The sequence below is a fragment of the Methanogenium cariaci JCM 10550 genome (assembly GCF_001315945.1).
Classification (GTDB): domain Archaea; phylum Halobacteriota; class Methanomicrobia; order Methanomicrobiales; family Methanomicrobiaceae; genus Methanogenium; species Methanogenium cariaci.
The window spans coordinates 1-57040 of the sequence record NZ_BBBG01000010.1; the positions used below are offsets into that span (position 1 = coordinate 1).

At 53.2% G+C, this 57040-nt stretch carries 53 protein-coding genes, 1 tRNA gene and 24 pseudogenes (1 of these 78 cut by a window edge); 26 read left to right on the forward strand and 52 right to left on the reverse strand.

What is annotated here, in order from left to right:
* The first annotated feature begins 276 nt into the window (after positions 1–276).
* The 4 genes from JCM10550_RS24935 to JCM10550_RS09245 are packed head-to-tail and all read left to right on the forward strand — an operon-like array spanning position 277 to position 2255.
* Positions 277–627, forward strand: coding sequence for a DUF255 domain-containing protein (locus JCM10550_RS24935; RefSeq protein ID WP_062398651.1), 351 nt, complete (start codon positions 277–279; stop codon positions 625–627).
* Positions 624–1595, forward strand: coding sequence for a thioredoxin domain-containing protein (locus JCM10550_RS09235; protein ID WP_062398653.1), 972 nt, complete (start codon positions 624–626; stop codon positions 1593–1595). Before JCM10550_RS24935 ends, JCM10550_RS09235 begins: the two co-directional genes overlap by 4 nt.
* Positions 1556–1993: a hypothetical protein gene (locus JCM10550_RS09240; RefSeq protein WP_062398655.1), complete on the forward strand. Its 438-nt coding sequence runs from the start codon at positions 1556–1558 to the stop codon at positions 1991–1993. Before JCM10550_RS09235 ends, JCM10550_RS09240 begins: the two co-directional genes overlap by 40 nt.
* Complete coding sequence (locus JCM10550_RS09245) at positions 1980–2255, forward strand: hypothetical protein (protein WP_062398656.1); 276 nt, start codon at positions 1980–1982, stop codon at positions 2253–2255. Before JCM10550_RS09240 ends, JCM10550_RS09245 begins: the two co-directional genes overlap by 14 nt.
* 72 nt (positions 2256–2327) lie before the next feature.
* Here JCM10550_RS09245 and JCM10550_RS09250 read toward each other — a convergent pair whose 3' ends face one another.
* The 9 genes and pseudogenes from JCM10550_RS09250 to JCM10550_RS09290 all read right to left on the reverse strand — a co-directional run bounded on the left by JCM10550_RS09250 (position 2328) and on the right by JCM10550_RS09290 (position 6595).
* Positions 2328–3002, reverse strand: coding sequence for a hypothetical protein (locus tag JCM10550_RS09250; protein ID WP_062398658.1), 675 nt, complete (start codon positions 3000–3002; stop codon positions 2328–2330).
* Between the two features lie 20 nt (positions 3003–3022).
* Positions 3023–3537: pseudogene (locus JCM10550_RS09255) on the reverse strand (ferredoxin-thioredoxin reductase catalytic domain-containing protein).
* A 39-nt stretch (positions 3538–3576) separates the two neighbouring features.
* A complete protein-coding gene (locus JCM10550_RS09260) occupies positions 3577–3831 on the reverse strand; it encodes a glutaredoxin family protein (protein ID WP_245618970.1) in 255 nt (84 codons plus the stop codon).
* Positions 3832–3908: 77 nt separating this feature from the next.
* The gene (locus JCM10550_RS09265; protein WP_062398660.1) at positions 3909–4151 is read right to left on the reverse strand and encodes a hypothetical protein; all 243 of its coding nucleotides are present in this window, start codon (positions 4149–4151) and stop codon (positions 3909–3911) included.
* Entirely contained in the window at positions 4102–4566 is a 465-nt protein-coding gene (locus JCM10550_RS24940) for a DUF2207 family protein (protein WP_172673831.1), read from the reverse strand. Before JCM10550_RS24940 ends, JCM10550_RS09265 begins: the two co-directional genes overlap by 50 nt.
* Positions 4518–5282 carry a DUF2207 domain-containing protein gene (locus JCM10550_RS24945; protein WP_083475413.1) on the reverse strand — a complete coding sequence of 255 codons (765 nt, stop codon included), beginning with the start codon at positions 5280–5282 and terminating at the stop codon, positions 4518–4520. Before JCM10550_RS24945 ends, JCM10550_RS24940 begins: the two co-directional genes overlap by 49 nt.
* A 76-nt stretch (positions 5283–5358) precedes the next feature.
* A complete protein-coding gene (locus tag JCM10550_RS09280) occupies positions 5359–5727 on the reverse strand; it encodes a hypothetical protein (protein WP_062398667.1) in 369 nt (122 codons plus the stop codon).
* 6 nt (positions 5728–5733) lie between these two features.
* Positions 5734–6305: pseudogene (locus tag JCM10550_RS09285) on the reverse strand (LemA family protein).
* A gap of 65 nt (positions 6306–6370) precedes the next feature.
* Positions 6371–6595, reverse strand: coding sequence for a HEAT repeat domain-containing protein (locus tag JCM10550_RS09290; RefSeq protein WP_062398669.1), 225 nt, complete (start codon positions 6593–6595; stop codon positions 6371–6373).
* Positions 6596–6811: 216 nt separating this feature from the next.
* Between JCM10550_RS09290 and ftsA the strand changes: the two are divergent.
* Positions 6812–8174 (forward strand): annotated as a pseudogene (gene ftsA / locus JCM10550_RS09295) (coenzyme F390 synthetase).
* Positions 8175–8183: 9 nt separating this feature from the next.
* On the opposite strand, the gene JCM10550_RS09300 reads toward ftsA, so the two are convergent.
* Entirely contained in the window at positions 8184–8516 is a 333-nt protein-coding gene (locus JCM10550_RS09300) for a hypothetical protein (protein WP_157200125.1), read from the reverse strand.
* Complete coding sequence (locus tag JCM10550_RS18705; RefSeq protein ID WP_157200126.1) at positions 8492–8806, reverse strand: hypothetical protein; 315 nt, start codon at positions 8804–8806, stop codon at positions 8492–8494. The genes JCM10550_RS09300 and JCM10550_RS18705 overlap by 25 nt, the downstream gene beginning before the upstream one ends.
* Before the next feature lie 235 nt (positions 8807–9041).
* On the opposite strand from JCM10550_RS18705, the pseudogene JCM10550_RS09305 reads away from it, so the two are divergent.
* Positions 9042–11779 (forward strand): annotated as a pseudogene (locus tag JCM10550_RS09305) (M1 family metallopeptidase).
* 83 nt (positions 11780–11862) lie between these two features.
* Positions 11863–12798, forward strand: a pseudogene (locus JCM10550_RS09310) (aldolase).
* 579 nt (positions 12799–13377) lie between these two features.
* Here JCM10550_RS09310 and JCM10550_RS09320 read toward each other — a convergent pair.
* The 5 genes and pseudogenes from JCM10550_RS09320 to JCM10550_RS09330 all read right to left on the reverse strand — a co-directional run bounded on the left by JCM10550_RS09320 (position 13378) and on the right by JCM10550_RS09330 (position 16232).
* The gene (locus JCM10550_RS09320) at positions 13378–14148 is read right to left on the reverse strand and encodes an exodeoxyribonuclease III (protein WP_062398675.1); all 771 of its coding nucleotides are present in this window, start codon (positions 14146–14148) and stop codon (positions 13378–13380) included.
* Between the two features lie 83 nt (positions 14149–14231).
* Positions 14232–14741: an aldehyde dehydrogenase gene (locus tag JCM10550_RS22730; RefSeq protein WP_245618972.1), complete on the reverse strand. Its 510-nt coding sequence runs from the start codon at positions 14739–14741 to the stop codon at positions 14232–14234.
* Positions 14686–15021: pseudogene (locus JCM10550_RS22735) on the reverse strand (aldehyde dehydrogenase family protein); the annotation flags it as partial. The gene JCM10550_RS22730 and the pseudogene JCM10550_RS22735, both read right to left, overlap by 56 nt.
* Positions 15022–15117: 96 nt before the next feature.
* Complete coding sequence (locus tag JCM10550_RS22740) at positions 15118–15681, reverse strand: aldehyde dehydrogenase family protein (protein ID WP_245618973.1); 564 nt, start codon at positions 15679–15681, stop codon at positions 15118–15120.
* A gap of 128 nt (positions 15682–15809) precedes the next feature.
* Positions 15810–16232: a hypothetical protein gene (locus tag JCM10550_RS09330; RefSeq protein ID WP_062398677.1), complete on the reverse strand. Its 423-nt coding sequence runs from the start codon at positions 16230–16232 to the stop codon at positions 15810–15812.
* Between the two features lie 115 nt (positions 16233–16347).
* Between JCM10550_RS09330 and JCM10550_RS09335 the strand changes: the two genes are divergently transcribed.
* Positions 16348–16620 carry a ferritin family protein gene (locus JCM10550_RS09335; protein ID WP_245618974.1) on the forward strand — a complete coding sequence of 91 codons (273 nt, stop codon included), beginning with the start codon at positions 16348–16350 and terminating at the stop codon, positions 16618–16620.
* 7 nt (positions 16621–16627) lie between these two features.
* Here the strand turns inward: JCM10550_RS09335 and JCM10550_RS20620 are convergent, their stop codons facing one another.
* Positions 16628–16951 carry a site-specific DNA-methyltransferase gene (locus JCM10550_RS20620; RefSeq protein WP_245618990.1) on the reverse strand — a complete coding sequence of 108 codons (324 nt, stop codon included), beginning with the start codon at positions 16949–16951 and terminating at the stop codon, positions 16628–16630.
* Positions 16951–17154, reverse strand: a complete 204-nt coding sequence (locus JCM10550_RS20625; protein WP_218185174.1) for a site-specific DNA-methyltransferase — start codon at positions 17152–17154, stop codon at positions 16951–16953. Before JCM10550_RS20625 ends, JCM10550_RS20620 begins: the two co-directional genes overlap by 1 nt.
* Before the next feature lie 449 nt (positions 17155–17603).
* Here JCM10550_RS20625 and hxlB point away from each other — a divergent pair.
* From hxlB to JCM10550_RS09355, 3 genes and pseudogenes are all read left to right on the forward strand, one after another.
* A pseudogene (gene hxlB / locus JCM10550_RS09345) lies at positions 17604–18217 on the forward strand (6-phospho-3-hexuloisomerase).
* Between the two features lie 8 nt (positions 18218–18225).
* Positions 18226–19344 (forward strand): annotated as a pseudogene (locus JCM10550_RS09350) (pyridoxal phosphate-dependent aminotransferase).
* Positions 19345–19351: 7 nt separating this feature from the next.
* The gene (locus JCM10550_RS09355) at positions 19352–20407 is read left to right on the forward strand and encodes a M42 family metallopeptidase (protein WP_062398682.1); all 1056 of its coding nucleotides are present in this window, start codon (positions 19352–19354) and stop codon (positions 20405–20407) included.
* 959 nt (positions 20408–21366) lie between these two features.
* On the opposite strand, the gene JCM10550_RS24950 is transcribed toward JCM10550_RS09355, so the two are convergent.
* The 3 genes from JCM10550_RS24950 to JCM10550_RS09370 form a co-directional block, all read right to left on the reverse strand.
* Positions 21367–22233, reverse strand: coding sequence for a beta-propeller domain-containing protein (locus JCM10550_RS24950; RefSeq protein ID WP_062398685.1), 867 nt, complete (start codon positions 22231–22233; stop codon positions 21367–21369).
* Positions 22212–23267, reverse strand: coding sequence for a beta-propeller domain-containing protein (locus tag JCM10550_RS24955; RefSeq protein ID WP_062398688.1), 1056 nt, complete (start codon positions 23265–23267; stop codon positions 22212–22214). Before JCM10550_RS24955 ends, JCM10550_RS24950 begins: the two co-directional genes overlap by 22 nt.
* A gap of 161 nt (positions 23268–23428) precedes the next feature.
* Complete coding sequence (locus JCM10550_RS09370; protein WP_062398771.1) at positions 23429–23614, reverse strand: YegP family protein; 186 nt, start codon at positions 23612–23614, stop codon at positions 23429–23431.
* Positions 23615–23921: 307 nt separating this feature from the next.
* Between JCM10550_RS09370 and JCM10550_RS09375 the strand changes: the two are divergent.
* From JCM10550_RS09375 to JCM10550_RS09400, 5 genes and pseudogenes are all read left to right on the forward strand, one after another.
* A pseudogene (locus JCM10550_RS09375) lies at positions 23922–24421 on the forward strand (flavin reductase family protein).
* 231 nt (positions 24422–24652) lie between these two features.
* Positions 24653–25841, forward strand: a pseudogene (locus JCM10550_RS09385) (argininosuccinate synthase).
* 86 nt (positions 25842–25927) lie between these two features.
* A pseudogene (locus JCM10550_RS09390) lies at positions 25928–27436 on the forward strand (methanogenesis marker 14 protein).
* 11 nt (positions 27437–27447) lie between these two features.
* Positions 27448–27687 (forward strand): hypothetical protein, encoded by a 240-nt coding sequence (locus JCM10550_RS09395; RefSeq protein WP_062398694.1) that lies wholly within the window; start codon positions 27448–27450, stop codon positions 27685–27687.
* 68 nt (positions 27688–27755) lie between these two features.
* Positions 27756–28022 carry a hypothetical protein gene (locus tag JCM10550_RS09400; protein WP_245618976.1) on the forward strand — a complete coding sequence of 89 codons (267 nt, stop codon included), beginning with the start codon at positions 27756–27758 and terminating at the stop codon, positions 28020–28022.
* 24 nt (positions 28023–28046) lie between these two features.
* Here JCM10550_RS09400 and argF read toward each other — a convergent pair.
* Positions 28047–28959, reverse strand: a pseudogene (argF, locus tag JCM10550_RS09405) (ornithine carbamoyltransferase).
* A pseudogene (gene purD / locus JCM10550_RS09410) lies at positions 28956–30256 on the reverse strand (phosphoribosylamine--glycine ligase). Before purD ends, argF begins: the two co-directional pseudogenes overlap by 4 nt.
* Before the next feature lie 31 nt (positions 30257–30287).
* On the opposite strand from purD, the gene JCM10550_RS22755 reads away from it, so the two are divergent.
* Entirely contained in the window at positions 30288–30428 is a 141-nt protein-coding gene (locus JCM10550_RS22755) for a hypothetical protein (RefSeq protein WP_245618977.1), read from the forward strand.
* A gap of 9 nt (positions 30429–30437) precedes the next feature.
* Here the strand turns inward: JCM10550_RS22755 and JCM10550_RS09415 are convergent, their stop codons facing one another.
* Positions 30438–30833 (reverse strand): orotate phosphoribosyltransferase, encoded by a 396-nt coding sequence (locus JCM10550_RS09415; RefSeq protein WP_245618979.1) that lies wholly within the window; start codon positions 30831–30833, stop codon positions 30438–30440.
* A pseudogene (locus JCM10550_RS09420) lies at positions 30827–31326 on the reverse strand (CDP-2,3-bis-(O-geranylgeranyl)-sn-glycerol synthase). Before JCM10550_RS09420 ends, JCM10550_RS09415 begins: the two are co-directional and overlap by 7 nt.
* A gap of 219 nt (positions 31327–31545) precedes the next feature.
* Here JCM10550_RS09420 and JCM10550_RS09425 point away from each other — a divergent pair.
* Both JCM10550_RS09425 and JCM10550_RS09430 read left to right on the forward strand, forming a co-directional pair.
* Positions 31546–33051: pseudogene (locus JCM10550_RS09425) on the forward strand (radical SAM protein).
* A 61-nt stretch (positions 33052–33112) separates the two neighbouring features.
* Positions 33113–33909: pseudogene (locus tag JCM10550_RS09430) on the forward strand (ATP-grasp domain-containing protein).
* A 5-nt stretch (positions 33910–33914) separates the two neighbouring features.
* Here JCM10550_RS09430 and JCM10550_RS09435 read toward each other — a convergent pair.
* The 14 genes and pseudogenes from JCM10550_RS09435 to JCM10550_RS20630 all read right to left on the reverse strand — a co-directional run bounded on the left by JCM10550_RS09435 (position 33915) and on the right by JCM10550_RS20630 (position 42026).
* A complete protein-coding gene (locus tag JCM10550_RS09435) occupies positions 33915–34199 on the reverse strand; it encodes a UPF0058 family protein (protein ID WP_062398696.1) in 285 nt (94 codons plus the stop codon).
* A gap of 183 nt (positions 34200–34382) precedes the next feature.
* Positions 34383–35594, reverse strand: a pseudogene (gene dnaG, locus JCM10550_RS09440) (DNA primase DnaG).
* 286 nt (positions 35595–35880) lie between these two features.
* Positions 35881–36195, reverse strand: coding sequence for a DUF167 domain-containing protein (locus JCM10550_RS09445; RefSeq protein ID WP_062398697.1), 315 nt, complete (start codon positions 36193–36195; stop codon positions 35881–35883).
* Between the two features lie 200 nt (positions 36196–36395).
* A complete protein-coding gene (locus tag JCM10550_RS18720) occupies positions 36396–36986 on the reverse strand; it encodes a hypothetical protein (RefSeq protein WP_157200129.1) in 591 nt (196 codons plus the stop codon).
* Positions 36986–37237: a hypothetical protein gene (locus tag JCM10550_RS18725; protein ID WP_062398704.1), complete on the reverse strand. Its 252-nt coding sequence runs from the start codon at positions 37235–37237 to the stop codon at positions 36986–36988. Before JCM10550_RS18725 ends, JCM10550_RS18720 begins: the two co-directional genes overlap by 1 nt.
* Positions 37212–37676 (reverse strand): amidohydrolase family protein, encoded by a 465-nt coding sequence (locus JCM10550_RS18730; protein WP_172673833.1) that lies wholly within the window; start codon positions 37674–37676, stop codon positions 37212–37214. Before JCM10550_RS18730 ends, JCM10550_RS18725 begins: the two co-directional genes overlap by 26 nt.
* 10 nt (positions 37677–37686) lie before the next feature.
* Positions 37687–38667, reverse strand: a complete 981-nt coding sequence (locus JCM10550_RS09470) for a DUF2156 domain-containing protein (protein WP_083475415.1) — start codon at positions 38665–38667, stop codon at positions 37687–37689.
* Positions 38664–39104 carry a GNAT family N-acetyltransferase gene (locus JCM10550_RS09475; RefSeq protein ID WP_062398709.1) on the reverse strand — a complete coding sequence of 147 codons (441 nt, stop codon included), beginning with the start codon at positions 39102–39104 and terminating at the stop codon, positions 38664–38666. Before JCM10550_RS09475 ends, JCM10550_RS09470 begins: the two co-directional genes overlap by 4 nt.
* Before the next feature lie 65 nt (positions 39105–39169).
* Positions 39170–40178 (reverse strand): annotated as a pseudogene (gene hypE, locus JCM10550_RS09480) (hydrogenase expression/formation protein HypE).
* A complete protein-coding gene (locus tag JCM10550_RS09485) occupies positions 40175–40516 on the reverse strand; it encodes a hydrogenase maturation nickel metallochaperone HypA (RefSeq protein WP_062398711.1) in 342 nt (113 codons plus the stop codon). Before JCM10550_RS09485 ends, hypE begins: the two are co-directional and overlap by 4 nt.
* Positions 40516–40740 (reverse strand): HypC/HybG/HupF family hydrogenase formation chaperone, encoded by a 225-nt coding sequence (gene hypC / locus JCM10550_RS09490; protein WP_062398713.1) that lies wholly within the window; start codon positions 40738–40740, stop codon positions 40516–40518. The genes JCM10550_RS09485 and hypC overlap by 1 nt, the downstream gene beginning before the upstream one ends.
* Positions 40741–40792: 52 nt before the next feature.
* Positions 40793–40875 (reverse strand) — tRNA-Ser (locus JCM10550_RS09495).
* A gap of 82 nt (positions 40876–40957) precedes the next feature.
* Entirely contained in the window at positions 40958–41857 is a 900-nt protein-coding gene (locus JCM10550_RS09500) for a hypothetical protein (RefSeq protein ID WP_062398715.1), read from the reverse strand.
* A gap of 10 nt (positions 41858–41867) precedes the next feature.
* Positions 41868–42026: a hypothetical protein gene (locus JCM10550_RS20630; protein WP_157200130.1), complete on the reverse strand. Its 159-nt coding sequence runs from the start codon at positions 42024–42026 to the stop codon at positions 41868–41870.
* A 40-nt stretch (positions 42027–42066) separates the two neighbouring features.
* Here JCM10550_RS20630 and JCM10550_RS09510 point away from each other — a divergent pair.
* Positions 42067–43062: pseudogene (locus JCM10550_RS09510) on the forward strand (archaeosine biosynthesis radical SAM protein RaSEA).
* Positions 43063–43148: 86 nt separating this feature from the next.
* Here the strand turns inward: JCM10550_RS09510 and JCM10550_RS24960 are convergent.
* From JCM10550_RS24960 to JCM10550_RS09525, 3 genes and pseudogenes are all read right to left on the reverse strand, one after another.
* Positions 43149–44376: pseudogene (locus JCM10550_RS24960) on the reverse strand (TIGR00300 family protein).
* 154 nt (positions 44377–44530) lie between these two features.
* Positions 44531–44986, reverse strand: a complete 456-nt coding sequence (locus tag JCM10550_RS09520; RefSeq protein ID WP_245618987.1) for an NTP transferase domain-containing protein — start codon at positions 44984–44986, stop codon at positions 44531–44533.
* A gap of 51 nt (positions 44987–45037) precedes the next feature.
* Positions 45038–45664, reverse strand: a complete 627-nt coding sequence (locus tag JCM10550_RS09525) for a histidinol-phosphate transaminase (RefSeq protein WP_062398718.1) — start codon at positions 45662–45664, stop codon at positions 45038–45040.
* Positions 45665–46244: 580 nt separating this feature from the next.
* Between JCM10550_RS09525 and JCM10550_RS09530 the strand changes: the two genes are divergently transcribed.
* From JCM10550_RS09530 to JCM10550_RS09545, 5 genes and pseudogenes are all read left to right on the forward strand, one after another.
* On the forward strand, positions 46245–46427 hold the full coding sequence (locus JCM10550_RS09530; protein ID WP_062398719.1) for a ribbon-helix-helix protein, CopG family: 183 nt from the start codon (positions 46245–46247) through the stop codon (positions 46425–46427).
* Positions 46428–46441: 14 nt separating this feature from the next.
* Positions 46442–46600: a hypothetical protein gene (locus JCM10550_RS18735; RefSeq protein ID WP_157200131.1), complete on the forward strand. Its 159-nt coding sequence runs from the start codon at positions 46442–46444 to the stop codon at positions 46598–46600.
* 1 nt (position 46601) lies between these two features.
* Positions 46602–47712 (forward strand): annotated as a pseudogene (gene ftsZ / locus JCM10550_RS09535) (cell division protein FtsZ).
* 517 nt (positions 47713–48229) lie between these two features.
* Positions 48230–49093 (forward strand): coiled-coil protein, encoded by an 864-nt coding sequence (locus tag JCM10550_RS09540; protein ID WP_062398722.1) that lies wholly within the window; start codon positions 48230–48232, stop codon positions 49091–49093.
* 125 nt (positions 49094–49218) lie between these two features.
* Entirely contained in the window at positions 49219–50298 is a 1080-nt protein-coding gene (locus JCM10550_RS09545; RefSeq protein ID WP_245618992.1) for a DUF373 family protein, read from the forward strand.
* A 240-nt stretch (positions 50299–50538) separates the two neighbouring features.
* On the opposite strand, the gene JCM10550_RS09550 is transcribed toward JCM10550_RS09545, so the two are convergent.
* The 8 genes and pseudogenes from JCM10550_RS09550 to JCM10550_RS09585 all read right to left on the reverse strand — a co-directional run bounded on the left by JCM10550_RS09550 (position 50539) and on the right by JCM10550_RS09585 (position 55008).
* Positions 50539–51009 carry a hypothetical protein gene (locus JCM10550_RS09550; protein WP_062398724.1) on the reverse strand — a complete coding sequence of 157 codons (471 nt, stop codon included), beginning with the start codon at positions 51007–51009 and terminating at the stop codon, positions 50539–50541.
* Positions 51010–51067: 58 nt separating this feature from the next.
* Complete coding sequence (albA, locus tag JCM10550_RS09555; RefSeq protein WP_083475417.1) at positions 51068–51343, reverse strand: DNA-binding protein Alba; 276 nt, start codon at positions 51341–51343, stop codon at positions 51068–51070.
* A gap of 12 nt (positions 51344–51355) precedes the next feature.
* A complete protein-coding gene (gene asd / locus JCM10550_RS09560; protein WP_062398726.1) occupies positions 51356–52378 on the reverse strand; it encodes an aspartate-semialdehyde dehydrogenase in 1023 nt (340 codons plus the stop codon).
* A gap of 43 nt (positions 52379–52421) precedes the next feature.
* On the reverse strand, positions 52422–52595 hold the full coding sequence (locus JCM10550_RS09565) for a 4Fe-4S binding protein (RefSeq protein ID WP_062398728.1): 174 nt from the start codon (positions 52593–52595) through the stop codon (positions 52422–52424).
* Positions 52596–52660: 65 nt separating this feature from the next.
* Positions 52661–53423 (reverse strand): annotated as a pseudogene (gene dapB / locus JCM10550_RS09570) (4-hydroxy-tetrahydrodipicolinate reductase).
* A pseudogene (dapA, locus tag JCM10550_RS09575) lies at positions 53416–54300 on the reverse strand (4-hydroxy-tetrahydrodipicolinate synthase). The pseudogenes dapB and dapA overlap by 8 nt, the downstream one beginning before the upstream one ends.
* Positions 54301–54307: 7 nt before the next feature.
* Positions 54308–54499 (reverse strand): 30S ribosomal protein S17e, encoded by a 192-nt coding sequence (locus JCM10550_RS09580; RefSeq protein WP_062398730.1) that lies wholly within the window; start codon positions 54497–54499, stop codon positions 54308–54310.
* Between the two features lie 134 nt (positions 54500–54633).
* On the reverse strand, positions 54634–55008 hold the full coding sequence (locus tag JCM10550_RS09585) for a thiamine-phosphate synthase family protein (RefSeq protein ID WP_062398733.1): 375 nt from the start codon (positions 55006–55008) through the stop codon (positions 54634–54636).
* Between the two features lie 104 nt (positions 55009–55112).
* Here JCM10550_RS09585 and JCM10550_RS19675 point away from each other — a divergent pair, with 104 nt between their 5' ends.
* Positions 55113–55289, forward strand: coding sequence for a hypothetical protein (locus JCM10550_RS19675; protein ID WP_172673835.1), 177 nt, complete (start codon positions 55113–55115; stop codon positions 55287–55289).
* Here the strand turns inward: JCM10550_RS19675 and JCM10550_RS09590 are convergent.
* The gene (locus JCM10550_RS09590) at positions 55286–56167 is read right to left on the reverse strand and encodes a DNA primase large subunit PriL (RefSeq protein ID WP_245618988.1); all 882 of its coding nucleotides are present in this window, start codon (positions 56165–56167) and stop codon (positions 55286–55288) included. The two genes, JCM10550_RS19675 and JCM10550_RS09590, sit on opposite strands and share 4 nt — an antisense overlap.
* A gap of 148 nt (positions 56168–56315) precedes the next feature.
* A pseudogene (locus tag JCM10550_RS09595) lies at positions 56316–57040 on the reverse strand (DNA polymerase sliding clamp) (its annotated part continues 9 nt past the right edge of the window); the annotation flags it as partial.

Below are 57040 nucleotides of genomic sequence, written 5' to 3' on the forward strand. Positions count from 1 at the left end.
GGAGATGCTACCGGTGTCGGTATTGAAGTCGGCGGCGATTGCCGGGAGGGCAACGTTCACAATCGAACCGTCAAGTCCGTCCATAATTACCCCCCCAGAGAGAGCGCCCCTAAGAGGAGCTTCTGGCGAAATGGATCCGTGATTACGGAAGTCATCTGATCACAGTATGAAGCAGGGATGCTCTTTTAAGTTATGGCAGACAGGTCAAATTCCCCCCCAAAACCACCCCCCCAATAATTATTACCCCCCCCATACCGAATACCGGCCTGAAGCCCTATGTTAAAACCTCCTGCACACAACCATCTCAAAGATACCAACAGTCCCTATCTTCTCCAGCATGCCACAAACCCGGTAGCGTGGTATCCCTGGGGGGGCGATGAGGCATTTTCCCGTGCGCAAAGAGAGAATAAACCGATATTTCTCTCCATCGGATATTCGTCCTGCCACTGGTGCCATGCCATGGCCCATGAATCCTTTGAAGACACCGATGTGGCAAAAATACTGAACCGGTCTTTTATCAGCATCAAAGTTGACCGGGAAGAGCGGCCGGATATTGACGCAGTGTATATGGCATTTGCCCAGGCCATGACAGGCACAGGGGGGGGTGGCCGCTTTCCATTGTCATGACGCCTGACAAGGAGCCGTTTTTTGCCACAACATACATACCGAAAAACAGGAAATTCGGACGCAAGGGTTTCATCGAGATCCTAAAGGAGATCGAAACCCTCTGGCAGAAGAACAATGCAGGAGTGTGTGATTCGGCCGGGAAACTCAGAACTGCAATGGAGAAACAGGCAGCCCGTGCACCGGAGGGAACATTCAGCGGAGATGTTGTGCACACCGCATTCAATGAACTTGCCGGCACATTTGATGAACAATACGGCGGGTTTGGAACGATGCCAAAATTTCCGTCTCCCCATACGATTGTATTTCTGCTGAAATACTGGAAATTCAGCGGGAATACGGATGCACGCAGAATGGCAGAGAAGACGCTGGATGCCATGGTAGCAGGAGGCATCTGTGATCATATCGGCGGGGGGGGTTTTCACCGCTATTCTGTCAGCCGTGACTGGCGCACCCCTCACTTTGAAAAGATGCTCTATGATCAGGCAATGATGTTGTATGCCTATACCGAAGGCTGGCGGGCCACAGGGAATGAAGTATACAAACGGGTCGCTGAAGACATTGCAGAGTATATCATCACCGGAATGCAGGCTGAAGCAGGGGGGGGATTTTTTTCCGCAGAAGATGCAGACAGTGACAACACCGAGGGAGGCACATATCTCTGGACATATGAAGAACTCCGGGAAGCGGCAGGGGAATATGCAGAAGAAGTATTCGCCCGCTTTGCCATCAGAAAGAGAGAGAATCCTGCAGAGATTATACCCGGTGCACCGCCCGGAAAACAGACACTGAAATTTGTGTCACCGGAGGTAGCTACCCTCTGGTACACCTCAAAAAACCGCACGGCTATCAGAAAAAAGCTCCGGGAAACCCGGAACCATCGCCCCCCTCCGTTCCGGGACGAGAAGATACTCACGGACTGGAATGGCCTGTGCATCGGTGCGCTGGCATATGCGGGGGGGTATCACTGAACCATCCGGAATATATCAAAGCAGCAGAGATGGCTGCGGGCACCATCCCGTATACCGCTGCCGGACAGACCGGAGCACTGCTCCACAGCAGATTTTCCGGGCAATCATCCGGTACGGCACCACTGGATGATTATGCCTTTCTCCTCTGGGGATATCTCATGCTCTATGAGGCAACCTTTGATGCGGTTTGGCTCGGACATGCACAGCATCTGACCGGCATTCTGTCGGAACAATTCCGTGCTCCACACGGAGCATATTACCTGACTGCAGACGGGGGGGCAGAGAAACTTCTCGTCAGACAGCAAATCATATATGACGGTGCCCTCCCGTCGGGGGAATTCCATGCTGGCCGTCTCGCTGGTTATTCTTGCTCGGATAACGGCAGTGGCTGCGTATGAAGAGGACGCAATTCATATTTTTGGCGCTTTTGCTCCCGATATCCCGCACGCTCCATCAGCCTACTGTCACCTCCTCTCTGCATATCTTCACATTGAATCCGGTGAGGAATGCGTAATTGTCCCGGGACAGGAAGGAATCGTATCCCTTCTGCAGGTGTTATCACACGGATACCGGCCGTTCAGAACTATTACGGTAGCAGACGGCAGCCCTGCTATTACCGCTGCCGCCCCCTTTCACCCGAAATATGAAGCAGAAGGATAACAACACAACGCTCTACATCTGCAGGGACGGTAGCTGTTCGGTACCGTTCACCGAATTTGAGGATATTGACGATTATCCCCCCCTGTCAGATCCCTTTTCCCCCCCCTGCACATTTACTCCAGAGCACTGACCGGCAGGTGCAGTGATTGCCCAGATGGCATACCGCAAGGGTGGAAAAGGTGGCCCTATCCGGCAAGACCGGCAGGTTTTCAATCTTCGTGACATCGCCATTCCCCAGAGTAATATGCGGTGAATACCGCTCAAACCCTGCCTTCTCCCTGTACTCCGGCACATAGCCAAGCGTAAAGGGGGGGTCAGTTGCTCATCCTCATCGCGGACAAACGATGCCGCAGAGCATTTTTCCTTTGAAAAGGCAGAGAGCTGTGCCATAACACTGCGGTGCAGAAGAAACACGGCGTCCTCTTTTGCAAGATTAATGCCTGATACACGGTCGCCGGAATCGGTGACGACGGTTACCGCCCCCTCAATTCCCACCTCCATCGGCAAAAGTCTGTTTGCCAGTTGTTCCAGAGGAACGTTCAGTTGCGACAGGGCACTCCCGGGCATGCACCCCCCCATTGCAAGGGATACATGAGGAATATGTTCCACCGTATCAAGCCGTATTGCATCATCACCGGTCATTTCGATGAGCATCCGGTTGATCTGTATGGCAGCATCCATCACCTCGGGAGGAGGAAGAAGGACAATGTCAACTGCATAATTTCGAAAAAGTCCACCTGCGTCCATGGCGGAGTATATGTACTGGCTTATTCAAGATACTTCTCAAACCGATCCGATGCGGCACCGCATATCGGACAGGTCTCCGGGGGGGACTCGTGCGTGCACAGAGATAACCGCATACCCGGCACCGGTATACCGGAAACGGAAGGCCCTGTTTTTCCGGCAGGACAGATGGTTTTGCATTGTCCGTTTCCTTAGATACCAACTCACCCAGAGGAGGCCTTCTGTCAGGGATACACGAAACGGGTGTTGTTCCCGCAGCCACGCCCGTTGACACGTACAGGGCACAGTAACAGACACCATAATCGATGATATCCTGGTCCCGGTAATCACACGGACAGATAATGTCGATGTTGTCTTCACGCGGGCCGACAGAGAGACGGCAGGGACAGGTGGCAAACCCGTAGCGTTCTTCATTGATTAAAATACCATGCACCAGTTCCTTTGCAAAGTCCTCATCAGGGTTCAGATGATACCCAGACGGTTCGGCCTGCTGTTTTATCTCTAGATACTTTCGTTCAATATCAAACCGCGTGATCATAGGGCAAGCTCCAGTGCAGCGGCAATCTCATCCAGCTTGTCACCAACGATCACCTGTTTTTTCCCCCCCAATCACGATCGTCGGGAACGAACCCTGCGGGTTATAGCTCTTCACCAGATCATACACCCCCCCGGTAAACGTCTCCCCCCCGCTGAGACAGTCCACGTCAATATAGTCATACGCAATGCCCTTCTCTTCGAGAAAGGTCTTTGTTCTTCTGCAGTGTCCGCAGGTACTGAGAGAAAAGAGAGTGACTGCAATATGGCTATCACCATCCACATGAGTAAAATCCATTGAAATGCACCAAATCCTCACTTGCCACTGATGCTATAAAAAGGTACCTTCAGACGGAAAAATAAAAATAAAGAGGATTATCTGCCGCCGGCCCCCCCACCGCCGCCGAATCCGCCACCGCCTCCAAATCCTCCGCCACCGACACCGCCGGAGGACGAAGGAGGAGTATAGCGGGCAACTGGAATAAACGCGGCATACATCAGGTGAACATGCGGCATGTTGGTCTCACGGAGGTCAATGGAGAGGTTTTGCATCGCTTCTTCAACCTTGTCACCAACGCCGAGGGCCGTGCCATAGACCAGCCATTCTCCCCCCCACATGGAGAGATCTGCCGGGGGAGTATCGCTGTATCATGGCAGAGTCTGAAAGAAATGCAGAAAAACTGTCCCATTTCAGTTTCTCGGCATAATAGTCCTCCTTCCACCGGCCAAAGAGTGTCGTCGGAAATACCGCTGCAATCCCTCCTTCTGCTATCATCACCAGCCCTAGTATCCCCCCCGCAGGAACAGAGAGCGGAGCCGTTGCAGGAGATATAAAGAAGAGGAAGAATGAGAAAAGCGCTACGCCAAGACCCACAGCAAAGATCGGTACAATCCGCCCGCGTCCCTCCTCAACATATCGCCCGGAAATGGAACTGTCCACCTCTGATGTCAGTGCAGACAGGGAGGTATTCAGACTGGCAATATTCACTCCTCCCGACTCTGCGGCGGCAGCAAAGGAACGGGTGTCAAGCACCCCCCTCCCGTCCCTGCGTTGGAGACGAAGTTTATGACCCGCTGTTCGTAGGTGTCTGCCGATACGTTCTTTATGACCTGAATGTCCACCCCTGAAGCATCGTCATGTTCCGTCACACGGAGGATGCCCCGACGGTGAAGGTCAAGAATTGTCGCATAGAACCCGTTCTCATCAAAGTCCACTGCGTCTCCTTTGAAGAGCAGATTTACCTGCCAGGGTGAAAGAGAGGGGGGGTCGGGCACAAAACTGATATGTTCGGGGGGGATGACTGTCTGCTTCTCCCGTCCGTGCCGCAGAAAGATGGCAATGAGAAACAGCGGCGCTGCAATTACCCCGATTCTTCCCAGAAGAAGCATCAGCGATGAAAAGAGTGCAGGAATGCTGTAGAACAATGCGGCAGTCTCTGCCTTCTGCCCTACCGCAGTGGTCTTCTCCGGAAACCCGTCAATGACCTCCAGGTACGCCGGGTCAAGGAGCATCTCGATTTCAATCAGTACATCCTCGCCTGCGGTCCCCCCCGTAATATGATATGCCCCCCCGTCTGTCATCACCGTCTCAAATGAGGAGGGACGAACCCAGATCTCTTTGACATACTCTCCCGGAATGGTGATATCCACCGAGCGGTAGGGGGGGATATGCGTTGCCGCCAGTTTCAGGTTGAGGTGGGCATACTCGTCATCATACTGAAGAGGGGGGGATGGACACGGACGGTGTATTGTGCCGTATACCGACCGGTATCCAGTCGTGTTTCACGGAATATCCCCATCTCGTTGTATTCTGCAAGGCTTTCAATCAGGGAACGCTGGGCCTCCCCATTCTCGCCGGTAACAACGGCATTGCCCCCCCTGCGGTCGATGGCATAGCGACCATATCGGCAGGCGCTTTTACATCGATGAACTCAACATACGGAGTCTGCTGCTCTTCAAATGCAAGGGTATCGTCCCATGTCCGGAAAAGCATCCGGTAGGTCCCCCCCGGAGATGCCACGTCATAGGCATAGGTTTCGGTCAGGGTGCCGTCATTCTCAAACACTGCGGTATAGGTGTCTGCCACAAGGTCTGGCTCAAATGCGAGACCTGTCCCGAACGAAAAAAAGATAGAGATGCCTGCAAGAAGCAGACATGCAACGACAATGATTCCGAGCTGATTTGTCTCGTTCACAACACTTCATTCCTTTCTAGAATGCAATCTTCGGGGGGCCTCGTTAATCTCTTCTTCAAACTCAAGGTACTCAAGTTTTGAGAAGTGTACCGCAGATGCAACAATATTCGATGGAATCGTGTCACACATCGTGTTGTACTGCTGGGAGATGTTATTGAAGGTGTAGCGCTGCCGGCCAATCTCATCTTCAATGCTGCGGATGGAGGCCGTCAGTTCAGAGACCACCGAGCAGTCTTCAGATCCGGATAACTCTCGACAACGGCAAAGAGGCGGCCGAGTATCGAGCGGGACTCCGCCTCAATTTCATTGAGGTCACCAGGGCCTGCAGCACCAACACCGGAGCGCATCTTTGTCACTTTCTCAAGGGTCTCTTTCTCAAACGATGCATAGCTCTGCACCGCTCCAAGGAGCTGGTTGATCATGTCCAGCCGTTTCTTCATCGCAACACGAATCTGCCCCCCCAGAGTTGCCTCCGAGGAATTTTTCAGGCTCTGGAACCGGTTATAGATACCCACAAGCCAGAGGACAAGTGCAATAAGCACGATTACCAGAATGCCGCCAATTATCCATCCAATCATACGATCACGTGTAATGAAGAGATGGGTGACCTGACAATTTATACTCTGCCTCTGAAACAACAATTCTACCGTTTTTTCAGGGATTCTCTGCGGAGTATCTCATCTTTTGCCTGCATAACACTGTCTCGTACCGTTTCTGATTCATCATTGGAGACCCGGCGCAGGGACGGGAGCACACGCACATCCCCCCCCAGCTGGCCAAGTGCCCATACCGCCTTGAACCGGACCCACCAGTCATCATCCTTCAAAAGTGTAATCAGGGGGGGTTCAATGGCCCGGAGGTCATGCATCCGCCCCCCCAGAGTATGGGCGGCCCCCCCATCGCAGGGAGGGATTGGCAGAGGTCAGGTTGCCCAGAAAATAGGCAAACATCTCTTCTTTCTTCTCATCTGCACTTTCCATACCACCCTGAATGCACTCCCGGTTTCTTGAAACCTTTGGTGAAGCCTCAGACCAAATTATATAAAGAGGTTCGGCCGATAGGGAGAACGGAGGGGGGGAATCGGATGAAATATTATCATCCTGATATCGAGACGCTGAAGAGGGATGCATTGGATGCCCTCATTGATGAACGGGTCCGGTATACCGTCCGGTATGCGGCAGCACATTCACCCTTTTACCGGAAATGGTTCGAAAAAAATCACATCGGCCCACATACCATCCGTGAACATGAAGATCTGCTGGAACTCCCGGTCATAAGCGGCACCACCATCCGGAGCCATCAGCCCCCCCCGGTCACCGATGAATTCTGTTTTAAAAGTGCCCCCCCTGGGACGACATTTATACTATTCATGAGACCAGCGGGACGTCCGGGACGCCCAAGGCCTTCTTTTTAATGTGGGATGACTGGCAGCGGTATGCAGAAAAATATGCACGGGCCTTTGTGTCGCAGGGGGTTCGGGCCCGGCGACCGGGTCGCTGTCTGCGCCAGTTACGGGATGAACGTCGGGGCAAATACGATGACCCTTGCAGCCCACAAGGTTGGGTTCACGGTAATTCCCGAGGGGGGGAAATGCACCTTCTGTCCGGGTGATACAAAGCTACCATCCGACCGCCATCGTCGGGAGTGTCTTCAAGCTCCTTCGCCTCGCACGCCGCATGGAGCAGCGGGCATGGACCGAAGGATTCAGGCATCACGAAACTCATCGTGGGGGGGGAAAGTTTTGCCGAGGAATCACGAAAATATCTGGACGAAGTGTGGGGGGGCATCCCTTCCTACAACACCTACGGGAGCACCGAAGGAACGATGTGCGGCGAGTGCACGCAACGAAACGGTCTGCATGTGCCCGAGGATCTGGTGCATTTGGATATCTATGACCCAAAACTCAGCTCATTTGTGCCCGACGGAACGAGCGGAAGAATTGTTTTGACGACCCTCCTCCCCCCCGAAGGGGGGGCAAGAGCGGGAATCTGCTTATCAATTACGACACTGATGATGTGACAGAGGTCATCACCCGTGAGACCTGTCCCTGCGGAAGGACCCACATGCGGATTAAAAATCCGCGCCGTGAGGCAGAGACCATCCTGATCAGGGACATCCCCATAAACCGGGTGGATATTGAAAGAGGCGTATTCCAGCGTGAGAATATGGCGTATCTCTCCGGCGAATACGAGGCATTTGTCTACAGTGATGAGGACAGTGGCACCGTTGCGATGCGGGTGAGTCTGGAATGCCATGACCCTGATACCTGTGACAAAAATCTGGTTGAAGAACATTTTCTCTCAGCACTCTTTGAACAAAATCCCTCGCTCGGCCGCATCTACAGCGACGGAACGCTGGAGATACTCTTTACCTTTTCACCGGATGGCAATCTGGAACTCTACCGCCTGAAAGGCCCCCCCAAACGTCTTGTTGACCGAAGGAATTAAAAAAAGAGTTCAGGCCAAATCTGCAATACCATCAAAGTCAATCTGGCTGTTGAAAACCGTCAGGTATTCGGGCTTGCCGTTTTCGATCATGACATAGACAAAGAACCGGTCATTAATGCTGACGATCTCGGTATATTCACTGGCTTCATTATTTTCAATGAAATAAGCTGGATACCCGTCGACCGTCCCGGTATACATCTTCATCTCAGGGGGGGTTTCGATAGTCATCTGGTTTTTCCACATCTCATGATACCCCGCACCCTCAATGCCCCTTGTGTCCTGAATTACCACTTGGGCCACGACGGTGTCATCAGTCTTCAGGGTATAATCAGCAGTCGCCATGCTCCATGACTCTCCACCATAGGCCATCGTCGCCCCCCGTTCTTCTCCCCCCCGGCAATCCAGTTATTGGTCATGGTCGGAAGGTATTCAATCAGGGTATTGTAATGGACCACTTCACCCGGCGCCGATGTCTGAGGGGGGGAAGACTGCGCCGTTGTCGCTGCTGTCTGTGCAGGCGTTGCTATTTCACCACCTGCTGAAGAGTCATCCGTACATCCACACACACAACATACCGACAGGAGCACGACAATACACGCTGCCAGTTTCCATCCAATCCGAATATCTTTCAAATATTCACACCTCCTTACAGAACAACCGGTGATAAGCGATACTCATTAATTATAGTATCTGCCCCCCCAAAACCTCGCATCATTTTTGTAGTTCCCCCCCCACATATCTGAACCCATGACCGTTCAGCGCCAGTTTACCTACTATCCATCTGATTTCGGGATTATTCCTGTCGATGTCTGCCATATGGACCTGAGATTTGATATCTACGATACCCAAACCGTGGTTCATTCACAGATGAAACTCAGGGCCCATGACATACCTATTGAGACCCTGAGCCTGAATGCAAAAAACCTGGAGTTAATAAGTGTCTCCAGCCCCGGAAAGGAGACGCACCACACCTATGATACTGAAAAAAGCCTGCTCTTCATTCACTTCACAGAGCCGATACAACCGGATGAGGTATTTGTTGTTCAGACAGAGAACGTCTGCCATCCGACCTCAAATGTGCTGGAGGGCCTCTATTATGATGTCACCCCCCCGGACGGTGCCCCCCCGCCCCCCCAGCAGATTACCCAGTGCCAACAGTGGGGATTCCAGCGTCTGGTGCCCTGCATCGATGATATGACGGCAAAATGCACATACACCACCACCATCATTGCCGACAAACGCTACACAAATCTCATCACAAACGGTGATATTACGATTCCCCCCCGCCATCCAGTAACGGATGACCGCGACAGCATCACGTATGACAACAGCGTCACCCCGATGGCGCCCTATCTCTTCTTCCTCGGTGTCGGAACATATGAGACATTTGCCCACCCGTTTGAGTACCCGGACGGCACGTCATTCACCCTTGAACTGCTGGGCCCGCCTGGGACAGATGCGGCCCTCGCAGAAAACGCATTGGAAATACTTGCAGACAGCATCCTGTGGATCTATCTCTTTACCGGCCCCCCCGAGGGGGGGTATGCAGCTCCGGAAACACGACAGGAGATGTATCGCCTGTCCGTGGAACGGGACCGCCTGATACAGAGCGGAGCACCGGATGATGAGATCCGGGCCATACGCTCCCGTCTCCTTGAGATGGATGCGACAATCACGCCCGGATACCAGTATACCGGGACTGTCTACCGTGAGATCGGGATGCAGAATTCCGACTTCGGTGGCATGGAGAATGTAGGCAATACCACCATCACCACCAACCGCCTCCTCGCATTTCCGGACGCCACCGATGGCGCATTTGAGTACCTGATGCGAGTAAAGGTGCATGAATTCTATCACAACCTGAACGGGTCGGAAGTGACCGGCATCAGCCCGTTTGAGATCTGGCTGAATGAGGCGGTGACCGTTTATATTGAGAATGCCTATCACGCCTTCCATTTTGGTGAAGACTATAACCGTCTGGAGACCGTCCTCACCCTGCTCTCGCCTGCGGGCGGCACGCTCTTCTTTGACGGTGGGGGGGCAGGCGCTCTCCCTATTGAACCCGAGGGATTTAATGACCCGAATGAACTGATCACCGGTGTCACCTATGTCAAGGCCCCGGAGTTTGCCCGGATGATCGAGAGCCTGACCGGCAAAGAAACATTTGCAAAAGGACTTGCCCGGTATCATGCCCGTTACCAACACAAAAACGCATCCCGAAACGACTGGATACACGCCATCGAGGAGGTATCCAACCAGAATTTCACGGATTTCGCAGACAAATGGCTGACGCAGACCGGCTACCCGGTCATCACTGCCGCACACCGGTATGATGCGGCAAAACGGGAACTGACCCTTTCATTTCACCGGAAAGAACGACCGGACAAAAAGGAATGGGAGATGCCGATCACCTACGCGGTATTCAGTCATTCCGGAGAGAAGACGGACTCCGGCTGTTTCCGGATGAATACGCCGGATCAGACCATTGTCATTGCAGAAACGGATGCACCCGCCTTTGTCTCCCTGAACCGCGGGGCCGCCTTCTACGGCAGGCTGGCATATATGCCCGGCACGGAAGCACTCTCTCTTCAGGCCAGACAGGATGATGACATCACCAGCCGGTTTCTGGCATTCACGCAGCTCTGTGAGACGGAGATCATCCGCCTGATGGAAGACCCGGAGGCACCGGTCAGCGCCGCTCTTACCGACCTGATTGCAGACCTCTTCTCTGACGATGCGCTTCTTTCCGAGGCAGGCGGACTCTTTCTGACCATCTTTGATGCCGTAGGAGACGAACGCTATGCACACCGCTACGCTGACCTCTATCAGGCACGCAGACGACTGATCAAAGCGACGGCAGATGCACATTTTGGCCTCATATCGGATGTCTACAGTGAATATGTATCAGACAGCTCGGTTCCTGCAGGTATTGCCGGTGATGTCGCCCGCCTGAAACGGCGGCAGGTAAAAAACACGGCGCTTTCGTTCCTTGCAGCCACGGACAGACCGGACGTGCACGACACGCTCATCCACCAGTACCAGGAAGGAACGACAGCCACCGATCGGGTCACGGCATTTGCCATATCATCAACAGCAGCTGTGCCGAGCGTGCCGCCATTATCCGCGACTGCTACGAAAAATCACACAACAATCCTGTTGCCTGGGAGACATACCTGAGCTCCCTTGCGGGCATTGCATCGGCAAAAGATATCGGGTTCATCCGTGATGCGGCAGCGTCCGGGAGTTTCAACCTTGAGATGGCCAATGATCAGCGGGCACTCTTCGGCAGGTTTGCGCAGAACAAAAAGATCTCTCTTGAGACGCCGGAGGGAAGAGCCCTGCTCGAAGAGATTCTGCTCACGCTTGCACCGGTCAACGAGTACAGTACCGGCAATATGCTTGCCGTATTCGGCAACCTTGACCGGATGAAGAAAGAGCACCGGGCACCGCTCATTGAGATTCTGCTGCATCTGCTGGATGCAACGGATCCGCAGCAGACACCCAGTGTGTATAACACGGCCCGCAGAATCGTTGCCGCATCACCTGCGGCCACAGTCGCGTGGGAGAGAGAGACGGGGAAACAGATACCAAAGAAGTACACCTGAACATGCCAAAACAGTACTTTCAGGCACCTAATCTCCGGCACATCTGGCAAACAATAAGTATCTCTCAAATGATAGGATGAGGTATGACGGATGACTGTAATGTACTGGTTCCGCTTGATGTTCCGGAATCAGCAAAGGCCACCTATATCGATAACTACCTCCTGGTCACGCAGGGCTCGGGCAACCTGATGCTCTTTGCCGGTGACCAGAAGGTCGAGCATATGAACAATGACTTCTACGGTGAAGGCATCGCAGCGGATGACGCTGACCCCCCCGAACACCTCTTCAGGATTGCACAGGAGAGCAGAATCGGAGTCTTTGCAACCCAACTGGGTCTTATTACCCGGTATGCGATGGACTATCCGGATGTCCCGTATCTTGTCAAGATGAACTCCAAGACCCATCTGGTCAAGACCGCCCAGAAAGATCCCTATAGTCCACAGCTCTTCACCGTTCAGCAGATTGTCGACCTGCGCGACCGCACCGGCCTTGATATCGCGGGCATCGGGTATACTATCTATCTCGGCAGTGAGAAAGAGGCAAACATGCTGCGTGAGGCGGCCCGACTCATTGCAGAGGCACATGCTCACGGTCTGTTGACCGTCCTCTGGATCTATCCACGGGGCGCTGCTGTCGGTGACGAAAAAAGATCCGCACCTCATTGCAGGGGGGGCAACCGGTGTCGCCGCAACGTTGGGCAGTGACTTTGTAAAGGTCAACGCACCGAAAAAGGACGGAGTATCCTCCGGTGAGATGATCAAAGAGGCAACAATGGCTGCGGGAAGGACGAAGGTCATCTGTGCAGGCGGTTCGAGTGTCTCAGCAGATACATTCCTTAAACAGCTCTATGACCAGATCCACACCGGGGGGGATGTGCGGGGGGGAATGCAACCGGGCGTAACATCCATCAGAAGTCACTGGATGAAGCCGTGCGGATGTGCAATGCGGTCTCCGCACTCACGATTGACGGTGCCTCTGCCGAGGAAGCAATGGCGATTTACCTCGGAACATCGGAATAACCAGATATTTTCCGGCTCGGGAAAATTGCTGCGAAGCAAAAGAATACGGGCATAGACGAGTAACCCGGCCGGATGAACGAGATAGAATCAGGATTCTGTCTCACCCGGTTTGGGTCTCTCTTTTTCCCCTCTGTGACCCCCCCCTTGTTTCGGGGGGGATTGGGGGGGGCAGAACTGGCGTATTTTCGGCCCTTTGTCAGTGGCGGAAAAATACGGACATAATGCCATTTATTTGCTCAAATAACCCGTAACTGTGAACTATTGCGGGGGGGTCGCTATTGATAGATTATTTGAGAGGATGTATGGGTTATCTCCGGCTGAGAACGGCCTGCTCTGGGCCTCTGTGCGGACCCGTTTTTCTCAGGCACAGACCCATTTCGGGGATATTTATGTGTTGCTTAACCAGATGCAAATAACCGAAATACGGTGTTTTGATAAACAGAAGATGAGGCAACGAATACGGTACAGCAAAAAAGAAGAGAAATCCCCCCTCTCCGGATACGAGGGGGTGAACACCCGTTATCGATCCCATTTTTTCAGCGGTGACATTTCCTATGCCCTACACCTTTTGCCCGTCATTCACAATAGTTTCAGGCAGATTGGACAGTGATCCGATCCGTAGATGTCTGTCAGAATTGGGGGGGAAGCGGCAACCCGATCCAGCAGTGCCTCATTGACAAAGAAATAATCAATTCTCCAGCCGACATTCCGTTCCCGCGCCCGCGATTTCAGATCCCACCACGAGTAATGCCCGCCATCCTTTTCAAACAGGCGGAAGGTATCGGCAAACCCGGCATCGATAAGCCGGTCAATCCATGCACGCTCCTCGGGCAAAAACCCCGATACCTTTGCATTCTCTTTGGGGGGGCGTGCAAGATCAAGTTCAGTATGGGCGGTATTCACATCACCGCAGATGATGACATTGTTACCACTCTCCACCTGTGCCGCCGCATCCCGGAGACAGGCCTCATAGAATGCCATCTTATAGCTGAGTCGCTCGCCGGATGCCTTGCCGTTCGGAAAATAAATATTGTAGAGCAGGAATTCAGGATGTTCGGTGACAAGAATCCGGCCCTCATTTCCAAAGTGGGTATCAGTAAAGTCAGTTCTCACCGAGATCACCTCATCGCGGGAGAACGTGGCCACTCCGCTGTATCCCTTCCTCTCCGCCCAGGAGAAATACGAGAAATATCCCTTCGGATGGCGCGTATTTCCGGTCAGCTGATCCGGGTGTGCCTTTGTCTCCTGCAGGCAGAGCACGTCCGGTTGTTCATGTAAGAATACCTCCTGCAGAGTTCCTTTCCGTGCCACTGCCCGTATGCCGTTCACATTCCACGATATGATCTTCATTCTCTCATATTTTCCTGCATATCCGATAGTATGCTCATGCCGTGCACATCTGTCATCGGAACCGTTCCAGACAGAACCTGGTGTTATGCCTTGACCAGCACCGTCTTTGAACGCAGGTAGGGTTCAAACGCACCCGACCCGTTCTCTCTTCCCGTCCCGCTGGCCTTCATGCCCCCCAAACGGCACATCCGGGGGGGAAGTCTCAGGTGCTGATTCACCCAGACAACACCTGCATCAAGCTGTGATGAAGCGGTCATTGCGGTCTTGATATCGCGGGTCCAGACTGAGGCACCCAGACCATAGCGCGTACTGTTTGCGATCCGAATGGCGTCATCCAGACTATCCGCAGAAATAACCGGTAGCACCGGGCCGAAGACTTCGGTGTTCAGAAGTTCCGAGTCATCCGGAAGATCTGCCACAACGGTTGGTTCATAGAAAAACCCCTTCTCATAGTGCGCACCATCCGGTACACCACCGCCGCAGAGCAGGGTGCCCTCACTGCCGGAGAGACAGGCATCCGTCATCCGGCAGATGCCGTCACGTGCCGGTGCATTGTTCAGTGGCCCCCATGCCCACACCCTTCCTGCTGCCATCTCCCACCACGATACCTGCGGTCTTCTCACAGAGGACACGGGTAAACTCTTCTTTGACGGATGCATCAACGATGACCCGTTTGACCGCGGTGCAGGTCTGGCCGCAGTTATAGAACCGCCCGGCAACGGCACCTGCCGCTGCCGCATGAAGATCCGCATCGCGACAGACGATCATCGCGTCGCTGCCGCCCAGTTCCAGAGTGACCGGCACGCCGGTATGCCCGACCGCCCGTGATACTGCAACGCCGGTCTTCGTGTCCCCGGTAAACGAGAGATGGCCGAGGGACGGCGTGGCCGCAAGGGCGGCTCCGGCCGTCTCCCCCGCTCCCGGCCACCACCTGGAGCACTCCTTGGGGGGGAAGACCGGCGGCCTCCATCATCCTGCAATCCGCAGGGTCGTAAGGGGGGGTGTGGAACTCGCCGGTTTCACCACAATGGAATTGCCCGCAACCAGTGCCGGGCAGACCTTCCATGCAAAGATGAGCACCGGCATATTCCACGGTATGATCGCACCGCATACACCGACCGGTTCTTTGAGGACATAGGCAAGGCCGTACGACGACAGCGGCATACACTCTCCCCCCCTGATAGACCCGGAGACCGAATGATAGTATTCAAGGACATTCGCACACCCCCCCAGTATCTCGTTTCGTGCCTCATGCAGCGGTTTGCCCTGTTCTGCCGTCAGGAGGGCAGCAAGTGCATCCGTCTGCGTTCGGATGATCCGGGCTCCTTCTCCCAGAATCTTTCCCCCCCGCTGCCGGGGGGGGTCCCGCTTCGCCCATCCGGCCAGGGCGGTTTCTGCTGCATCAACTGCCGCCGCCACCGCCGCGGTTCCTCCCGCAGGTACCTCGCCAACCAGATCTCCGGTGGCAGGATTCAGAACCCGTATCGTCTCTGCAGACGAGTCCCCCCCGGCGTGCATATCTTCCTCTCTCATTGAAATCCCGGTCCTGTATACTGCCTGCTCTGCAATAAAAAATACCCTAAAAACAGGGGGGGATTTCTGTTATTCAATAAACGTCCCTTCGGGTTCGGCGTCCACGTCAAACTCATCCAGAAACGGCATCAGGCCTTTGATATACGGGATGACACGGGATCCGTCCCGGCGTTCAGCACCTCAATGACGGAGATCATCAGGGGGAATTCCTGTAAACGGGAGAGAAACGAGGGATCATTCTCGGACCCGAATTTAATAAAGGAATTTGCCAGAACAAACGGGCGGTTAAACTCATCAGCTCCGGCAAAATCCTTCCGGTCAGCTTCATAGGTAGAGGTTTCTGCGAGATCCTTCTCAAAGTAGACCACCGCTTCAACCCCCCCAAAGGTATCTGCAATCTCCCCCCCCAGTTTTTGGAGATCTGTCTTCTGTCCAACGGTAATTCCCAGGGTCTGCATCTTTTCGGTCACACCGTCCCCGGCAATATCATTCCATGACTGCTTCTTCATCGTATATTCTCCGTATGAACAGGTTAAACCGGATGCATACATGAATATACCCCCCCTTCGGTGTTTTTTACTCAAAAAGATTAAGTGCCCGGACACATATTGGAAACATTACAGGAAGTGAGAAAAAATGCCAGAATTTGGATCCCCATTCTCGGGAATGAAAGCTGACAGGAAACTGACCGACGAAGAACTCATCCGTGCGATACGCTTCATGGTCTCTGCGGAGTACGAGGCCATCCAGCTCTATGTTCAGCTTGCAGAGTCAACAGACAACAAACTTGCACAGGAAGTGCTCAACGACATCGCAAACGAAGAAAAGGTGCATGCAGGTGAGTTCCTCCGTCTGCTTCATCACCTGGCGCCCGATGAGGAGTCCTTCTACAAAGAGGGATACGAAGAAGTCGAAGAAGAGATTGAAAAACAGAAATAACCCTTTTTTACCGTTCTGATAATTCCTGAAACCGGTGGACAGAGATATCAAGATATTTTGGGCTGACGTCTGAACCAATGAACCGCCGTCCGTGGGAGACAGCAGCAATGCCGGTGGTCGAACTGCCGGTAAAGGGATCCACCACCAGGTCGCCGGGGGGGTTTGTCGCGGCAAGGATGATCCGGGTCAAAAGGGCAAGCGGTTTTTGGGTCGGATGTTTCCCATAGGTCTTCTCCGCCTTGCGCGGTGCAGGCACCGACCAGACAGAACGCATCTGTTTCCCGTCGTTTTTGAGCGTATCTCCCTCGTGCCACTCTCCCCCCCCTTTCATCACCTCATAATTGAACGTGTGCCGGGCGTCAGGCGATTTCCGTGCCAGATGATCGTCTCGTGACTTGCCGTAAAGTACCGCCCCCCCGAGAGGTTCGGCGGTGCATTCGGCTTGAACCAGCAGATGTCATTTAAGATATGGAACCCCCCCGCACTCTGCAGAGCATACCCGCATGCATAGATGGAGTGATAGGTTCCCGACACCCACAGGTTCCTTCATCCTTTAGCACATGCCGACAGGCAGCAATCCAGTCCTGATGGAAGGACAAATCATCTGCAAACCCGTTTGAAGTGTCCCACTCCCCCCCTTATCCACCGGCACCCGCCTCCCCCCCCTGACAGGTAAACCCGCCGTTGGAGAGATTGTAGGGAGGGTCGGCAAAGATCATATCCACTGATGATGCCGGCATGCTCTGCAGAAGGTCTCTGCAGTCAGTGCAGTAGAGTGCAGCCCCCTCCCGCAGATAATACGGGGGGGGAGCGGGGGGGTAATGTCCATATATATACTAATCATCTGCATACTGCCATAAAAACGTACACCAACAAAAAGACACCTCACGGGTGAAAAACGTCATGAAATATACCCGCCATTATTTTCATTCTTCATCGGTTTCGCAACAATGATGTAGTTTATCGGGAATAGTTACGGTGCTATGAATGAGTGCTATGCAGGGAATGTACAGGACATGATGAAACTGATGGCAACCACCATCTCATCGACTGCGGACTCTCTCTCAGATGAAGGGGGGGTAGGACAGTTCATCGATGAACTGCTCAGTGCCAAACGGATTTACGTGATGGGGGCAGGCAGGTCAGGTCTCATCGCAAAGGCATTTGCCATGCGGCTGATGCACCTCGGGATGCATTCCTATGTCGTTGGTGAGACGATCACCCCCCCTGCATGAAGGATGGGGACACCATTGTGGCCTTCTCCGGGTCGGGGGAGACAAAGTCCATCGCGGAACTTTGCGAGACCGCCAAATCCATCGGCGGGCGACTCTGCCTGGTGACATCAAAGAAAGACTCACGCATCGGCCGGATTGCAGACTGTGTCGCGGTGATCGAGAGCCACCGCGATGATGTCAAGGATGAATCGGCCGAATATGAAGTGAGACAGATGCGTGGGGAACACCGTTCCTTTGCACCTCTGGGCACCATCTTTGAGACAACGGCCATGGTATTTTCCGACGCCATCATCTCTTCGATTATGGAGATCACCCAGTGCGAGGAGACCGACCTTAAGGGCAGACACGCAAACATTGAGTAGGTGAAGAGATGGTCACATATACAGGGCGGATCTCACAGCGTGTCCGGGATGTCGAGATGTCGGGCATCCGAAAATTCTTCCAGGCGGCATCACCCGATGCATCAATCTCGGCATCGGCCAGCCGGATTTCCCGACCCCCCCGGAGCATATCAAAGAGGCGGGGATTGCAGCGATACGAAACAATTGCACCGGCTACACCTTCAACTACGGTCTGCCCGAACTGCGCGAGGCAATCTGCACCAAACTCGCACGGGAGAACGGCATCTCCCACGCCCCCCCGGCGAGGTGATCGTCACTGCCGGTGCCGGAGAGGCGCTCTATGTGGCAATCACCACGTTGGTCAGGGAAGGGGAGCGGGTGCTCTTTCAGGATCCCGGGTTTGTCTCATATGAGGCATGCACGGTGCTTGCCGGTGGCAGACCGGAAGGTGTCCCCCTGACACCAGACCTCCGGCTTGATGTGGAAGCATGCAAGGAACAGATGGACGGTGCCCGCGTCTTTGTGCTCAACTCACCCGGCAATCCGACCGGAACCGTGGAGAGCGAAGAGACCATCCGTGCCATCGTTGAGTACGGCAACGACCACGGCGTCACGATCATATCAGATGAGTCTACGAACACTTCATCTATGACAAAAAGCATTACAGCGCCGCCCGTTACGGTGATGACGTCATCACCATCAACGCCACCAGCAAGACCTACTCCATGACCGGATGGCGCCTCGGGTTTATGGCAGGCCCCCCCGGTGAGGTAATAGAAGAGGCCATCAAGGTGCACCAGAACTGCCAGACCTGCGCGACGTCCATCTCCCAGTATGCAGCGCTTGCGGCATACACCGGCGACAACGCCTGTGTCACCGCAATGCGTGAGGAATACTGCATACGCAGGGAGATGCTCTACACCGGCCTTCAGGACTGTGGGTTTACCTTCCCGAAACCGGACGGCGCATTCTATATGTTCGTCCCGATGGAGCCGGAGACATTCCGTGCCATCATCGATGCAGGTGTCGTCATCATTCCGGGTGACGCATTCGGCGAACGTTCCGCAGGATTCGCGAGGTTCAGTTATGCGGCCTCACGCGACGATATCAGCACAGCACTCGAACGCATTCAGACAATAGGACAGTGAAATTAGTATGGTAAAAGAACTCCTCAAAAAACTCTCCAATGCCCACGGACTTTCCAGTTATGAAGGTTCCATCCGTGAAATTATCCGAACCGAACTGGAAGGCCATGTGGATGAATTTTCCGAAGACGCAATGGGCAACCTCGTTGCCATCCGGCGCGGCGGTGACTTCAAGGTCATGGTCGCATCCCACATGGACGAGATCGGCCTGATGGTGCAGTACATCGATGATGAAGGTTTCATCCGGTTTGTCCCTATCGGCGGATGGTTCGGCCCGGTGCTCTACACCCAGCGGGTCGTCCTCCACGGAAAGAAAGGAGATGTGCCCGGTGTCATCGGTGCAAAGCCACCGCACCTGCTCTCCCCCCCTGAGGACCGAAAGAAAGAGGTGAAGATCGATGATTTCTTTATCGACATCGGTGCCACATCCGCTGAGGATGTCGCAAATCTGGGTATTGAGATCGGCACACCGGTCACCATTGACCGGGAGTTTACCGAACTTGCCAACAACCGGGTCACGGGCAAGGCGATGGACAACCGTGTCGGTGTCGCACTTTTGATCAAGGCACTCAAAGAGACCACCAGTCCCCACACGATCTACGGGGGGGTCTTCACGGTGCAGGAAGAACTTGGCCTGAAAGGGGGGGCAAAGGTCAGTGCGTTTACCCTTGACCCGGACTGCGCGATTGCAACCGATGTGACCATCCCCCCCGGTGACCATCCGGGCGTCACCAAAAAGGAAGCAAGCCCCGTGATGGGCAAAGGGCCGGTGCTGGTTTTGGTCAGTGCGCAGGGCCGTGGCCTGATGGCCGACTGGAAACTCGCTGGCTGGCTCCGAGAAGCAGCAGATGAGGCGGATATTCCCTACCAGCTGGAGGTCGGCACCGGCGGCAATACGGATGCCACCATCATCCACCTCGTGAGAGGGGGCATTCCAAGCATTCCTCTTTCGATTCCCGCACGCTACATCCACTCCCCCCCGGTGGAGGTCGTTGACATCGGTGATGTGGAGGCGGGAGTCAGCCTGCTTCTCGCAGCCCTGAAACGGGACAGCCCATTTGCCTGAAATATCTCCCTCAAATTATCTTTTTATTTTCGTTACCTCTCCATATTCATCGTCATTTTGTTCTTATGTCTTACGTGAGGCGGTGTACGCCTGAAATATTATTCCGCATTCTTCAACCATTTGCAAAATCCCCAAAAATACGCCCATTTTGCCATTTAATTTCCCAACGCATGGATTCAAAAAAGGGTGGCAAAAGGAACCTGGCATGAATGTAAAAAGAGTGAAAAAGGAGAGAAAAACGCACTCACACAGAAGCCCGGAGAGGTCTGATCTCATTCAGGATGGTCCATACATCCTCTCAAAATACCCACCAATAGCGACCGCCCAGTAATCCGTAATAAATCATATTTTCAGCAAATAACAGGCATTACAGCCGTATTTTTCCGACAGAAAAAGAGACCAAAAAATACACTCAGTTTACCTTCCAATTCCCCCCCAACGCAGGACTTCATAGAGGGTGGAAAAAGGATGAAAAAGGGACACACAAAAAAGGGTGGATTGCTCTCCATCTACATGGTCTTTTGAAGAAAAATAGTGCCTGCAGGATGGGAAAAACGACAAACTCCCATATTCCTGATCCCTGAATATCACCATATTTTGTCGCAGTATACGCTACAAACAAAGCAAGGGGGGGAGATGCTCACCCATCACACCTGGGGGGGAGGGCCTGCAGGGAGGGGGGGGCACCCCCTCCCTTGCTCTTCGTCAGAAACAGGAGATACTTCCATGAAAAAATGATGGCCCTCATCTTTAGGCACCCACACGAAAGGCGATGAGCGGTTATCATCCCCCCCCAGAGTTATCATCCTCCAGGGAATTATTCCGGCAGTATTTCTACAGAGTCAATCATTCAACCATCACACCCGGAACCGGCCAGGGGGGGCCACCACCATATCGTTCACCGATGGAGGGAAGACTGATGGTGCCATACACCATCTCCGGGTGTTCCAGACCACTGATCACCAGCTTTGTGCGTGAGACCGTGTAGAGCACATCGTCAATGTAAAGAGACCGCAGCACAGAGTCCGGCGATCCCCCAATAATACCCGGACTGCGAGTCTGCGTTGTGCGTCACCGTCCCCCTTCAGCACAAAACCGGTCTCCGGTGTCAGGCCATAGACATAGGCGCCCTGCCAGTATTTTGTTGAGTGGGCATCATATGACTTTCCCGTCACCGGCACCTTCACGATCTCGTGCACCGGAAGGACGAGGATGCCCCCCCGCGATGCATCGAAGAGAAACGCCTTGTGGTCGTGCAATGCTTCAGAGTCGGTGCCCGGCAGACCAATCTCCACCGTATCAACCTCAACGGGGTGATTTACATCAGCGACATCGAAGAGTGTCATCTTCAGCCCGCCGGTGGTAAATCCGCCCCCCCACTCATTGGCCACCGTCTCCTTGCCGATGCCAATGATATGGGTCGCGTCATACGGATGCAGGTAGTCGGAGTAACCGGGCAGCTTCAGTTCGCCGAGGACAGCAGGCAGCGTCGGTTCCGAAAGGTCGATGACAAAGAACGGGTCAATCTGTTTAAAGGTGACGAGATAGAGCCGGTCCCCCCCGATAAACCGGGCTGCATAAATTCTCTCGTCCGGGGGGGCAATGTACTCCAGTCTTCCCGTAATGCCAAGATCAGGGTCAAGGACATAGACATTGTTATACTGCACCCGCGTATCCCGTGTCCAGTCGTTGATTGTGGTGGCAACCCTGAGGTTGCCGTTGTATTCATCCAAAGAGAACTGGTTCAGAAGCGTGCCGGGGAAAGTCCCCCCCGTGGCCTCGTACGATATGTCACCCCCCCTCTTTACCGAGAACCGGTGAACCACGGATTGTTCACGGGCATCTGCAGGTGCCCCCCCGGTAAACCCCGTCCCATCCCCCCCCGGGAATATGGCTGCCACTCGTAGGCGATGTAGATATTATCAACAGACGCATAGAGCGTGGTCCCGTATCCCAGCAAAAATGACTCTGCATCCGTGACCGTCCCGTCCTGAATATCAACAGAGGTGACGGTGGTAAACTGCCATGAATATCCCGGCATATCCAACACAGAGACGGGCGGCTGTGCAATGAGTGTGTCACCGTCACGCACCTCCGGCATCTGCAAATAATCGCCGTAGCGTGAGAGGGATTCACGGGTAAAGAGAAAGATATCATCTCCTTTCATGCGACCGTCAGAATACCTGCCGCTCACCGTCAGATCACGGATGATTTCAGGATGTTTCCGGTCACTGACATCGTACACATAGACATGTGTCACATCCCGTGTGGAGGGGGGGACCGGGGGGGCCGCACTTCCTTCGGGATGATTAAAGGCCGTTTCACGGGCTGTTGAAAAGACCGCAAGCCGGTCGCCGGAGAGAAACAGGTTTGAAGGAGTGTCGGGGGGGAGCGGAGTATCAGAGACAATGCCCGCACCGAGGGGGGGTGGATATGCATCCACGATCACCAGCCGGTTCCCGCTGACAAGATAGATGTACTTGCCGTCGTTTTTGATGAAATCAGCTTCATCAACGCCTACCACCTGAACATTGGTGGACGAATACTCTCCTGCTCCTGACCCGGATGCCCGCGGTGCCATGCCCGGGACTGGCGGCATGGCACTGTCAACAGCTACTTCCTGTGCAGCAAACCGTGAGTTGCCAACCATTCCATCCGTAAAACCGGTTACATACCCATTCTCCTGCGGCATGCTGTCCAGATATGCAGCCAGATCGGATGCCGTGGTAAATACCTGCATCCCGGTTCCATTCCCTGTTTCAGAAGGTTGTTCTGCCAGAATCCCCCCCGCACCGATGATGAGACAGATAACTACGATGCCAGCGCCCAGCAGTCCCCCCCTGATTACATTCAGATTCATTTAATTCACCACACTCAGGTTATGCCCGAATGTGCTTCTATTGGAGAATGGAGGATAATTAAGTATCTTTGACTTCGAATATCTTTGAACACATAACGGGTAAACAGAAACGTCGGGAACTCAAGGGGGGGGTAAAGAAATGCCCGATGCCTTTTCAGGTGTTACAGTTCAAGTTCAATGATCTCTGCATCGGGAGCGTTTTTTCGAATACTCGCAATACCTTTCATACAGGACGCTTTGGAGGAATACCCCTGGCCGATTGCAATAGTCTGTCCATTTGCTGCCTTCAGACGGAACCGATATTCCCCGGAGCGGTCTTTGTAAATTTCAAATTTCCCATGAGGCATGTAAACACTACCCCTCATATGGAATATCACTATAAATAGATTTGCCCAAATCAGGGCCTGCCACCAGCAGAATGGATCATTTTTTCGCTGGATTGTCATCAGATCTGTATGAAAAGAGCAACTGCCGTCCCGCGAACCGGACTTCTGTATCTCCATAATCCGGCAGTCTGAGAGCACAAAGATTATCTGGATACCGCTGATCATGTGATGCATGAAAAAATCCATCAGCCCAATTCCCCCCCTTCTTTACCCCCCCAACCCGGTGCTGCTCATCTGTACGTATGGAAGTGACGGCCGGCCGGATGCAATGACCGCATCATGGGGCGGCATATGCTGTTCAAAACCTCCCTGCATCTCGCTCGGCATACAAAAGACCCGGCATACCTGGGAAAATATCGCCGAACGCGGGAGTTTATGGTCTGTATTCCATCTGAAGCACTCGTCGATGAGACGGATTTCTTTGGCATCGCTTCAGGAAAAAATCTGGATAAATTTGAAGAAACCGGTCTGACACCGGTAAAAAGCGAGATCATTGAAGCCCCCCCGTACATTGAAGAATGTCCGATTGCGATTGTCTGCAGGGCTCGCAACCTGATGCCCATCGGTTCGCATACCCTTATTATCGGTGAAATTCTCTCGATACTCGCTGATGAGGATGCCTGTGGAAAAGACGGCATTCCGGATATCAGTCTGGTCCGGCCGCTGCTGTATGATTCACAGAAGAAGACCTATTATACCATCGGGGAACCTGCAGGCAAAGCCTTCTCGTCCGGGATGAAGTTCAGGCGGGATGTCTACAGGCCCTGATACCGGCACCACAGGATTCACGGCGGGTGGAACAGACATTTCCCTCAAAATGTGTGCAGCATCTCCCGGAAAACCCACTGGATACCTGCTGATGCTACTGCGTCTTTGGGGGGGATTTTATCTCCGGCCGGATGAAGAAACAATCTGCAGGAATGGTATGACTTTATACACATTCTGGCGCATAATATAGAACCAGAATCTTTCGTTTAAGATATACAGGAGAATACAATCATGGGAAAGGGAACAGTAATTCTTGCATTTTCCGGAGGCCTTGACACATCAATCTGTGTACCCCCCTCCTCAAAGAACAGTATGGGTTTGACACCGTTGTTACCGTTGCAGTCGATGTGGGTCAGCCGGAAAAGGATATCCGGATGGCAACCGAGAAAGGTGAACTCATTGCAGATAAGCACTACACCATAGACATCAAAGAGCGGTTTGTCACCGAACAGCTCTTCCCGTCAATCAAGGCAAACGGTTCATACGAAGGCTACCCAATGGGAACAGCCCTTGCACGCCCGCTGATAGCTGAAGAGATCGCAAAAATCGCCAAGGCGGAAGGGGCAACCACCGTCTCCCACGGCTGCACGGGGGAAAGGCAATGACCAGCTGCGGTTTGACTTTATCTTCCGCAAGGAAGGTCTGGACATCATCGCACCGATGCGTGAGATGAACCTGACGCGTGAATGGGAGATGGAATACGCGGAAAAGCACGGCATTCCAGTACCCGTGGTAAAGGATAAACCCTACTCTGTCGATGAGAACTGCTGGAGCAGATCCATTGAAGGCGGAAAGCTCGAAGACCCGGCATTCCATCCCCCCGGAAGACATCTATGCATGGACCGTATCGGCCTCTGCAGCACCCGATGAGCCGCGCGAACTGGCGATTGGCTTTGAGAACGGTGTGCCCGTCTCTCTGGACGGCGAACGCCTCGGCGGGTATGCACTCATCCGGAAACTCAATGAGATTGCCGGTGCCTGCGGTGTCGGCAGAAATGACATGGTTGAGGACCGGATTTTAGGTCTCAAGGCCCGCGAGGTCTATGAACACCCGGCAGCAACCGTGCTTCTGAAGGCACATGCTGATCTGGAACGCCTGGTTCTGACCCGTCAGGAACTCGCATTCAAGGCAATCGTGGATGACAAATGGTCTGAACTGGGATACATGGGCCTTGTGGATGAACCACTCTTCCCGGCACTCTCCGCCTTTGTCGACAAGACACAGGAACGGGTCACCGGCACCGTTGACCTCGTGCTCTATAAAGGCAGTGTGACCGTTGCCGGAAGAAGCGCAAAGGAAGCAATATATTCTGACGATCTCGTATCCTTTGAGAGTACGACAATCGACCAGAATGATGCCGTCGGCTTCTCTGCCTACTATGGTTTCCAGGCCAGATTACTCGCACAGCTCAGAAAATAACTCAAATTTTCTTTTTTTTGCTTTGGCTCACCTGCTATCTGGTGGTATCGATAAATATAACTTCAGATAACCGGAAACGGTCTATTATGTGTGCCTTTTTCGACCGGTTTAAAAAACCAACACCAAATATTGTTGAGAGTCCCCCCCCTCCCCCTGTCTCCGGACAGGGTGCCGGGCTTCAGAAACCAGAATACCGGGTGAAGCCATATTTTATCGTTGCATCTGTTGAAATGGGCAATACCACTACCAAATGCATCCTGACCGGCACAAACATGGAGACCGGACGTTCCTACATTATTCATAAAACAGTATCGATGAGCCGTGACGTGCGGCCGCCCAAACCCGGAGAAGAGGTGTTTGGTACAACCCTTGTCGGGACGCCCATCACCAAGGAGTCTGTCGCAGAACTTGTGAGAGACACCCTAATCAAATGCCATAAAGACGCAGGACTCTCCATCCAGGATGACCTCGACTTTGTGGTGCGCTCAACCGGTGTGGTCGCCGCAATGGATTCTCCCGACCAGGTGGGTGACTTTGTGAAGTCCCTTGCAAACGGGTGTCTGATGGCAGGGGGGGTGCCGCCAAAGAAGATGACACCCCCCATGTCAAAAGAGAACCTCCCCAAAAACTGCAGGCATTCAGTTTTGCAGACAAAGTCACCTTCTGTGGCACTGTTGCAGGCGTCACCCCCCCCATCGGTTCATCCGGGGTTGAGCTGGTTGCAAACGAGATGGAGGGAGAACTTGCGATGGCAGGAATGAAGGAGGGTGCAAAGTGGACCCCCCCGGTTGACTTCAGAAATCCCTGTCTCTCCATTGATTTCGGCACCACGCTGGACGGCAGAATCACCAGTGACGTCGACCCGAAGGCTGAATATCCCTTTGCGCGGACCATCGGAAATTTCTGCGGTCTTGCAGGTGCCATTCCCGATGCCATCATCCGCGGCACCGGACTGGTGCAGGAAGGGAAGGGCACGGCCCTTGACCTCTTTGGAGAGAAGAGCATCGTAGGTGGTCTTTCCCGGAAAAAGACTGCGGCAGTCCTGGAGTATGAGAAACAAATTCATGAAAATATCGACATCCGGATTGTCCCGCCTGACCGCAACCACTTCGGCAAGGTGCCGGTCTGTGCGGACATCGCCATGGAATCCGGCATTGCGATGATCGGCTGTGACTGCGGCAGGGATTACAGCGGAGAAGACATCCTGAAAGAGATTGGGGCAGATATATATAGCAATCATGGGAAAGATGTCCTTACACAGGTTATCGACCATGTCTGTGCACGAATGGCCCTGCGCCTCGTGGATGTCGCAGCAGAAGAGAATCTGATACCCCCCGAACGCATCCATCGGATTCACCGGGCGGGCAGTGATATCCGGCAGAAAGCCGGAGATCATTATGGAAGGGATCACAGAACGGGGGGGTCTCTTTGAAAACCCCAATGACCATGTCATCTTTGTTGATGACGGTCTGGCACGCGGTGCGGCACTTATGGGACGCTGCATGCTCTCCCTCGGGAAACCCAAGGAACCAATCGGGGGGGGCGTACGAGGCGGGCCGTGTATCATGAACAGACGTATGAAGATTGGAAAATAGACAGGAATACTATGACAGACGATAAATTTGACCTTATTATACCTCCGGGCGTCCCCCCCCGCAGTATGATCTATGAAATTGAAGAACAGTATGACGTTGAAGTGGTCATGAGAAAACGGCAGCTCTACTTTGCAAACATGGAAGGGGACACCCGGGAACTGCTTGCCTTCCGGGGGACACGGGAGGTCGTTGAAAAAGTGCAGGAAGACCTCTATAACCGGTTGGAAGCCTACGTATCAGGGACTGACTGAGTCTTTTTAAACATTTTTAAACAAATTCCAAAACCCTATTATTCTGTATCCCGAATACTTTGTGCATAATGGTGTGGGTAAAGTCTATCGAAAATAATTATGTCAATGTCGACACCATCATCTCAATCACCTTTGACGCCAAGTGCAATGCGTTTGTGGCGGTGGTCGGCCATCGTGATGTCAGGCTTCAGCACAAGATCTACCAGCATAAGGCACTGGGAAGTTTTCTGCAGGGCAACTCGCCCCGGGGGGGAGATGACGAAATCCTGGAAGATATGATCCTGATGATTGAGGATGCAAAAAAAGTGGTGATTGTCCGATTATTGATTTTATGAAACTGCTGAATTATTAACCAACATTTACTCCAGAAGCATCATGATGAGTGCCTTCTGGGCATGTAAACGGTTTTCAGCCTGATTCCAGATGAGTGAGGACGAGCCGTCCATCACTGCAGCGGAGATCTCCTCACCCGGTGAGCAGGAAGACAGTGCATCACCTTTGCATGGTCGGCGGCTTTCTCCATCAGGGTGTCGTTTACCGTGAATCCCGCAAATTCGCAAATCCGTTTGTCCCGTTCTCCCTCACTTCCCATGGAGACCCAAGTGTCTGTGTAGATGACATCCGCACCTGAGACCGCCTCTTCAGGAGTGGTGCATACTTCATACCGTGCTCCCACATGGTCTGCCTCTGTGAGGATCTCCTCTTTCGGCAGGTAACCGTCCGGGGGATGCAACCGCCATCTCATAGCCTGCCATTGGTGCTGCGAGGAGCAGGGAGTTGCAGACATTATTGCTGTCGCCGATGTAAGCCACCCGGAGGCCTTCGGTTGTCTTAAACTCCTCTTTCATTGTCATGATGTCTGCCAGGATCTGACAGGGGGGGTGCTCCCGGTCAGAGAGGCCGTTGATGACCGGAATACTGGCATGCGTTGCCAGTTCAACCGCCGTCTCATGCCGATAGGAACGGATCATGATCAGGGAGAGATAGCGTGAGAGCACACGGGCAGTGTCCCGCACCTCTTCCCCCGGCCCAGCTGCATATCATTCGGGTTCAGAAAAAGGGCATGCCCCCCCAGTTCAAACATCCCCACTTCAAAGGAGATACGTGTCCGGGTGGACGCCTTCTCAAAGATCATCCCAGGGTGTGCTTCCGGGGGGGAAGAGCATGGTCACTCCCTGCATTGCGCAGGGCCTTGAGACGGATGGCCTGATCCACAACCTGATGCAGTTCAGCAGCAGACAGGTCCTGAATGGAGAGGATATCCCGTTTCATCTGATATCCCTCATATGGGAAATCCGCTTCTCAAGGACTTCCTGGGTACCGATATCACGGCGGTAGCGGACGGCCCCTTTCACCGACTCTGCGGCACGCTGTGCCTGCACCTCAGCCTCTGCAAGGGTGTCGCCGAGACCAACAAATGCAAGGGTCCGGGAGGTCTGGGTATAATATTCCCCCCCATCTGTTAAGGTGACATTTGCAAAGAAAAGCTTCGCATTCCCATAATCACCAATGCGGAGGCGCTGCCCCCCCTTCTGCGGTGCGTCAGGATACCCTTCCGGCACCAGATATTTACAGACCGATGCCTGCGGTGCAAAGGAGACGTCAGCCGGTGTGAGCGTCCCTGATGCCATTTTGACAAGGATCTCTGCAAAGTCAGATGTCAGAAGCGCAAGCAGGTTCATCGCCTCGGGATCCCCAAACCGTGCATTGAACTCGATCACCTTGGGCCCGTCCGTTGTATTCATGAACTGACCATACAGGAAACCGACATAAGGGAGACCTTCTGCATTCAGCGCAGCAATAACCTTCTCCATAATGGAAAATGCCCGGTTTTTGTCTGCATCAGTGACAAACGGGAAGGAATGATCTTCCATAGAGTACGACCCCATACCGCCGGTGTTCGGGCCGACATCTCCTTCATATGCCGTTTGTGGTCCTGGACAAGAGGCATCGGCACCAGATGAGTGCCGTCGACAAACGCCATCAACGTGAACTCTTCTCCGATGAGCCGCTCTTCGAGTACTACCTCTCCACCGATCTCACGGATGTAGTCCTTTGCACCTGCGCAGTCGAGGTGCTCGCCCATGATCTTCACCCCCCCTTTACCACCGGTCAGGCCAATTGGCTTGATGGCAAGATCCGCATCATGTGCATCGATATACCGGCATGCTTCCTCAGGGTCATGGAAGGCCGCATATCCCGGACAGCCCTCAATCCCATGGTCACGCATCAGGTTCCGGCAGAACTCCTTGTCTGTTTCAAGTCGCGCAGCTGCCTTTTGGGGGCCGATGCAGGAGATGCCGCGGGCAGTCAGTTCATCGGCGAGACCTGCCTGCAGAGGCGCCTCCGCCGATGACTGCATATTCAATCCCGTGTGCTTCCGCGTAATCAGCAACCCGACCTATTTCCGTTTCTTTACATATGCACACATCTGCAGAAAGTGCGGCGATACCGGGATTTTCCTTCCCCATCACAGAATAGATTTCAACATTGCTGCTGCGTGAAAGGGCATCGGCCAGCGCATGCTCTCTGCCCCCCCTCCACCCACAACAAGAATTTTCATATCCATTATTGCATAGCAGACTGCTAAAAGGTTATTATTGACGAAGAAGGTCAGAGACACGGACGAGTGGGACCAGAGTCACTCCGAGATCAGCCAGACGGGCGGATGCCCCCCCTGTTCACGGTCCACCACGGTCACGACAGTATCGACCACGGCACCGGCATCCCGAAGGCATTGATACCGTAGATCACACTGCCCCCCCGGAGGTTGTCACATCCTCCACCAGCAGCACATGTCTGCCTTTCACATCGCCAATGACGGTGCCGCCCACACCATATGCCTTCTCCCCCCCTTTTCGGATAATGGCATAGGGTTTTCCGGACGCCAGGGACGCGGCCACCGCAATGGGCACCGCACCGACCGCAACACCGGCGACACAGTCATATGAACCCAGTTCGGCGATGGCGTGGCCGATTGCTGCGAGCAGTGCAGGCTGGGTCGCTGCATCTTTAATGTTAATATAATACGAACTCTGTTGTCCGGAAGCGAGCGTAAACTCACCGAACTGTATTGCCCCCCCATACTCAATCAGGCATTCTTTCACTGTTGTATTCACTGTTGTATTCACTGTATTATCTACCATGGTACGTCTTTCACTCCTATGAGATAGCCAATTATATTTGCTCCACGATGGAGAAGCGGGGTCAGGATGAGGATCCAGACCAGTATGAGCGGGGGGGTGATAGTGGCAATGACCCACGCATAATTAAAGAGAAGCAGCAGGGCAAATGCCCCGAAAACGAGATCATACTGATCAGCAATCAGCCATTCCTCTCCGCGGGTCTTGTTGAGACGCCGTTTGGCAAAGCTTTTCACCATGTCCCCCAGGAGCGCACCTGCGGCAAGACAGACTACCACCGAGGGTGTCAGAAGCGAAAGACCAAGGTGGGGGGGTTCAGCTACCACCTGAATGATCCCGATACAAATACCGGACATTACCCCCACCAAAAAAGCCCCCGCCAGGTCTTTCCGTCGCCCAGCATCCGTCTCCCGTCCCGCCAGTTCCTCCCGCCGTCAATCGGTCTCCCGCCGCCAAATACAGCCGCCGCCGAATTCGGGACATAGGCAGGAATCATAATCCAGAAAGCGAGGAGTAAAGAAAACAGAATGTCATATATGCTGATACCAATCCCTCCCCCCCGGAAGTAAGAATATAAGACGGAAAGAAATCATTAATGTATCGGATTTCTGTTACCCACAGAAATTGTCTGAAAAACAATCCTTAATACCAACGGATGATAATAGAGAACATTGGTCGATTTTAAATAAATGATAACTCCATGTGATGTTCAATGGTGGCATTAAAAACAACAACAAGCCTGTGCCCAAAATGTGGGGCAATCCTGCCAGCAGATGTGATCGAAGAGGACGGAAAGGTTTACATCGTGCGGGAATGTCCTGAACATGGGGTCAGTAAAGATCTCTACTGGTCCGATGCAGAGATGTATAAAAAATTTGACATCTTCGAAGGAATAGGACCAGGTATCGATAATCCTCAAAAAGAAGCAAAAGCCGGGTGTCCACTGGACTGTGGGCTGTGCAGCAACCATAAATCCGGAACCCTGCTCGCGAATATTGATCTGACAAACCGCTGCAACCTTGCCTGTGATTTCTGTTTTGCAAACGCCCATGCATGCGGCTACATCTATGAACCATCCTTTGATGAGGTGGTCGGCATGCTGCAGATGCTGCGGGATCAAAAACCGGTACCGGCTCCGGCGGTGCAGTTCTCCGGGGGGGGAACCAACGATGCGCGATGATCTCTTTGCGATTATTAAAAAAGCAAGAGATATGGGGTTCAGCCAGATACAGATTGCCACAAACGGTATCAAAATAGCACAGAACCCACAGTATGCAAAAGACCTGATGGATGCGGGAGTGTGCACTCTCTATCTGCATTTTGACGGCGTTACCCGACAGACAAATCCCCTCATAAAAATCAGCAAAAAAGTCATCGAACACTGCAGAAAAGCAAATCTGGGCATTGTGCTGGTACCGACCATCATCAACGGCAGAAATGACCATGAAGTCGGTGACATCATCCGGTTTGCCGCAGACAATGTCGATGTCATCCGTGGCATAAATTATCAGCCGGTGGCATTCACCGGTGCCGCATCAGCAGATAATGTGGCACGGGAACGGGTGACCATCCCTGATCTTGCTGAGAGAATCGAGGAACAGACCGGAGGGATCATTAAAAAGGATTACTTCTACCCGGTGCCTGTGTGCTGCCATTCTCCGACCTGATTGAGACCTATACCGGTGAGCCACAGGTGAGGTTCACCACCCACCAGCACTGCGGAGCAGCTACCTATGGGTTTGTCACCGAAGACGGAATCATTCCGATCAATGAAATGATTGATGTGGACGAATTTTTCGATGCCGTCAAACAGATGGGAGAGAAACTGAACCACGGGGGGGACGGGTCACTGAACAAATACAAGACCCTAATCGAAGGCATCAATGACATGAGAATCTCTCTCAAAGACAGCAAAACCAGCAGCAACACCATCTTCTGGAAGATAATCGCACAGACGCTTGTCAAGCATGATTTTGAGGCACTGCGAAAGTTCCACTGGAATGCACTTTTTATCGGCACAATGCATTTCATGGATAACTTCAATTATGACACGGATCGTGTGCAGCGCTGCTGTATCCATTATGCCACCCCCCCGGACGGAACACTGATTCCCTTCTGCACCTACAACAGCGGCCCGGTCTACCGGGAACAAATATGGCAAAGACACGCACAACCCATCATCACGAAAGATGAAATAGTTGATCCTGACACCATTAACTGAAGGAACAGGTGTTACACAGAGATTCAAATACCTTTTTTATTCATTACACCGGACGACACAGATGATATACATTGTTCCAAAACCAACCGACACACCGGAAGACAACTCCACCGGGATGGTCATTCGCGCACTCAGAGAGCGCGATTACCCGTATGCACTGCTTGATCTGGATGCAATAGATCCCTTCTCGCCGGACATTTCCGGAGAGACCATATGGGTCTGCGGCATCAGACAGGACGGTGTCCAGTTTGAAGTCATCAGCGCTCTCGGGCTTACAAACCGAATGGTGAATGACCCCCCCCACGCGATTGCCGTCTGTGCGAGCAAGGCACAGACCACCGCCCGTCTGCTGAGGCAGGTGTCCCGACACCAAAGACCATATTCACCGGTTCACTCACCGAGGCAGAACGATTCCTTTGTTGTCATAAAAAGGCAGTCTACAAACCCCCTCTACGGATACGACGGGAATGGAATATTCCCGTTCACTGAGACAAGTGAACTGCCTGAAGGACCATACTATCTCCAGGAATTCGTAGAAAATGACCGCGATTATCGGGTATTTGTTATCGGCGGCGTTGCTGTCGGTGCCATCGTCCGTGTCTCTGACACCTTTGCCCACAATATCCATCAGGGGGGGGAACGGGAACTGCACTGATGGATTTGCCGGATGCAATGAAAGAGGTTGCAGGAGCTGCTGCACGGGCAGTCGGTATTGACTACTGCGGTGTCGATCTGCTGGAACAGGGCAACAGCTATACGGTTCTTGAAGTCAACGGCACGCCAAACTGGCACTGCATGGACGCACCCATACCCAACCTTCTCGCAGACTATCTCATTGAAGAAGATCGGAAAAAATAACTGATTTAAGGGAGGGAATCAATCTCTTTTTCCGTCCGCTGTGCCAGTTCTCGCATGCGTGCAGCGATACGGTTCGGAGCTGAATGTTCATTGTCCTTCATAATCTCTGCAATCTCCTGACCGAGAATAAAAATTGCGTGTTTATGCTCCATTTTGCTTTTATGAACCTGACTTGGATCAATTTTCAGGGCGTAATATTCCGAAAAATCGTTTTCAGGATTTTCTTCCTCGAAACTGTCCCGAATCTCTGCCATAATCTTGTGGAGCCTGATTAACTCTTCCTTGTGCACTGTCTCTCACTCACCCGTCAAATCTTACTGATACATCACAAAGAAATCATCCATGAAGGGATGACTTTCTGCCACCGGTCATGTAGTATATTGTATCTCCGTTTATGCATTTAAGGTATTGGAGCAGGATAAAAAAAGGGCAGAACCGGCATTTTAAGCCGATTCAGTAACAAAAATCAACAATCAGGAGATTTTTATCAGTTTCATGGACACCGGCTTTTTAACAATCCCGGAAAAATCCGGTGCTGCGATATATTCCAGATCAGCAGAAAACGCATAATCAACGATCTTCTGATCCACCATCCGGTCAATGATCAGACCATGCCCTTCAGGAGGCAGGTGGGTGAGCAGGTCATCAACGAGGTCTGCATCTGATTCTTTCAGAATATCCCGTTTTTCCGAAAGAATCCGAGCAGTATGTTTTTCTTTTACTTCTGCCATGTGCCACTCCAGGGAACCGGGCTGTTTCTGAACCCGCACCTCTTCCCGGTGCCTGCGTGCCCGTTCCCGCGTGCTCGAATCGATCATATCCATCCGGTGATGCAGTTCAGGGATGTCCACCTCACCATCTTTATTGATGATATATTCAACCGGTATCTTGTTGCGCAGAGGTTTGATGATCTCTTTTCTGGACATGTCCTCCACAGACCTGCCCCCCCGCGGACTGATGGCGACAAAATCAATTTCAGCCACCTGTACCAGTTCACTGAGAATCAGTCACCGCCCCGGTCACCATCGACAAATGCCGTTGCCGTCTTCTGGTTGCAGAGACTGATAATCGTTTCCGGAATATTGGTTCCTTCAACGGCAATCGTATTCTTTATGCCATATTTCAGGAGATTAATGACATCAGCACGCCCCCCCTCGACCACAATAATGGCATCTGAACCTGGTGCATTGGGACCTGCAGGCAGCTTCTCCTCGCCAAATTCAATGATTTTCTCTATCCGCGAGGACTCCCGGACAGAGTCCATAATCTCATTGGTGTCAATAGACCCTTCATCAAATGATTCAATGAGGAGTTCCTTGGCACGGCTGATGATCTTCTGGCGTTTCGTGACCCTGACATCTTCGATACGGTCAACCTTTATCCGTGCAAAACAGGGCCCGACACGGTCAATGGTCTCCAGGGACGCTGCGACAATGGCGGTTTCCGCCTTGTCAATGGACGAGGCCATGTGAATATCCCCCCCTTCGTATCACCTTTTACGCTCGCGATCTGGACATCTATCCGTCCCATCCTGCCGGTGCGCTGAAGCTCACGGAGGTCAAGTTCCTCTCCCAACAAGCCTTCCGTCTGGCCAAAGATGGCACCGACAACATCAGACTTCTGCACCACCCCTCTGCCTCGAGTTTCATGTGTATGAGATACTTTGTGGTATCCTGTGAATGCATTGAATAATCCTCCGAATAATAATGAAAATGCCATGCTTCCGTACACCTGCGGTAGCGAATGCGCGGGCATGTTTGTAATTACTGTCCGCCGCTATATAAATGAATTGAAATCTGATACAAAATGGTGTCATCTTCCCAAACAGACCGGTAGCTGCAACAGACTCACGCAGATGGTCGGTAGTGTGCACTACTCCGTATGAGTCACAGAATATTTTCGGCAAATGAAGAACAGAGAAAGAAACCACGGGATCAGACAGTGTATGCCCGCATGGCCATCCGTTATCAGCTAAAGACAACTGTCCAGAGTATTCACGAGCGCATCCTTGTCCATGCCTGCGATACAGATCCGTTTCACCGACGATGTCTGGCCACTGACAATGGTGACTGATGACTTCGGGACAGAAAGAACAGATGAAACAAGTTTTACAATCGCTTTATTCGCTTTCCCTTCTACAGGCGGCGCACGAATACTGCATCCGACAGCATTTCGCCAGATATTTACTCCCGCAGGAAATTCCTCCCGTTTGGAACCGGCATGCACATCAAGTACGCAATAGACACAGCCATCCCCGTTCTCTACGGCACATGCTGCTGATGTCATAATAATCAAATAGGTAAATTGTGACCTGACACTAACAAACATGGATCATATGTGGCATGCGCCGTTCATCACCTGTTCTAAACCCATTGTCAGGCCGCCTGTTGCACACCTGGGTTGTCCCATGGATCATATCCAGAACTTTGCCAATCGATCACCCGGGGGGGACCTATTGATGTGCAGTGTGTCAGCTAATTATTATTCTACCTGTGAGCACTTATAGCCTCTGCCGGGTATCCACAGGTCGTCTCTACGGGAAAATTCGTTACGCCGGTAGGAGAGGTGGCCGCCAACGCAGGTGATACAGGGAAATACCCCCTGCATTCCTTCATAGGGCGTCCAGCCAGCGCGGGAATGGAGCATATCTTCCGTGATCGTCTCGGTCTTTTGCCGGGGGGGATAAAGAGCCAGGTCTGCGGGAGCACCAGGCAACAGTGTTGATATGGGGATGCCCAGCAGATGGGCAGGAGTATAGACCACCTTCTCAAGGAGGGAGGAGAGCGCAATTCTGCCTGGTATACCTGCGCCAACAGGAGCGGTACCATCGTCTCCACACCCGGAATGCCGGAGGGCACCGCAGAAAATGACTGTGACTTCTCCTCAATGCTATGGGGGGGCGCATGGTCGGATGCAATGACGGGGATGGCATCCCACATCTCCCAAAGCGCCTTTCGAGTCGCTTCATGCCGGACCGGCGGATTTACCTTGCAGTATCCATCCGGGACCGTGCCGTGCTCTTCAATGGACAAAAAGAGGTGGTGGGGCATCACCTCATAGGATGCGGGCAGCGCCATCAGGGCCGCCTCCGCACTGAGAGGGGAGGAGAGATGGCAGAAATGAGCAGACAAACCCGGAGGAACTGTGCTGCCACCATCTCCATACACGTTGTTTCCCCCCCCTCCTCCGGGCGGAGCGCGGCATGTGCTGCAAGTGAGGTGTCATCCCCGGAGAGCACCTCCTCACAGTGAAGAGTGACAAGTGCGCCCAGTTCTGCAATACCAGAGAATACCTGTGCCAGTTCATCGGGAGAGACCGCATCCCCCATAACTGGAGGCAGCGGCAAAGGTCTCCCCGAAGGCGAGGGCACCTGCCTCCCAGAGACCGGTGATGTCGGATTGTTCCGAGACATACCCGTTGATGCCAAACCGGCAGTATGCATCCCGCGTGGCCTCTGCCACACGTTCTTGGAACGCACCCGCGCCGGTCAGGGGGGGAGGAATGGTATTCGGCTGGTCAACTACCGTGGTCACTCCTCCCGCAAGGGCACTCTGTGACCCGGACGTCCAGTCCTCCTTATATCCCTGTGTTTCCCCCCCGCCCCGCATATGCACATGCATATCAACGGCACCGGGGGGGAGACAGAGAAGACCCGTGCAGTCAATCGTCCGGTCGGCCCGGAGGGTGGTTCCGACATGGATAATCCTACCGTCTGCAAGGGAGATGTCTGCCACCCTCCCGTCCGGCAAAAGTGCATTTTTCAGCACGCATTCAGCATCAGATAACATTGTTATATTCCGTTAATTCCCAAACGTTCCTGCTCCTCACTGAGGACACGCAGGATATCTTTTTTTCTGCATACCATACTTCTGCGAAATGATGCGGGTAGTAGCGGAGTTTTGCTTCCCTGAGACCCGGCACACCAAGGTCTGACTCGCGGTTGATGAAGGCGTATCCCTTTTGTTCTTCAAGGTAGCGGGCCGTCTCCTGATTGATCACCTTGTAATTACCTTCACAGTCAGGGAGCCCTTTCTCAAAGTGGATGAGGGCCATGTCATCATTCATCCCCCCCTCGTAGATAGAGAGCGCAGATATTTTGCCATCCACACGGATTAGCAGTCCTTCCAGACCCAGTTCGGCAAAATGGGTGATGCAGAAGAGGACCGCGGTCTTCTCGTGGGCAAGAACTTCATTCTCCTCACAGTGTTTCCACTCGCACCACTTCCGGAGAAATTCTTTTATTTCGGGCACATTTTCATTGCTGATGGTCTCTACCTTAAACGAACACTTACGATTGAATTTGTTGATATGCTTTCGAATTCCAAGGTAGCGTTTGCCGGGGGGGAGATGGGCGAGGTCTCCGGTCAGGTAGATATAATCATAGAAATCCCGGTCGGTGTGCAGAACGAGTCCGGGAAGTTCATGAAGAATCCAGTCGCGGGTGGGGGGGCGTTCAAAGATGTAGAACGGCCGGTCTCCCCCGGTCTCTGCCGAGAGGCGCAAAAGGTCACGCAGGAGGGCAGGGTTCCGGGGGGGTCCTATGGGCGCGTGAAAGAGGCGTGTTTCGTTAATGACTGCTGATATCAGTAACGTATCATTCAGATAGGCATAGGAATAATCCGAGTATGCCTGCCATGCAATCATCGTGGTAAAGTTATTTTCACTGTGAATCTGGGGGGGAAATTGGGAAAATATTTCACGAAAAAATGCCCCCCCGTCTTTCATTTCTACCGGGCAGAATGCGTCAGATGTGATCATTGTTTGTCGTCTCCTTCATATTTCATGGGCAGATAGTCTTCCATCACCGTGAAGCCGAGAGGGGGGGCATAAAAGGTATGTGTGCCGGGTTCTGCGATGAGAGCAATCCAGGTGATGCCCGCCTGCCGGCAGGTATCAACGAGAAGCTGAATGATGCGTTTGCCGATGCCCTGTCCCCCCCGACAGGCAGGGTCCACAACGACATCCTGAATATACGCATCAGAGACACCGTCTGAGAGGACACGCCCCATGCCAACCGCCCTGTTGTCTCTGGTGTATGCAACGGCAACAGCAAAGCTGCCGTCAAACAGCGCAGGGATCACCGTGACGGCATCAGACATTTCTTCCCACCACCCCCCCGCACTGCGGTATAATGCAACAATCTGTTCTGCATCCCATGCAGGCACAACAGAGACAGTGATATCTTCAGTATTCACGTTGTTTACCCCCCCTCTCCTGGTATCGGATACACATTCAGCAGAAAGGTAAAAAAATGAATGTATCAGCAGACCCGTGGGACAGGGTCGCCGACGGGAGCCTCGATGAAGCGTTCTCCCCCGATAGGAGTCTCGAGAATAACGGAGGTGCCCTCTTTCACAACACCGATAATGGCTGCATCCCTGCCCTGCGGAAATGAACGGATGGCAGCGAGGATAGCTGCGGCATCGTCCGGTGCGACACCCATCACGACCTTGCCTTCATTGGCCACATCGAGGGGGGGATTTATGCCGAGGAGTTCAGAGGCACTTCTCACACTGCGCCGGATAGGCAGGGCATCTTCCGTGATGCGGACCTGCACACCGGATTTCTCTGCCATCTCATTGATGGCATTGGAGAACCCGCCGCGGGTCGGATCTTTCATTGCATGAATGTCACCTGCAAGAAGGGCCGCCTCAACCAGTGGCCAGAGGGGGGCAACGTCTGACTGAATCTGCTCACCGAGATCAAAGCCTTCCCGGTGGGTCATGATGGCCATCCCGTGGTCGCCGATGGTGCCGCTCACAATGATCACGTCACCGGGCAAAAGGCCGCAGTCACGCACCGGATTCTCTGCCACACCCACCCCCCCTGCGGTGTTGATGGCGATACCATCGATTGCACCCCCCCGCTCAAGCACTTTGGTGTCACCAGTCACAATGGCCGCACCGCACTCACCGAGGGCTTCATCCATTGACGCGACGATTTTTTCGAGTATTTCAATATCAAATCCCTCTTCGATGATCATCGCGCAGGAGAGGGCGATGGGCCGTGCACCCATCATCGCCAGATCATTTACCGTGCCAGATACGGCAATTCTCCCGATATCGCCGCCGGGAAAGAAGAGCGGTTTTACGACATGGCTGTCGGTGGTAAATACCAGATTGGTATCATTGAGGGGGGATCACGGCACCATCGTCAAGTGCCTCCAGCCCGATACCACCTGCATTATTGTGGGTATATTTCGTTAATGTCTCACCGAGAAGTTCAGAAAATACTGCGCCGCCGGCGCCATGCATCAGATTGACTTTCATTCATCATCAACTTCTATCTCAATATTTGTCACAGATATTTCACGTCCTGCAACAATTTCCGGAAGTTTTCCACATGTCGGACAGACATATCGCTCATTGCCTTTATATCCACATGAACAGACCGTCTTCACCGGAATATTATGGTATTCCAAAACAGCACCCTGAAACAGTTCATCCTCTTCAGAGAGGGCAGAAAACAGAAATTCAACCTGTTCAGGGTTGATCATACTCATCTCGCCAAAATCAGCTGAGATCTTCTTTACCCGTGTTGCGGCATTATCGAGGGCCGCACGGCGTGCCGTTGCATAGATGTCGTATGCAACCGTGTACTCGTGCATTATTCCTCCATTGCCGCATAGACTTCTTCAAAAACTTTGAGCGTCTTCAGTGCCTCTTCCCTGCTCAGTTTCTGGATTGCAAATCCAACATGAACAAGGACATACTCGCCTACTTCAACATCAACCAGGTCAAGGCGCACCTCCTGTTTCAGGTCGCCATAGTCAACAACCCCAATGTTGCCGTCTTTGATTTCGAGCACTTCAGCCGGTATTGCTATGCACATATGTTCTCCTCCTGAACACACCGGTAGTGTGATATGAAAAATGATTATTGAGCGCCGAGAAGGAGATTTGAACTCCTGAGGTGAAACACCAGTGGCTTTCAAGGCCACCGCCTTTCCGGGCTAGACTATCTCGGCTCGAATAAGTGTTGGTAGTCCCAAGATAAAAAATAGTGTTATTTGCGAATTCCTGCATATCCAACGATACAGAGTGCAGAAATCAGCACCACCAGGGGGGGAAATGGAGACTCAGTGGCTCAGAATCTGGAATTACGTCGCCAAAATAGGATGCCGCAGCAGGACCACTGGTGATGGATTTTGCATTTTCCACGGTAACAGTGACCACACCTTCATCACCGGCACGCACCGGCTCCACCTTCAGATAGAGGAAAGCCCCCCCGGAAGAAGAAACGGTGAACTCCTCAGGTGCAGTGCTGCCGGTATCATCAATACGAACGAGAGAACCGGTTTCGTCCGTATGATATATGCGCCAGTCAGTGCCGGTGGACGTGCTGACCTCCACCCTGCCCGGCAGGGCATCAACAATAAAGTAGGCCGGTGCGTCCCGTGTTGCGGTGGCAGATGCGGAAACTGTCTGACCGGGCGCATGGGCCGTCGGCGCGGGCGTGAACCCTGCAGACGTGCCGGGGGGGTCTTCCAGGGTGAAACTCACCCGGGTGATGAACCGGGCCTCATTATTCCTGAAATCAGAAAATTTAGCATAATACTGGCCCGGCCCGGAGATGGGCACATTCTCAGAGAAATATCCGCTTGCATCGGTCCGGATATAGAGCGGCCCGTATATGACCGTGCCGCGGCTGTCTGCCACTTCAATCTGCAGGCCGGCTGACCCGACTTCAGGGGCGCGACCCCCCCGGATGGACAGCGTATCCCGTGATTCCTGGGTGGAGGGAGAGACGATGGTAATCTCACCGGACCGGTCAATGACCTTAAATATCTTTGTCCGGTCCGACCCTGAACTGAGGGGGGGATAGTCCATGATATCCTCGACAATTTCAAACTTATAGGTTCCTTCCTCCAGTGCGAGGGTCTGCAGCTGAATGGACCAGTTGCCATCCTGCTGTATGACAATGGCCTGCGATGTCAGTTCACGGGACATGGGCTGAACTTCATACAGCTGTATCCAGGTGCTGTATCCCGGAGGAAGAGTGCTTGTCCCCCCCGATGGTGACAATGTCGCCGCGATAGACCTCATCCGGGCATGAACACTTTATTTCATAGGCCGAAACTGCCCCCCAGAACAGAGGAGAATCAGCCCGATCAGGCATGCCACCTTTTTCATATTCAGATACCAAATCATGTACACTAATGGTATCAGACGCAATACTAAAACCTCTTGCATCCTGGATGGGTACAGACCTGTATCAGAATGAAGAGTTACCCTGCCTTACTGTCATCTTCCGGAGCGGAGGTGCAGCTGGAAGCAGTGCCTGATGTGCGGTTACCGGTTTGAACGCTCCCGCAACAAGAATCGCGATGAACTCCTCGCAGAAATGCGTGGACAGCTGCGCTGGGTGGCAGAGAATTATCCCCCCCGGAATCGTATGCCATGGTGAAGATATTCACGTCAGGCTCCTTTTTTGATCCGCGGGAAGTTCCCCCGGCATTTTTGGATGACGTGGCCGCACTCTTTGCCGGTAAGGTCGTCATCGCCGAGACACGGACGGAATATGTGGCAGAGGATGTGCTCACCTCCTTCCGGGAGAACCTGGAGGCAGGCGGGAATGCCGCCGCACTCTATGTGGCAATGGGTCTGGAGACCACCAATGACTACATCAGGGATAAGTGCATCAGAAAAGGGCACACCTTTGACGACTTTAAGGACGCGGTAGAGACGGCCCGCCGGGCAGATGTCGGTATCAAGACCTACCTGATGATGAAACCGCCGTATCTCACCGAACGTGAGGCCTTAGCGGATATGAAAAAGTCCATACGCGAGGTCATCCCCCCCTACTCTGATATCATCTCCATGAACCTCTGCACCATCCAGACACGCACCGAAGTGGAGCAGTACTGGAAACAGGGATCATACCGTCCGCCCTATCTCTGGAGTGCCTTGATGCGCTGCTCTCCACCGACCACTATGTGCAGTGTGACCCGGTTGGCGGAGGCAAACGGCGGGGGGGACCCCCCCACAACTGCGGCGAATGTGACTATGAAATTGTGGATGCGATTAATGAGTACAACCGTACGGGAAACAAGATTCACCTGAAACGCTGTGTGGATGCCGGGTGTGCCTGTGTGGAAGAATGGAAATATGTGCTGGAGAATGAAGAGCCCTGGTGCATGCCGCTGACAAAATAATTATTCCCAATTCCAATGCCGGGATTTTTTCACCCGTAGGAAAAGAACAGAGGGGGGGGCCATCCCCCAAAGAAAATATAATATTTTTATTTCTGGAGATACTTTGCCAGCATCGGCAGGAAGGTGCCCGCGTCACTGACCACGCCGATGGCCTGCATCGTCCCGCGGTCCATCAATTTTGTCACCGATGCGGGATTGATGTCCACGCAGATGGTCTTCACATAGGACGGCAGGCAGTTGCCGACGGCAACGGAATGGAGCAGCGTGCCTATCATGATGACCATGTCAAGGTCCCGGAGATATTCACGCATGCGGTCCTGCGCGACCATGACGTCGGTGATCACATCCGGAAGGGGCCGTCATCACGGATAGAGCCTGCGAGAACAAACGGCACATTGTTTTTGATGCATTCGTACATGATGCCCTTTTTGATCACGCCCTCGTCCACCGCAGCACGGATGGAACCCGCACGAATGACCTCACTGATGGCATAGATGTGGTTTTTGTGCCCGCCTGCAGCCAGTGTTCCGGAATCAAGGTTCATCCGAGGGAGGTGCCAAAGAGGTTGTACTCGATATCATGGGTGGCAAGGGCGTTCCCGGCAAAGAGTGTGTCCACATACCCCCCCTCCCGGATGATCTCCGCCAGCGCCGGGGGGGCAGCGCGGGTATGGATGATGGCAGGGCCGCCAACGATGCCAATCTTCCCGCCCCGGGCCTTTAGTTCCTTCATCTCCTGAGCGATTTGCGATATGACTGTCTCACTGGGCCGTTCAGAGGAGACCGTGCCGTGCATAAACTCAAATGTACTGACCTTACGCGGCCGCTGCGGGGGGGTTCGACACGGACACCGGTATCGCCCATGACGACCCAGTCGCCTTTATGGAGTTTGGACATCGGTGTGCAGAGTGCCCGTTTCTCTGCAGGAACAACGACAATCAGACAGTCCATCTCGATTGCCTCCACATGCAGCCATTCATCCTGATATTTCACCATCGTCGGATGATTGGTCGTGGAATAGAATCCCTTGGGAACGACACGGTCTGCTTCCGCTTCAGCAAGTGTCACATCTTCAACAACCGGAGGTCGGGCGCCGAGGCGGTGGAGAACGCTCAGGATTTCTATCAGCAGAGGTTCTTCGCCCGCACTGACCAGGATACGAGCATAGCTTTCATCCTGTTTTTTTTCCCGATTTCAAAGACCGTGATCTCGAAATTGCCCCCCCCATCTCCATGATGGCGTCAAAGACCTGGGTCATAATTCCGGAATCAATGATATGCCCCCCCTTCAGTTCAATCTCCCGAGAATATTCCATACAATATCTATTGGTAATCCTCATGATAAAAATGGCTTGATGCATCACACCACCAGACCCGGGCGGCCTGCCCCTTAGTGGGAGAGAAGAATCTGCTGTGCTGCTGCAATATCTGCCGGGGGGGTATTGACATTCACCGCGAGACAGGGGGAGTTCATGAGGATGGCAGCTCCTGTTGTTCCTCGCCATTTTTGGCACCGTTCAGGATATTGATGCCACAGGGCACCGCATCGATTTCATCGACCGGTTGTACATAGGCAGGCACTGTTCCATGCATACGACAGAGTTCAGCAGACACCCAGACCGAACAGGCATCAGTCCCTGCCGCCCGATAGCTATCCCACACTGCGGATATGATCTCAGGCGTCAGACAGGGGATATCGCTCACCGAGGTAAAGACGGGCTCGGTAATATCAAGCATTGCGATGCATGCGGTGATGTCCTCCACATATCCCGCCCCCCCTTCTGCCTGAAAGGTGGTGATGCCGTGTGCCCGGCACCAGTTTCCGGTCTGCGGCACATGGGGGGAGAGAACCGCAACCGGTTCAATGCCTGCCGCGAGAAAGGCATCGGTAATATATTCGATCATGGGCCGGTCGCAGATTCGCACCAGCGGTTTCTCCCCCCATATTCAGCCGCGTACCCCTGCCGCCTGCAACGATCAGGGCAAGCATGTATCCAGTGCCTCCAGAAAGATTCTGTTCTCATCACGCGTGCGCACTGCAATGCGCACATACTCAGGAAGACCGAATGAGGCACAGTCACGGACCAGGATGCCGTGGGAGAGGAGATGGGTTTTCAGATCCGATGCACGGGCAGGAGTTCGGAAAAGCAGGAAGTTCACTGCGGACGGACAGACCGACAGGCCACGCGATTCCAGTGCACCTGCAAGGAAGGCCCGTTCTTCGGCAATGCGATTTCGGGATGCCTGCAGCTGGTACGCATTGTCGAGTGCCACGTGCGCATAGCTCTCCGCATATGCATTCACGCTCCATGGGGGCCGTATGGCCTCAATTGCCGCAACGAGGTCCGGACACCCCCCCACACCCCCCCAGCCAAACCGGATACCGGGGGGGACGGCAAAGGCCTTGGTGAGAGAACGGAGGACAAACGCATGCTCAGAACGTACGCCGGTGACACTTTCTGCAGGGTCTGCCAGGTCAATGAATGCCTCGTCAATGAAGAGCTGTGTTCCTGCATCTTCATGCTCCCGGATCTTTTCCAGAACTGTATCCCTTGGCAAAAGGGATCCGGTCGGGTTATTGGGATTGCAGATGAACTCCGCCACGCATTTATCCTGCCTGACAACCGGGATGCCACCAGCGCAATCGACAGAGGCAGCATATTCCCCAAAGGTATGAGGGGGGGGACGGTGACCGGATCGCCCGGATTCAGGGTGGCAAGACAAAAAGAACGGATAATTTCCACCGATCCGTTTCCTACACAGATTTCATCAGGCCTACGATCCTCGATACGCGCAATATGTTCCTTAAGAATGGCATAACGATTGTCTGGATAGGAAGATACCGAAATTTCGCTGGTATTCCAGGAAAATGACGGAGGAAAGGGATTTAAATTTTCACTGAAGTCCAGACGAACCTCAGCACTGCTGCCTGATGCCAGATGGGTTATCCCGCCATGCTCTGTTTTTTCGATTCGCCGAAATCTCACATATAGTTGTCTATTTTACCAATTATTGAACATTTGGGCACCTGTTTGATACCACAGATAGGGGAAAATCAATACGCAAAGAATATATAACGTGATTATAGATGTTTGATTGTCTGAAGAAAGTCTGTCATAGAGCAGCTTTATGTCAGACATATGGATGACATGGAGCGGCCAGATGTCAGACGCCGGAGATTCACATGATGGAGCGCATCACGATTCGTTTACCCCCCCCTCAGCAGGTTGCCATGCTAGAGAAACTTGTTGATGCCGGGGAGTTTCCAACCGTATCTGAAGCGGTGAGATACGCAGTGCGGGAACTCATTGAAAAGAAAGCGAACCGTGTTCTGAGAGACAGTGAACAGATCTCGTTTGAGGTTTAGGGGGGGGAAATACAATGGAACGAATACTGTACGACTGCTACGGCGATAATTACCTGGAGGGAATTACCACCGGTGGTCTTCAGAATGTTGGACAACTGATGCAGTCCATTGATAATCATTCCTACTCGGTTCCTCGCAGATACGAGACAATTAATCAGACCCTGGAGGTTTAGGATGCAGACTATTATTAAGGAAGCTTTGAAGAACGCTGAACAGGAAAAGCAGATGACCCGTGGTGTCATCGGAGACGATGACTTAATCGGGAAACCCCCCCGGATTGTCATTGTCGGGTGCGGCGGTGCCGGAAACAACACCATCAACCGACTGTATCACATGAAAGTCAGTGGTGCGGAGACCATTGCGGTTAACACAGATAAACAGCACCTTGAGATGATCCAGGCCGACAAGCGTGTCCTCGTCGGAAAGTCACTCACCAAGGGCCTTGGCGCGGGGGGGGATTCCCGGATATCGGCAAGCGTGCCGCAGAGATGGCCCGCACCACCCTTGAAGGTCTTCTCGCCGAAGCGGATCTCTGCTTTGTTACCGCAGGCATGGGAGGTGGAACCGGTACCGGTGTCGCACCGGTCGTTGCACAGATCGCAAAAGAGCAGGGCGCCATCGTCGTTGCATGGTGAGTTATCCCTTCCAGGTCGAGAAGGCCCGCCTCCTCAGGGCGGAGGAAGGACTTGAGGCACTCTCAAACGCAGCGGATTCTGTTATTGTCCTCGACAACAACCGGCTCATGAACTTTGTGCCAAACCTGCCCCCCCTCGGACAGGCGTTCTCCGTCATGGACCAGCTCATCGCAGAGACGGTCAAAGGCATATCAGAGACGATCACCGAACCATCCCTCATCAACATCGACTACGCAGACGTCCGTGCCATCATGAGCAAGGGCGGTGTTGCCGTCATGCTTGTCGGAGAGAGCAAACAGCAGAACAAGGCAGAGAGCGTCGTTCATGAATGCCTGAATCACCCACTCCTCGACATTGACTACCGCGGCGCGACCGGCAGTCTCATTCACATCACCGGTGGCAGTGACCTGACACTTTCGGATGCCGAAGAGATTGCCAGTTCCCTCACCTACGAACTGGACGCACATGCAGATGTTATCTGGGGGGGAGCACGCGTCAAGAAGGAATTCGAGGGGGGGAAGGTGCGGGTCATGGCCATCATGACCGGCGTGAAGAGCGCACAGATCCTCGGGCAGAGCTATGACATTTCAAACTCAGCTTCAGCACCCATGACTCGTTCCGTCGGACGGGGGGGGACGTTCCTGGACTGATGCGGTCCTCAGGCGCCAGGCAGCCCATGAACAGACCAGCGGTGGACTGATTGACTTCATCCGCTGATCTAAACTAAGTATTTCAACCCATCATTACCTGTCATTCACCAGACCAACCCAAAATCACCCCCCCCACTCTCAAAAATCGTCCCCCCCGCACGATACAATAGGGGGGGAACACTCCCCCTCCCTACATACAGGGAGGTACCTCATTTTGTTAATATACCCGTTTCATGACTGAACACGGGATGATGTTACGAAACATTAATATCGGGCAACTATGCAATATTAAAGAACTACAGTGAATCCATCACTGGTTCCGGGAATGCCTGCCCACATGGACAGGCCGTACAGGAGTTGAACATCATGAACAGCCATATGAACAAAGTCGGTTCTCCGAATTTCGTAAGAACTCTTTTGAAATGGTTATCGTCAGGAGTCCATCCTGTACATATGTTTCCTGCGGATCAACTGAAGATGAATTGTTGTGCCCTAAATACAAAAGGTAAGGTAGAGCATGTTGACCGAACTTATTGACAAAAGAAAGAATATGCTGACAGATTCTGAACAGCACAAAGAAAACAGAAATGAACTGAATGCTCTTGCAAGCACCTATGCACGTGAGCGCAACCAGCTTAACGGGCAGACGCGTGAATATGTTGACGAAGCACAGAAGCACAAAGAGCTTCGTGACGAAAACAACAGAGCAGTACAGGCCATAAAAGTTGAGCGCAACCAACTCAATGAGAAGGCAAATGCACTCTTTGAGGATATTGATGAGTACAAAAAAGAGCATGGTGCCATCAATAACTCCCGCGGCATAAAGGAAGTTCAGAAGAGAATCGACAAGCTCGAAATGGATCAGCAGACCCGCGTCATGAATACTGACAAGGAGCGGGAACTCATTGATCAGATCAAACAGCTCAGACATCAGATCAAAGAGCAGGAAGAGGAAATCGAGCAGAACAAGGAAGTTCACACCAAGCTCCAGGAAGCACGGGAATTCCGCCGGGCAGCATCAGAACTCCATGCAACCGTTACCGAGAAGGCAGAGCTCGCCCAGCAGCACCACGACCTGATGGTCGAATGCTACCGGAATGCCGACAAGTCACGCGAAGCCGCAGACGAAGGACACCGGAAATTTGTTGAGGCACAGGAGGCTGCAGACGCTGAGCACAACCAGTTTATTGCATGCCAGAAGGAACTCCGCGACTACGATAAAGTGATCGGTGGAATCCGCAAGAAAGGCAAGAAGACAAGGGTCAACAAGGAACAGAAAGCGGTCAAAGAGGAAGCAGAACAGGTCTTCCAGCAGTTCCGGGCCGGCGAAAAACTTACTACAGACGACATTCTGCTTCTGCAGCGTGCACGTCTCATATAATCTTTTTTTATCTGTTCTTTCATCAGACTTTTATAGCAGCGAATTGATTTCTATGTAGACATGTCAGATGACCGGATGCTCATTCTCTGTGTCGACAGGATGATGATATCGGCTTTAAGGCTGGGATCCAGAGCCCGGTTACGGGAAGGGACGAATGTCTTGATGCCGCCACCCGCCTGGGTCTTGAGGATCCGGAGGATTCTGACGTTAATGCAATTTTTCAGGGCATAAAAATATACGATGAACGCCGTGAGATGGGTGACGACGTACGCATCGCGGTGATTGCAGGCAACCACTACAATTCGATTGACGGCGACCGCAAGATTGCAGAAGATCTGAGGAAGGTCGTCTGGGATCTGGAGGTGACCGAGTGCATTCTGGTAACAGATGGGGGGGCAGAGGACGAGTTTATCCTCCCGGTCATTCAGTCACATGTATCGGTCTCCAGTGTCCAGCGCGTCATTGTCAATCAGATGCCCAACCTTGAGGGCACCTACTATATCATCAAAAAGGTCCTTGACGACCCGAAGCATGCCCAGTCCATCCTGGTGCCTTTTGGTCTCGTGATGCTCATCTTTGCCATCGGAAGTCTCCTCGGGACGACGGAGCTTGCAGTATTCATCGTGGTCGGGGTGCTTGGCATCTATCTGCTCTTCAAGGGACTGGGCATTGATGAATACTTCAGTCTGGCCCTGCATGGTCTGAAGGAATCGTTTATTGGTGGCAGAATATCGTTTGTATGTTACATCGCATCAATATTCATCGGCCTCCTGGGGATTGTCATGGGACTCTCGAGTTTCCTCACCTGGTATACCGCTGATGCGGGAGTGCTCTTTTATCTGCTCACCTTCATCTACGGTTCCGTCGGCTACATCGTCGCTGCCATCCTGATCGCCCTTCTCGGAAAGATCATTGATGTGATACAAAATGAACCGAAGATGCTGCCGCGGGTGATCACCCTGCCGTTTTTTGTAACGGGTCTCGGGCTCATTGCCTATGGGGCATCCGTCTATGTCATCTCCCTGCCCACCATCGAGGGCTTTCCAATCGACGGTGTGGATGGGATACGCATCATGATGCTCACCACCGTTGCAGGCCTGATACTGGCGTTCATCGGCTTCTACATCCAGAAGGTATTGCAGAAGGTCGAGAAGTATGCGCCGGAAGTGAAAGAAAAGAGCAGCAAACGCTTTTCCCGGCATTAATCCACCAGATTTTTCCGCAAACGATCTCTTTTTCCGGCGATGCCGGACCCTGTCGTAACGACCCCCGCCTACGCTCAAACACAGACTGATGGAAAAGGAATTACAGGATTTAAAGGAGCCTGCCGGGGGGGACCGCCAATAGCTGTTGGGAGAAGGGCGGATGCGGCGACGGCCCTCCATCTCCATACGGTAGCGGAAAAAAGAACAGGATGATATCGTTCTCCACGATGATCCAATGGATTATACCTGAGCTTTTGTCCCGAAGTAGCCCATCCCCGGAAGTGACGAGGTCTGGTTATAGCTGCGGTTCACCTGAGGGGGGGAGATGACCGTCACCTGGGGGGGTATTTCAATACCAAACGTATGGGCAGGGAACCAGTATGATCCCTCCCCATAGTTCTGGGAGACACTGCTGACAACAATGGTTGCGTGATCCATATCAATCGTTTGATATCGTGCATCCGGATACCCCGCAATAACACCCAGCTTCTGTTTCAGATCCGACTTCCCCCCCAGAAGATGGACGAGGAGCACGATGCCCTCATCAATTGAATAATTGAGGTCAATAACAGCATCCTCGTCATTCAGGCGTATGGTGCAGTCCTCTACCGTAATGTAGCTGTACTGGTTCGGGTCTGCGGCCCCCCCTGCCGGCACGATCATTATAAGGAGCATCAGGCAGCAGATCATCCCCCCCGGCAGCAGTTTCATACTACACTTTCTGTCAGAGATGAAGATATCCTTTATGGTCGCGGAAAAAAGGGATGATTTATTTTTGTGCAAGCAGGATCTCAATGCTTGAGACATTGGTCTGTCCGCTCTCTGTGTCGATGATCTCCGTGGATGTGACGATCTCTTTTTTGGTGACATCCTCGAGAAACCGGTTCATTGCGATCTCTGCAGTATCAACGGCCCGCGATATCGCCTTCCCCCCCCGTGCCTTTATCGAGACCTCCTCTGCACCATTGTTAAACTGGGTAATGACTGCCAGTACATAGTTCATCACTGGTTTGTTTCCGACGAATACTGTGTTATCCTTAATCATTTGCTGTTCACCTCATACGTACTTCTTTGAGACGATGAGTTCTGCATTCAGCACAGAGGCACCTGCTGCACCCCGGATGGTATTGTGTCCCATCGCAACATACCGCAGACCTTCACGCATTCTTCCGACGGAGACAGTCATCCCCCCTCCACGATTCCGGTCCAGCCGTGGCTGCGGCCGGTTGGGTTCGTTAGTATAATTCACAGACTCTTTCGGAAGGTGGGGAAGCCCGGATATGGGCGGAGTGTAAGCCTTATAGGCTTCAATGACATCTGCCACCGGCGCGGCGGTATCCGCCCAGATTGCCATCGTATGCCCGTCAATGACCGGCACCCGGTGGCAGCTCGCAGATACCCGGAATGGTGCATTCTGAACTTCTGCCCCATCGAATGACCCCATGATCTTCAGTGGCTCACTCTCCATCTTCTCCTCTTCCGACCCGATGTAGGGGGGGACAACATTGTCATAGATTTCCATGGCGGGGGGGATTCCCTGGAATCCGGCGCCGGAAATCGCCTGCATGGTTGCCACCGTGAGGTTTGAGAACCCAAATGGCATGAGCGGGGCAAGAGAGAGACAGAGCACAATTGTTGAACAGTTCGGGTTGGCAACAATAAACCCGTCAGTGCCCTTGTCACGCTGCACGTCGATGAGTCCGAGATGGTCAGGATTTACCTCGGGCACGACAAGAGGTACATTACGGTCCATCCGGTGAGAAGACGCATTACTGCAAACACCAACGCCCGCAGCCGCAATATCTGTTTCAAGAGTGGTTGCAATATCTGCGGGAAGCGCAGAGAATACAATATCAAGGTCTGACACTGCCGACACTGTCGTCGGTTCCACAACAAGACTCCCAACCTCTTCCGGGAACGGGACATCAAGACGCCAGTTAACAACATCCTGATACCTTTTTCCCGCACTGCGATCCGACGCAGTCAGAGTTGTGAGCCTGAACCACGGGTGATTGGCGAGAAGTTGTACAAACCTCTGCCCAACCGCACCCGTAGCTCCGAGCACACCTACATTAATCATAGATATTTTATATTATGGCTGAAGGGAGTATAAAAGGTTTGGTTCACTCCATGCGGATGGCTTCAGCCGGGCACTCATCCACACAGGATTCACAGTCAATACAGAGATCAGCGTCAACTACTGCAATACCATCCTGCATCTCAATCGCTGCTGCAGGGCAGATGTCAACACATGTCTCACAGCCTGTACATTTATCATTATCAACTACTGCTACCATAGGTAATCCTCTCTATCCTCATTATCAGAAAAGCCATAAAAAAGGTTCGATTAGGTTTGGGTGTATCAGAGACCGAGGACGTCGTCCATGGAGTAGATGCCCGGAGCCATTCCGGTGACAAAACGGGCCGCCCGGATGACGCCATGGGCAAAGACCGCACGATCATAGGCACGGTGGGAAAGCTCAATGGTCTCGTTGTTTGCCGCAAAAAGAACCGTATGGTCTCCGACAATGTCTCCGCCGCGAACGACGTGCACGCCGACCTCATCTTTTCGCTCGGTCATCCCCTCTCTACCGTAGAGACATTCCGTCTTGCCGGTCTCCTCACCGATAATCTCAAGAATCGTCCGCGCGGTTCCGGACGGCGCATCCTTCTTGTAGCGATGGTGGGCTTCAATGACCTCAATGTCATAGTCTCCCAGACGCTGTGCCGCCTCTCGAACCAGCCTCCAGAAGATGTTCATGCCGACACTGTAGTTGCTGGAGATGACTGCAGGGACACTGCCAACAATGGCTTCATCGATGCGTGAGCGCTGTTCCGGGGGGGTGAACCCGGTGGTGCCGACCACAAGGCTACGCCCGCCTCTGCACCGGCGATGATATTTTCTACCGCTGCATGCGCGATGGTGAAATCGATGAGGACGTCGGGTTTCATGTCCTCTAAAAAGGTGCGGATGTCTGTGGAGGGATATACCGGTTGCCCCAGAAGGCTGCCCTCCCGGATGTCCACGCCGCCGACAAACGTCAGGTCGTCTGCATCGTTGACGAGGTTTGCAATCGTTGTACCCATGCGCCCGAGGCCCCCCCACAGATGGCAATCTTAGTCATAGCGGGAGAGCACCTCCTCAGCTGTGCCTCTGCAGCTTCGGTCATGCAGTCCAGAGGCAGGCGCAGCGGACCTGAGGCCATACCCCGCATGCCGACCGCCTGCTTGACGGGAATCGGATTGGTGTCGATGAAAAGAGCACGCATCAGAGGGGGGGAGAGTTCGTAATGCATGTCCCGTGCACCGGCATAGTCGCCCGCACAGAAGCGCTCATAAAGGGCGACAAACCGCGCGGGTTCAACGTTTGCCGTGACGGTAATAACACCGGCACCGCCCAGTGCGAGAATAGGTAGAGTCATTGCATCATCCCCCCCGGAGAAGACCGCGAAGTCCTCGTCACGGGTCTGTTCAATGATCTCTGATATCTGGGTGATGTCGCCGCTCGCCTCCTTGACACCGACAATGCCCGGATGTGCGGCCAGTTCGGCGATGAGGTCAGACGTAAGGTTCTGCAGTACGGGAAGGCACATTGTAGATGATAACCGGGACGCCCACGTCGGCAATCCGGGTATAATGCTTAATAAGACCGGAACGGTTCGGCTTATTGTAATACGGAGAAAGAACAAGCACCGCATCTGCGCCCTGATCACATGCGGATTTAGTAAATCTCAGGGCTTCGGCGGTATTATTAGAACCCGTACCGGCAATGACCGGCACCCTGCCATTAACGGCATCGATTGTCTCCCCCCCGATGACAATCTCATGTTCTTCAAATGTCAGAGTTGCTGACTCACCGGTTGAACCACAGGGCACGACCCCCCCGTGCACGCCGTTTTCAATCAGATACTCGATGTTGGCGCGAAGACCCGTAAGGTCCAGGCCCGCATCGGCGGTATCTTTGAACGGAGTGATAAGTGCAGGATAAACACCCTCAAACATAAAAGGATTATATTTCTTTCCTTCTATTTACCTTTCTCGTGATGTAGCCTGCCACACGGTTTCTGATGCGCTTGCTTTCGATAATTGCCACTTCAGAAACGGCACACTTGTTTTCCTCAAAGTCTCCGGTAAACCGGTTGCCGTGCTTGACGATCAATTCCTGGCTCAATGATTTAATGTAGGCTGGTTTAACTCCCATTCAGATACTCCATTATAAACTGGTATAACTAATGCAACCCGAGAGCATAAGAATATTACGTGCCACATCCGCAGGGGGGGTTTCCGCAATAATCCAGAGGACAGGATCGTTTTTGGCCGTTTTCGGACCATATATCACATCCGGTACATCGTCTCTGCAGCAGGACTCGACCCCCCCCAGTCCATGCTGCCGGAACCGGGCGGAGCCGGAGGGTATGCGCAGGCGTCCAGCGCGAGGTCATCGATTATGCAGTGAAGGATATCCGGTGTGCACCGCAGGGCGGCCGCAGACCGAAGACAGGCATCATGCCGGATCACCGTCAGAATCACCCGTGCCACATCCAAATCGGCACCAAAGCGGATCGTTGTGGCATTGTCCGAGGTACAGACCTCATTTTGCGTAGTGGCACCGGGGGAGGGCATAACCCACACGGATACCCCCCCGTTTGGGATCAGATGTGGGTCGACCTCCCGTATCGTGAGGACTGCCTCACCCAGGGCTGCGGCCACCTCTTCACGAATCTGCATACCGGACAGGTTGGTTTTTTAAAACGTTAAAAATGTGGCAGGGGGGGATGAATAGACATTTACGTCACCACAGAGAATATACTCAGATGAAACCTGTTGTCCTTGACAGTGTAACAGCCATCGCAAGCCTCATTGTGCTGATTGCAGCTGTTATTGTACTGCCCGCTCTGCTGCCGGCACCCTATGCATATATTGCGGCAATCATCCTCTTCATCGCCTGCATGAGTGCCGGTGGACACTACATCGGACAGAAGACCCTTTAGACCTTTTTTCCCGATATTTTTTTGCGGTACTTGTAATAACTCAGCGGATGCGCCGTGTTTTTACAGAATGTATCCGGATTGACACAGAGACCATAGGTCTTGAGCGTCGCACACCCGGGTGGCGTATACTCCGTTCCGCCGGACCCGGATATATGCTCCACCTGATACATCGTGCGCTGAATATCAAAGTCAGGCGCCCGGGCGAATACCTCGACAATCGCGGTCTCATCCAGACCGATGGTATGCAGAAATGCCGTCAGCGTAAAGCGTGCGGTATGCGGGATATTGGTTCCGTCCGTGACCGCAGCAATGATAGCGCGGATGCAGGGCGGAAAACAACCCTCGCTTACCTCACCATACTGCTCCATGATCTGCTCCCGATAGGCATGGGACACCTCCTCTGCGTAGGTGCGGAGGCGGACGGCAACCGGGCCGGGGGGGACCACCAGCGGCAGCTGCGAGCGGATGACCTGCCGGATTCTTTCCCGGAGGATGGCGGCGTAATCGTCCGGCGGGCAGTGCACCCGACCGTGTAAGACATCGCGGTTGACGAGGCGCCAGCGGGGGGGTTCGCGCATACGCGAGACGAGACTGACATACTGTTTGACACTCATGTCGGGTGCCGTGATATCAATGCCCACTGCGGTCGCAATATATGCAATGACCTCCGGGTCCTCTGCCTTCAGGAAATAGGCGGAACGCTCTGCCTCATACCGGGCGAGTTTGTCCAGCATGGATGCATCGTCCATGCAGGAGACCAGCAGTCGTGCGATGGCATACGCATATATCTCGTCATCGGGATTTGCGATCACCGTATTGACGTCATCAAAGGCAGATGGACGCAGGCATGCCTTCACGCGATCTGCTGCCAGCTTCACCAGATCCTCCCCCCCTTTCCCGGAATCCCTGCAGATCAGGGAATCTATTGGTATGCCGGAGCTCTGGACGTATGCCTTTGCTTTCTTTAAAAATGGATATTTTGCAAGGTCTCTTTTCTCGAGCCTTCGCATCAATCTGCCTCAATGCGCGGGGGGCAAGGAGGAAATCAACATGCCCGTGACCGTCTGCAAAGTCAAAGGACACCCTGACGGGGGGGTGGTCGTTTCCAATCTGCACTTCCACCTCAGCGGTACGGGCCATCACTTTGCCGATGTCCCGCAGGTAGTCCAGAGAGAAGAGTGACCGGACGTCTGCGGCCTGGAGAGATATGAGTTCATCCGTGCCGCGCTCAAGCCGGATATGGTCCGAGTCCCCCCCTTCCGCCTCCATGTAGAAGATGCCGGTGGCGGCGTCCACACCCAAGGCAATCTTGTCGGATATGACCGAGGCTGCCTTGATGCCGTCGTTGATCAGTGCACCGGAGATCCGAATCTTTGCCGGCAGTTCAATGGTCGGCGGCTGGGGATCTTTCCGGATGGTATTGACATCAAGAAGGGTGACCGAGTACTGGTAGCCGGAGAAGACCATCTCCATCTTATGTCCGTCTTCCGGGAGTTCAAGGGACAATACGTCCTTTTTTCCCATCATCCGATGACATTCTTCATCTTGGTGATATCGATGCCCAGCTCACATCCTGTCGCAACAAAGGACGAGAACGCCTCCCGGCTGAGGTCGAGTGAGATCATCGCGACATTGGCCGTGTCCACTGCGCGTGTCTTTAGTCCGTCTTCTCCGACATGCATGCGGCACTCGGTGACAAGCGCTGCGATGACATCTATTGTTTCCCTGAAGGTATCTGTATCAATGGCTGC

What these genes read in the sequence shown, in the direction of transcription:
- JCM10550_RS24935 (WP_062398651.1), top strand. Translation starts at nt 277, where the DNA reads ATGTTAAAACCTCCTGCACACAACCATCTCAAAGATACCAACAGTCCC.
- JCM10550_RS09235 (WP_062398653.1), top strand. Translation starts at nt 624, where the DNA reads ATGACGCCTGACAAGGAGCCGTTTTTTGCCACAACATACATACCGAAA.
- JCM10550_RS09250 (WP_062398658.1), bottom strand. Translation starts at nt 3,002, where the DNA reads ATGGACGCAGGTGGACTTTTTCGAAATTATGCAGTTGACATTGTCCTT.
- JCM10550_RS09260 (WP_245618970.1), bottom strand. Translation starts at nt 3,831, where the DNA reads ATGGATTTTACTCATGTGGATGGTGATAGCCATATTGCAGTCACTCTC.
- JCM10550_RS09265 (WP_062398660.1), bottom strand. Translation starts at nt 4,151, where the DNA reads ATGTGGGGGGGAGAATGGCTGGTCTATGGCACGGCCCTCGGCGTTGGT.
- JCM10550_RS09290 (WP_062398669.1), bottom strand. Translation starts at nt 6,595, where the DNA reads ATGCATGACCTCCGGGCCATTGAACCCCCCCTGATTACACTTTTGAAG.
- JCM10550_RS09300 (WP_157200125.1), bottom strand. Translation starts at nt 8,516, where the DNA reads ATGGCGACTGCTGATTATACCCTGAAGACTGATGACACCGTCGTGGCC.
- JCM10550_RS09320 (WP_062398675.1), bottom strand. Translation starts at nt 14,148, where the DNA reads ATGAAGATCATATCGTGGAATGTGAACGGCATACGGGCAGTGGCACGG.
- JCM10550_RS22730 (WP_245618972.1), bottom strand. Translation starts at nt 14,741, where the DNA reads ATGGCAGCAGGAAGGGTGTGGGCATGGGGGCCACTGAACAATGCACCG.
- JCM10550_RS22740 (WP_245618973.1), bottom strand. Translation starts at nt 15,681, where the DNA reads ATGAGAGAGGAAGATATGCACGCCGGGGGGGACTCGTCTGCAGAGACG.
- JCM10550_RS09330 (WP_062398677.1), bottom strand. Translation starts at nt 16,232, where the DNA reads ATGTATGCATCCGGTTTAACCTGTTCATACGGAGAATATACGATGAAG.
- JCM10550_RS09335 (WP_245618974.1), top strand. Translation starts at nt 16,348, where the DNA reads ATGAAAGCTGACAGGAAACTGACCGACGAAGAACTCATCCGTGCGATA.
- JCM10550_RS20620 (WP_245618990.1), bottom strand. Translation starts at nt 16,951, where the DNA reads ATGAAAGGGGGGGGAGAGTGGCACGAGGGAGATACGCTCAAAAACGAC.
- JCM10550_RS09355 (WP_062398682.1), top strand. Translation starts at nt 19,352, where the DNA reads ATGGTAAAAGAACTCCTCAAAAAACTCTCCAATGCCCACGGACTTTCC.
- JCM10550_RS24955 (WP_062398688.1), bottom strand. Translation starts at nt 23,267, where the DNA reads ATGAATCTGAATGTAATCAGGGGGGGACTGCTGGGCGCTGGCATCGTA.
- JCM10550_RS09370 (WP_062398771.1), bottom strand. Translation starts at nt 23,614, where the DNA reads ATGCCTCATGGGAAATTTGAAATTTACAAAGACCGCTCCGGGGAATAT.
- JCM10550_RS09395 (WP_062398694.1), top strand. Translation starts at nt 27,448, where the DNA reads ATGACAGACGATAAATTTGACCTTATTATACCTCCGGGCGTCCCCCCC.
- JCM10550_RS09400 (WP_245618976.1), top strand. Translation starts at nt 27,756, where the DNA reads ATGGTGTGGGTAAAGTCTATCGAAAATAATTATGTCAATGTCGACACC.
- JCM10550_RS09415 (WP_245618979.1), bottom strand. Translation starts at nt 30,833, where the DNA reads ATGGTAGATAATACAGTGAATACAACAGTGAATACAACAGTGAAAGAA.
- JCM10550_RS09445 (WP_062398697.1), bottom strand. Translation starts at nt 36,195, where the DNA reads ATGACATCAGCAGCATGTGCCGTAGAGAACGGGGATGGCTGTGTCTAT.
- JCM10550_RS18720 (WP_157200129.1), bottom strand. Translation starts at nt 36,986, where the DNA reads ATGGCGCTGCCCGCATCCTATGAGGTGATGCCCCACCACCTCTTTTTG.
- JCM10550_RS18725 (WP_062398704.1), bottom strand. Translation starts at nt 37,237, where the DNA reads ATGGGGGATGCGGTCTCTCCCGATGAACTGGCACAGGTATTCTCTGGT.
- JCM10550_RS09470 (WP_083475415.1), bottom strand. Translation starts at nt 38,667, where the DNA reads ATGATCACATCTGACGCATTCTGCCCGGTAGAAATGAAAGACGGGGGG.
- JCM10550_RS09485 (WP_062398711.1), bottom strand. Translation starts at nt 40,516, where the DNA reads ATGCACGAGTACACGGTTGCATACGACATCTATGCAACGGCACGCCGT.
- hypC (WP_062398713.1), bottom strand. Translation starts at nt 40,740, where the DNA reads ATGTGCATAGCAATACCGGCTGAAGTGCTCGAAATCAAAGACGGCAAC.
- JCM10550_RS09500 (WP_062398715.1), bottom strand. Translation starts at nt 41,857, where the DNA reads ATGTCCCGTGAACTGACATCGCAGGCCATTGTCATACAGCAGGATGGC.
- JCM10550_RS20630 (WP_157200130.1), bottom strand. Translation starts at nt 42,026, where the DNA reads ATGCCTGATCGGGCTGATTCTCCTCTGTTCTGGGGGGCAGTTTCGGCC.
- JCM10550_RS09530 (WP_062398719.1), top strand. Translation starts at nt 46,245, where the DNA reads ATGATGGAGCGCATCACGATTCGTTTACCCCCCCCTCAGCAGGTTGCC.
- JCM10550_RS18735 (WP_157200131.1), top strand. Translation starts at nt 46,442, where the DNA reads ATGGAACGAATACTGTACGACTGCTACGGCGATAATTACCTGGAGGGA.
- JCM10550_RS09540 (WP_062398722.1), top strand. Translation starts at nt 48,230, where the DNA reads ATGTTGACCGAACTTATTGACAAAAGAAAGAATATGCTGACAGATTCT.
- JCM10550_RS09550 (WP_062398724.1), bottom strand. Translation starts at nt 51,009, where the DNA reads ATGAAACTGCTGCCGGGGGGGATGATCTGCTGCCTGATGCTCCTTATA.
- albA (WP_083475417.1), bottom strand. Translation starts at nt 51,343, where the DNA reads ATGATTAAGGATAACACAGTATTCGTCGGAAACAAACCAGTGATGAAC.
- asd (WP_062398726.1), bottom strand. Translation starts at nt 52,378, where the DNA reads ATGATTAATGTAGGTGTGCTCGGAGCTACGGGTGCGGTTGGGCAGAGG.
- JCM10550_RS09565 (WP_062398728.1), bottom strand. Translation starts at nt 52,595, where the DNA reads ATGGTAGCAGTAGTTGATAATGATAAATGTACAGGCTGTGAGACATGT.
- JCM10550_RS09580 (WP_062398730.1), bottom strand. Translation starts at nt 54,499, where the DNA reads ATGGGAGTTAAACCAGCCTACATTAAATCATTGAGCCAGGAATTGATC.
- JCM10550_RS19675 (WP_172673835.1), top strand. Translation starts at nt 55,113, where the DNA reads ATGAAACCTGTTGTCCTTGACAGTGTAACAGCCATCGCAAGCCTCATT.